Origin of the sequence: Lysobacter sp. Root690, assembly GCF_001427785.1 — a bacterium.
Lineage (GTDB): Bacteria > Pseudomonadota > Gammaproteobacteria > Xanthomonadales > Xanthomonadaceae > Lysobacter.
On sequence record NZ_LMHM01000018.1, the window covers coordinates 143,550 to 201,220 of the forward strand.

General features: G+C 66.0%; 44 protein-coding genes and 3 pseudogenes (1 of these 47 only partly in view). 16 read left to right on the forward strand and 31 right to left on the reverse strand.

Annotation, left to right across the window (positions count from 1 at the left end):
* Positions 1 to 568 precede the first annotated feature (568 nt).
* A complete protein-coding gene (locus ASD86_RS23820; protein WP_056116773.1) occupies positions 569 to 1,960 on the reverse strand; it encodes a DUF1501 domain-containing protein in 1,392 nt (463 codons plus the stop codon).
* 9 nt (positions 1,961 to 1,969) lie between these two features.
* Entirely contained in the window at positions 1,970 to 3,583 is a 1,614-nt protein-coding gene (locus ASD86_RS23825) for a DUF1800 domain-containing protein (RefSeq protein ID WP_056116775.1), read from the reverse strand.
* A gap of 127 nt (positions 3,584 to 3,710) precedes the next feature.
* Here ASD86_RS23825 and ASD86_RS27350 point away from each other — a divergent pair, with 127 nt between their 5' ends.
* Complete coding sequence (locus ASD86_RS27350; RefSeq protein WP_162253726.1) at positions 3,711 to 4,286, forward strand: hypothetical protein; 576 nt, start codon at positions 3,711 to 3,713, stop codon at positions 4,284 to 4,286.
* Positions 4,287 to 4,323: 37 nt separating this feature from the next.
* Here ASD86_RS27350 and ASD86_RS23830 read toward each other — a convergent pair whose 3' ends face one another.
* Positions 4,324 to 4,731 carry a hypothetical protein gene (locus ASD86_RS23830; RefSeq protein WP_056116777.1) on the reverse strand — a complete coding sequence of 136 codons (408 nt, stop codon included), beginning with the start codon at positions 4,729 to 4,731 and terminating at the stop codon, positions 4,324 to 4,326.
* A 191-nt stretch (positions 4,732 to 4,922) separates the two neighbouring features.
* Between ASD86_RS23830 and ASD86_RS23835 the strand changes: the two genes are divergently transcribed.
* Positions 4,923 to 5,366, forward strand: coding sequence for a hypothetical protein (locus tag ASD86_RS23835; protein ID WP_056116779.1), 444 nt, complete (start codon positions 4,923 to 4,925; stop codon positions 5,364 to 5,366).
* Positions 5,367 to 5,439: 73 nt separating this feature from the next.
* On the opposite strand, the gene ASD86_RS23840 is transcribed toward ASD86_RS23835, so the two are convergent.
* The 8 genes and pseudogenes from ASD86_RS23840 to ASD86_RS23870 all read right to left on the reverse strand — a co-directional run bounded on the left by ASD86_RS23840 (position 5,440) and on the right by ASD86_RS23870 (position 12,419).
* Complete coding sequence (locus ASD86_RS23840; protein WP_056116781.1) at positions 5,440 to 6,528, reverse strand: ABC transporter permease; 1,089 nt, start codon at positions 6,526 to 6,528, stop codon at positions 5,440 to 5,442.
* Positions 6,525 to 7,472 (reverse strand): annotated as a pseudogene (locus ASD86_RS23845) (ABC transporter ATP-binding protein). The gene ASD86_RS23840 and the pseudogene ASD86_RS23845 overlap by 4 nt, the downstream one beginning before the upstream one ends.
* A 56-nt stretch (positions 7,473 to 7,528) precedes the next feature.
* The gene (locus ASD86_RS23850) at positions 7,529 to 8,500 is read right to left on the reverse strand and encodes an HlyD family efflux transporter periplasmic adaptor subunit (protein WP_056116783.1); all 972 of its coding nucleotides are present in this window, start codon (positions 8,498 to 8,500) and stop codon (positions 7,529 to 7,531) included.
* Between the two features lie 74 nt (positions 8,501 to 8,574).
* Positions 8,575 to 8,964 (reverse strand): annotated as a pseudogene (locus ASD86_RS28070) (TetR/AcrR family transcriptional regulator); the annotation flags it as partial.
* A gap of 1 nt (position 8,965) precedes the next feature.
* Positions 8,966 to 9,195, reverse strand: a pseudogene (locus tag ASD86_RS28075) (helix-turn-helix domain-containing protein); the annotation flags it as partial.
* A gap of 120 nt (positions 9,196 to 9,315) precedes the next feature.
* Complete coding sequence (locus ASD86_RS23860) at positions 9,316 to 10,227, reverse strand: MBL fold metallo-hydrolase (RefSeq protein ID WP_056116787.1); 912 nt, start codon at positions 10,225 to 10,227, stop codon at positions 9,316 to 9,318.
* Positions 10,224 to 11,240, reverse strand: coding sequence for an NAD-dependent epimerase/dehydratase family protein (locus tag ASD86_RS23865; RefSeq protein WP_056116788.1), 1,017 nt, complete (start codon positions 11,238 to 11,240; stop codon positions 10,224 to 10,226). The genes ASD86_RS23860 and ASD86_RS23865 overlap by 4 nt, the downstream gene beginning before the upstream one ends.
* An 87-nt stretch (positions 11,241 to 11,327) precedes the next feature.
* Positions 11,328 to 12,419 carry a 3-oxoacyl-[acyl-carrier-protein] synthase III C-terminal domain-containing protein gene (locus ASD86_RS23870; RefSeq protein WP_056116791.1) on the reverse strand — a complete coding sequence of 364 codons (1,092 nt, stop codon included), beginning with the start codon at positions 12,417 to 12,419 and terminating at the stop codon, positions 11,328 to 11,330.
* Positions 12,420 to 12,917: 498 nt separating this feature from the next.
* Between ASD86_RS23870 and ASD86_RS23875 the strand changes: the two genes are divergently transcribed.
* From ASD86_RS23875 to ybeY, 4 genes are all read left to right on the forward strand, one after another.
* Complete coding sequence (locus ASD86_RS23875; RefSeq protein ID WP_056116792.1) at positions 12,918 to 13,571, forward strand: phosphatase PAP2 family protein; 654 nt, start codon at positions 12,918 to 12,920, stop codon at positions 13,569 to 13,571.
* A gap of 97 nt (positions 13,572 to 13,668) precedes the next feature.
* Positions 13,669 to 13,911, forward strand: a complete 243-nt coding sequence (locus ASD86_RS23880) for a hypothetical protein (RefSeq protein ID WP_157477077.1) — start codon at positions 13,669 to 13,671, stop codon at positions 13,909 to 13,911.
* A gap of 160 nt (positions 13,912 to 14,071) precedes the next feature.
* Positions 14,072 to 15,058, forward strand: a complete 987-nt coding sequence (locus ASD86_RS23885) for a PhoH family protein (RefSeq protein WP_046655969.1) — start codon at positions 14,072 to 14,074, stop codon at positions 15,056 to 15,058.
* Positions 15,059 to 15,270: 212 nt separating this feature from the next.
* Positions 15,271 to 15,753: an rRNA maturation RNase YbeY gene (ybeY, locus tag ASD86_RS23890; RefSeq protein WP_056116796.1), complete on the forward strand. Its 483-nt coding sequence runs from the start codon at positions 15,271 to 15,273 to the stop codon at positions 15,751 to 15,753.
* Positions 15,754 to 16,162: 409 nt separating this feature from the next.
* On the opposite strand, the gene ASD86_RS23895 is transcribed toward ybeY, so the two are convergent.
* The 7 genes from ASD86_RS23895 to ASD86_RS23925 all read right to left on the reverse strand — a co-directional run bounded on the left by ASD86_RS23895 (position 16,163) and on the right by ASD86_RS23925 (position 24,010).
* Positions 16,163 to 16,681: a hypothetical protein gene (locus ASD86_RS23895; RefSeq protein ID WP_200957300.1), complete on the reverse strand. Its 519-nt coding sequence runs from the start codon at positions 16,679 to 16,681 to the stop codon at positions 16,163 to 16,165.
* Positions 16,682 to 16,933: 252 nt separating this feature from the next.
* Positions 16,934 to 17,344, reverse strand: a complete 411-nt coding sequence (locus ASD86_RS23900) for a type IV pilin protein (RefSeq protein WP_056116798.1) — start codon at positions 17,342 to 17,344, stop codon at positions 16,934 to 16,936.
* A 13-nt stretch (positions 17,345 to 17,357) separates the two neighbouring features.
* Positions 17,358 to 21,089, reverse strand: coding sequence for a PilC/PilY family type IV pilus protein (locus tag ASD86_RS23905; protein WP_162253727.1), 3,732 nt, complete (start codon positions 21,087 to 21,089; stop codon positions 17,358 to 17,360).
* A gap of 116 nt (positions 21,090 to 21,205) precedes the next feature.
* Entirely contained in the window at positions 21,206 to 21,709 is a 504-nt protein-coding gene (locus ASD86_RS23910; RefSeq protein WP_082578671.1) for a PilX N-terminal domain-containing pilus assembly protein, read from the reverse strand.
* A gap of 8 nt (positions 21,710 to 21,717) precedes the next feature.
* Complete coding sequence (locus tag ASD86_RS23915; RefSeq protein WP_162253728.1) at positions 21,718 to 22,971, reverse strand: PilW family protein; 1,254 nt, start codon at positions 22,969 to 22,971, stop codon at positions 21,718 to 21,720.
* A gap of 17 nt (positions 22,972 to 22,988) precedes the next feature.
* Complete coding sequence (gene pilV, locus ASD86_RS23920; RefSeq protein WP_056116805.1) at positions 22,989 to 23,495, reverse strand: type IV pilus modification protein PilV; 507 nt, start codon at positions 23,493 to 23,495, stop codon at positions 22,989 to 22,991.
* On the reverse strand, positions 23,492 to 24,010 hold the full coding sequence (locus ASD86_RS23925; RefSeq protein WP_082578674.1) for a GspH/FimT family pseudopilin: 519 nt from the start codon (positions 24,008 to 24,010) through the stop codon (positions 23,492 to 23,494). Before ASD86_RS23925 ends, pilV begins: the two co-directional genes overlap by 4 nt.
* Positions 24,011 to 24,433: 423 nt before the next feature.
* Here ASD86_RS23925 and ASD86_RS28080 point away from each other — a divergent pair, with 423 nt between their 5' ends.
* The 6 genes from ASD86_RS28080 to ASD86_RS23955 all read left to right on the forward strand — a co-directional run bounded on the left by ASD86_RS28080 (position 24,434) and on the right by ASD86_RS23955 (position 31,799).
* Positions 24,434 to 24,979, forward strand: coding sequence for a GspH/FimT family pseudopilin (locus ASD86_RS28080; RefSeq protein ID WP_056116810.1), 546 nt, complete (start codon positions 24,434 to 24,436; stop codon positions 24,977 to 24,979).
* Between the two features lie 163 nt (positions 24,980 to 25,142).
* Complete coding sequence (locus ASD86_RS23935; protein ID WP_056116812.1) at positions 25,143 to 26,012, forward strand: transporter associated domain-containing protein; 870 nt, start codon at positions 25,143 to 25,145, stop codon at positions 26,010 to 26,012.
* Positions 26,013 to 26,696: 684 nt separating this feature from the next.
* On the forward strand, positions 26,697 to 27,995 hold the full coding sequence (locus tag ASD86_RS23940; protein ID WP_056116814.1) for a DUF4105 domain-containing protein: 1,299 nt from the start codon (positions 26,697 to 26,699) through the stop codon (positions 27,993 to 27,995).
* 39 nt (positions 27,996 to 28,034) lie between these two features.
* Positions 28,035 to 29,027, forward strand: a complete 993-nt coding sequence (corA, locus tag ASD86_RS23945) for a magnesium/cobalt transporter CorA (protein ID WP_056116816.1) — start codon at positions 28,035 to 28,037, stop codon at positions 29,025 to 29,027.
* Positions 29,028 to 29,503: 476 nt separating this feature from the next.
* Positions 29,504 to 31,576: a carbon starvation CstA family protein gene (locus ASD86_RS23950; RefSeq protein WP_056116818.1), complete on the forward strand. Its 2,073-nt coding sequence runs from the start codon at positions 29,504 to 29,506 to the stop codon at positions 31,574 to 31,576.
* A 1-nt stretch (position 31,577) separates the two neighbouring features.
* The gene (locus ASD86_RS23955; RefSeq protein ID WP_056116819.1) at positions 31,578 to 31,799 is read left to right on the forward strand and encodes a YbdD/YjiX family protein; all 222 of its coding nucleotides are present in this window, start codon (positions 31,578 to 31,580) and stop codon (positions 31,797 to 31,799) included.
* A 120-nt stretch (positions 31,800 to 31,919) separates the two neighbouring features.
* Here ASD86_RS23955 and ASD86_RS23960 read toward each other — a convergent pair whose 3' ends face one another.
* From ASD86_RS23960 to ASD86_RS23975, 4 genes are all read right to left on the reverse strand, one after another.
* On the reverse strand, positions 31,920 to 32,591 hold the full coding sequence (locus ASD86_RS23960) for an SMI1/KNR4 family protein (RefSeq protein ID WP_056116821.1): 672 nt from the start codon (positions 32,589 to 32,591) through the stop codon (positions 31,920 to 31,922).
* A gap of 130 nt (positions 32,592 to 32,721) precedes the next feature.
* Entirely contained in the window at positions 32,722 to 33,981 is a 1,260-nt protein-coding gene (locus ASD86_RS23965) for a DUF819 family protein (RefSeq protein WP_056116824.1), read from the reverse strand.
* Between the two features lie 394 nt (positions 33,982 to 34,375).
* Complete coding sequence (locus ASD86_RS23970) at positions 34,376 to 36,457, reverse strand: S9 family peptidase (protein ID WP_082578676.1); 2,082 nt, start codon at positions 36,455 to 36,457, stop codon at positions 34,376 to 34,378.
* An 87-nt stretch (positions 36,458 to 36,544) separates the two neighbouring features.
* A complete protein-coding gene (locus tag ASD86_RS23975) occupies positions 36,545 to 38,491 on the reverse strand; it encodes an oligopeptide transporter, OPT family (RefSeq protein WP_056117376.1) in 1,947 nt (648 codons plus the stop codon).
* 395 nt (positions 38,492 to 38,886) lie between these two features.
* Here ASD86_RS23975 and ASD86_RS23980 point away from each other — a divergent pair, with 395 nt between their 5' ends.
* On the forward strand, positions 38,887 to 40,677 hold the full coding sequence (locus tag ASD86_RS23980) for an oligopeptide:H+ symporter (RefSeq protein ID WP_235567883.1): 1,791 nt from the start codon (positions 38,887 to 38,889) through the stop codon (positions 40,675 to 40,677).
* A gap of 193 nt (positions 40,678 to 40,870) precedes the next feature.
* Here the strand turns inward: ASD86_RS23980 and ASD86_RS23985 are convergent, their stop codons facing one another.
* From ASD86_RS23985 to ASD86_RS24010, 6 genes are all read right to left on the reverse strand, one after another.
* Positions 40,871 to 42,835 carry a S9 family peptidase gene (locus ASD86_RS23985; protein ID WP_056117382.1) on the reverse strand — a complete coding sequence of 655 codons (1,965 nt, stop codon included), beginning with the start codon at positions 42,833 to 42,835 and terminating at the stop codon, positions 40,871 to 40,873.
* 452 nt (positions 42,836 to 43,287) lie between these two features.
* Positions 43,288 to 44,190 (reverse strand): dTDP-4-dehydrorhamnose reductase, encoded by a 903-nt coding sequence (gene rfbD, locus ASD86_RS23990; RefSeq protein ID WP_056116826.1) that lies wholly within the window; start codon positions 44,188 to 44,190, stop codon positions 43,288 to 43,290.
* A gap of 41 nt (positions 44,191 to 44,231) precedes the next feature.
* A complete protein-coding gene (gene rfbC / locus ASD86_RS23995; RefSeq protein WP_056116830.1) occupies positions 44,232 to 44,789 on the reverse strand; it encodes a dTDP-4-dehydrorhamnose 3,5-epimerase in 558 nt (185 codons plus the stop codon).
* A gap of 10 nt (positions 44,790 to 44,799) precedes the next feature.
* On the reverse strand, positions 44,800 to 45,684 hold the full coding sequence (gene rfbA / locus ASD86_RS24000; protein ID WP_056116833.1) for a glucose-1-phosphate thymidylyltransferase RfbA: 885 nt from the start codon (positions 45,682 to 45,684) through the stop codon (positions 44,800 to 44,802).
* 24 nt (positions 45,685 to 45,708) lie between these two features.
* Entirely contained in the window at positions 45,709 to 46,761 is a 1,053-nt protein-coding gene (rfbB, locus tag ASD86_RS24005) for a dTDP-glucose 4,6-dehydratase (RefSeq protein ID WP_056116834.1), read from the reverse strand.
* A gap of 387 nt (positions 46,762 to 47,148) precedes the next feature.
* Positions 47,149 to 49,179: a hypothetical protein gene (locus tag ASD86_RS24010; protein WP_056116836.1), complete on the reverse strand. Its 2,031-nt coding sequence runs from the start codon at positions 49,177 to 49,179 to the stop codon at positions 47,149 to 47,151.
* Between the two features lie 404 nt (positions 49,180 to 49,583).
* Here ASD86_RS24010 and ASD86_RS24015 point away from each other — a divergent pair, with 404 nt between their 5' ends.
* The 3 genes from ASD86_RS24015 to ASD86_RS24025 all read left to right on the forward strand — a co-directional run bounded on the left by ASD86_RS24015 (position 49,584) and on the right by ASD86_RS24025 (position 53,244).
* A complete protein-coding gene (locus ASD86_RS24015) occupies positions 49,584 to 50,339 on the forward strand; it encodes an SDR family NAD(P)-dependent oxidoreductase (RefSeq protein WP_056116838.1) in 756 nt (251 codons plus the stop codon).
* 540 nt (positions 50,340 to 50,879) lie between these two features.
* Positions 50,880 to 52,028 (forward strand): carbohydrate-binding protein, encoded by a 1,149-nt coding sequence (locus ASD86_RS24020; RefSeq protein ID WP_056116840.1) that lies wholly within the window; start codon positions 50,880 to 50,882, stop codon positions 52,026 to 52,028.
* 445 nt (positions 52,029 to 52,473) lie between these two features.
* Complete coding sequence (locus ASD86_RS24025) at positions 52,474 to 53,244, forward strand: alpha/beta fold hydrolase (protein ID WP_056116842.1); 771 nt, start codon at positions 52,474 to 52,476, stop codon at positions 53,242 to 53,244.
* Positions 53,245 to 53,278: 34 nt separating this feature from the next.
* Here ASD86_RS24025 and ASD86_RS24030 read toward each other — a convergent pair whose 3' ends face one another.
* From ASD86_RS24030 to ASD86_RS24040, 3 genes are all read right to left on the reverse strand, one after another.
* On the reverse strand, positions 53,279 to 54,025 hold the full coding sequence (locus tag ASD86_RS24030; RefSeq protein ID WP_200957301.1) for a DUF2867 domain-containing protein: 747 nt from the start codon (positions 54,023 to 54,025) through the stop codon (positions 53,279 to 53,281).
* Between the two features lie 312 nt (positions 54,026 to 54,337).
* A complete protein-coding gene (locus ASD86_RS24035; RefSeq protein ID WP_200957312.1) occupies positions 54,338 to 57,244 on the reverse strand; it encodes a TonB-dependent receptor in 2,907 nt (968 codons plus the stop codon).
* Between the two features lie 287 nt (positions 57,245 to 57,531).
* Positions 57,532 to 57,671 carry the 3' end of a TIM-barrel domain-containing protein gene (locus tag ASD86_RS24040; protein WP_200957302.1) on the reverse strand. It continues 3,196 nt past the right edge of the window, so the window shows 140 of its 3,336 coding nt (coding positions 3,197-3,336); the start codon falls outside the window, past its right edge; its stop codon occupies positions 57,532 to 57,534.

A 57,671-nucleotide genomic window follows, 5' to 3' on the forward strand; every position in this document is an offset into this window, starting at 1 on the left:
CTTCGCGGGAATGACGGCCTGGAGTGCGGCCAGCAGAGGAAACCGACGTGGCATGCCGAGGCAATCAAGCCATCCGGCAACACCTCTCGAAACCTACCTATCGTCATTCCCGCGAAGGCGGGAATCCAGTGACTTCAGCTCGCCCCCCCCAGCTACTGAGTCGGCTCATGAAGCGAGCATCCGTAAACCTTCGCGCAAGTACGCTCAAAGTCGCTGGATTCCCGCGTTCGCGGGAATGACGGTTTGGAGAGTGCCACCTGCAATACGGCTTATGTCACAGAGCCTGAGCACTCAAACCATAGAGTCGAGATGACGTGGCGGTTGCGATCGCATCACGGTCCTATGCCGAACAACTGCAACGAATCGGCAAGTCCTCCTCCGAAACTCTCCCGCCGTCATTCCCGCGAACGCGGGAATCCAGTGACTTTAGCTCGGACACTTATCTACTGAGCCAGCTCACAAAGCGAACATCCGCAAGCCTTCGTGCAAGAACGTTCAAAGTCGCTGGCTTCCCGCCTTCGCGGGAATGACAGCTTGAGGGTGATGCCCGCTTCGTTCTACCAGGCACTCAAGCCATAAACCCAAGATCGCGTACCGCGAAATTTCCCAGGTTCGGGAAAATCAGATCCAGATCGGCATCCGCCACCCCGAACCACTTCGCCAGCGTGCCAGCGTATTGATCGACCGACGTGGTTGGAATGATCCGCCCCTGCCCGGCATCGTCCGCGCCGTCGGGCGTGAGGTCGGGCATGCGCCCGTAGAAGCGCCCGCCGCGAACCGCGCCACCGACGACGAAGTGATGCGAGCCCCAACCGTGATCGGAGCCGTCGCCGTTGGACGACAGGGTGCGGCCGAAATCCGATGCGGTGAACGCGGTCACCCCGTTGGCGACGCCGAGTTCCACGGTCGCGTCATGGAACGCGGTCAGCGCCTGCGACAGCGTGCTCAACAACACCGGATGATCGATCAATTGATCGTCATGGGTATCGAAGCCGCCGAGCGACACGCTGTAGATCTGGCGACGGTGGCCGAGCGCGGTGCGCGCGGCGATCGTGCGCGCGACCATCTGCAGCGCCGCGCCCAGGCCGGTCGCCGGAAACGGCGTGGCCAGCGCCGGCACACCGGCCAGCGCATCGCCGATCAAGCGGCCGTTGTCCCCGGCGCGGCGGTAGGCCCCCGCGTAGCTGCGTTCCATGACGTGTGCCTGGCGGTCCTGCTGGACCAGCGCCTGCATGGCCTGACGCAGGTCGGCATTGCCCGGCTGCAGCATCAGCGGCCCGGTCTGGTGCAGCACGTACTGATCGACGCTGGCCGCGCGCGCCAGGGTCGCCGCGGCGTTGATCGAGATGGTCATCGGCAGCGCCGCGCCACTGTTGACCGGCGTCAGCAAGTCGGCGATGCGGCCGCCCCAGCCGAGCCGGCGGGCGTCGTCGGTACGCGAAATCTGCCAGTACTGCGATTGGTCGATGTGCGAGAACAACTGCGGCGGCAGCCGCGTGCCGAGACGGGCGCGGTACTGATCGCGGGTGATCGGCTGGATCAAGGTGCCGAGGTTGCTCAAGATCGCGGCGGCGCCGTTGTCGAACAGCTTGCCCAGACCGGTCGTGCCGACGGTGTCGATCGCGTCGATCGCCGATTGCAGGCCGTAACGCGCGCCGTCGGATGCACCGCCGCCGGTCAGCGGCGACAGCGGCAGCAAGCCCGACTGCGGCAGCGCCAGCGTTGCGCGCGCCGCGGCGTAACGATCGTAATGCGCCCCCTCCAGCGGCACCACGGTGTTGAAACCATCGTTGCCGCCGCCCAGGAACACCATCACCAGGGCCTTGTAGTCGTTGAAGCTGCCGGGGCCGTAGCTGTTGATGGCCGCGCCCAACAGGTTCAGGCCGGCCGGGCTCGCATAGGCCGCGGCGCCGCCGAGAGCGGCCTTGAGCGACTTGCGCAGGAAATTACGTCGATCCATGGCGGCGGCTCACTTTTGCACGTTGTATTCGGGCGAGTTGAGGATCAGATACAGCGCGCGCTGCACCCGGCTCAATCCGCCATCGTTGTTGCGCACGCCGTTGAGGTGATTCAACAGCACCTGGCGCATCGCGGGCGACATCTGCCCGGACAGGAACAGCAGGTTGTAGCGATCGAGCAATGCGTTCGGATCGGCGGCCAGCGGCAGGTCGCGGCTGAAGTCGAGCAAGATCGCGGTGTCGGACTGGCCGGTGGCGCCGGTATGGAATCCGCGCACCAGGTCCCAGATGAGATTGTTGCCGGCCGGGATCAGCGAATCGTTGGCCAAGGTCAACTCCGGCGCCGCCAGACCGAGCTCGCCCATCTCGCCGATCGGCACGAAATCGGGACGGAAGAAATTGAACACCGACGGCGAGCCCAGCGGAATCTGGCCCAGATTGCGCTGGTAGAAATCCGGGGCGCGCGCGACATAGCGTCCGTTGCGGCTGCGCGCGTTGAAAGCGCGGTACAGATGGGTCAGGCGCAGCATCGGCTCGCGCACCTTGCCGAAATGCGACGGCTGCGCCGACGGCGTGCGCGCCTCCGGATCGAGCAGGATCGCCTTGACCACCGCCTTCATGTCGCCGCGCACGCCCTGGCCGTTGTCGGCGAAGACCGCCGACACGCGCGCCACGTACGCGGGACTGGGATTGCTGGTCACCAGACGCTGGATCAACTGCCGTCCGATGAACGGGCCGACGTTGGGATGCCGGAAAATATTGTCCAAGGCCGCGCCCAGATCGCTCTGCGCCGTGCCGCCGGCCGGCAGCACGCCGTTGGCGAGCGCCACGCCTGGATAACGCAGCAACTGCTTGGACTGGGCGCTGGCATGGAACTGCGGATAGGCCACCATCGGCCGCTCGCGGACCGGGTCGATGCGGCTGGCCTTGCAACCGCGCAAGCTGCGACAGCCTTCGTAGGACCAGCCGGTGAACACATGGGCGAATCCGCCGATGGTGTCCTGATCGTAGGTCGCCACGCTCTGCCCGTCGACCAGCACCGGCGTGCCGTCGGCGTTGAGCCGGACCAGGCCGACACTGAACAACTGCATCACTTCGCGCGCGTAATTCTCGTCGGGGCGGATATTGAGCGCCGGATCGGGCTTCTCATTGCCGAGCATCGACAGGTACACGCCCATCGCAGGATGCAGGGTCACGTCCTCGAGCAGCTTGCGGTAGTTGCCCAGCCCTTCGTTGACCAGCACGTCGTAATAACTGCTGGTGGAATAGCCGGTGCGCTGCTGCACGCCGGTGGCGGAGATCACCAGGATCTCGCTCAACGCGAACGCCACCCGCTGGCGCAACTGGTCGCGATGCGTCAGCCCGGGCGTCAACCCGTCGACGCCGCCGAGCGACATCTGCAACCAGCCCTCGAGACGCTGGTCGTCGGTATTGCCCTGGTCGGGCGGATTCGGCAGCAAGGTATGCAGATACTGCGCATGCGACGAGGCCGGCATCGCGATCTGCTCGTCGATCCAACGCTCGTAGGTGCCCAACTGGCGCAGGTGCGCGATGTCTTCCAGGGTGGGGCCGAACGTCGCCTGGGCCAGGAAACGCGCGGCCGCGGCGTCGGATTCGACCGCCATCGGCGTCGCCGTTGTCGGCGGTGGGCTGGGCGGCGGAGTACCGGGTGGAGTACCGGGCGGCGTGCCCGGTTGCGCCGGTCCGGGCGGTGTCGCCGGCGACGGAAGCGGCCCAGTCGCCGATCGGCCCTTGCCGCCGCCGCAGCCCGCCAATGCGAGCGCAGTCGCCAATGCAAGCAACGCCACGCAGCGGCATGCGCTGATTCGCATACGCGTGATCGACATGGTTTCCCCCTGGTTGATGATGTCGTGCATGGTCGCGATGAGCGCGCGGCGGCCAATGCGCGCACACCATACCTGCATCGATGTCGGCTGCACATGGGACTGCGTAGCAAATTTTCGCCATGCACAAGCGCATGGATTCTCGATTGGTTGGTCGCATTTTTTTCACCAATCGACATGCATCAACATTGAGTCGACAAGCAAGCGCCTGATGGATGTGCCGACGAGACATTCGGATAGTGCTTGCGCAATCCATAACGTGTGCCACTTGGCACAACACTCGAGCGTGCGCCGCGCCAACCACCTGCATGGCAAGCCCATTCACGCGGAGCGCGGAAGCATCGAGTTCGTTGGCACGCCCCCAACAATCCGCCAGTTCGCAATCAGTGCCAGCCGCGCGCGCGGGGCCGAAGCTCGATTGGCGACACGGTGTCATGCCGAAGCCAGGAATCCCGATCGGAAATCACGGAATCCGAACCGGTGAAAATCGTCGTCGCCTGCGCGTGATCGCTACGGCGCGATCACAGCACTTCGCGTTTCGCGCCGGGATAGCGATCGGGCTTGAGCACCACATCGCCGACGCCGAGATAGTCGTTCACCTCGAGCGCTTTGCCGTCGCGGATCACTTCGATCTCGGTCTGCGGCACGCAGTAACGCCAATCGGGAAAGTAGATCGGATGCGGAGTCTTGAAACAGTACAAGCCGCGGTCGCGGCGGTAGAGCAGCCAGTATCCGTAGGAATTACCGACGGCCGGATTGAGCACGCGCTTAAACTCATCGCCGCTGAGTCGGTATTCGCGCACCATCACCCAGGCAATCAGCGCGACCACGGCCGCGAACGCCAGCACCACGGGCAGTGCGCGCTTCGACTCGCGCATCGGGTTCGCATTGAAGCGCGAGCCCGAAACCTTGCGTGAACTCGTTTCCATCGCAGTGTCCTCTCCCTTCGATGCAATCCGTTTTTAGGTCACCGCGTTACGGCGTTCGAGCAGCGTGAACGCTGCCTGTCCGCGCAATTAACTTTAAGTTAACAACTTATTTCGACAGGTCTTGCTGCGCCGGTCGCGGGTGATAGAACACGTCCACCCCACACCCACCGCGGTTTTAAGGAAAAAACGCCATGAGCAAGAACGCACTGCTTTCCATCGGTTTGTTGTTGGCGATCGTCACCGGTCCGGCCTGGGCGAAGGAAGGCACCGTGGTTCACAACCCCGATGGCTCCTGGGGCTGCGTCGGCGAGGACGGCAAGCCGATTCCGCCGGGCACCAACGGCCGCTGGGAAGGCAAGCTGGTGGTGGGATCGCCGTGCAAGCCGGCCACATTGAGAGTCGCCGGCGACATCGGCGTCGATCCCGGCAGCACCTCGGGCGGCGTGCGGCCGACCCGCGCGGTGCAGGCCGGTGCCGCGACCGCGGCGCAGGTTCGCGATGTTCAAGCCGCACCGGCCAGGGCCGCCGACGTCGCCACGGCGTCGTTCGACGCCAAGGGCAGTCTCGAACTCGTCGCCGAACCCGCGGGCAAGAGCATCAGCTCGAAGGGCGTCAGTTCGACCAAGTCGCGCTGAGCGCGGCGGCATGAATCCATCCGGACGCCGCATCCGCGGCGTCCGGATTGAACACGACGCGCATTCGCGGCGATCAATCCAGGCGCTTGCTGAAACGCGTCACCGCCGCGCTCATCATCACCGCGATGAATGCCGACAGATACAACACGTCCTGCCACAGTTCCCACAGGCTCGCGCCGCGCAGCATCACCCCGCGGATCAAGCGCAGGAAATGGGTCATCGGCAACACTTCGGCCAACCATTGCGCGGCCACCGGCATGCCGGCGTAGGGGAACATGAAACCCGACAGCAGGATCGACGGCAGCAGGATGAACACCGTCATCTGCATCGCCTGGAACTGCGATGCGGCCTTGGTCGAAATCATCAAACCCAGCGCCAGATTGGCCAGGATCAACAGCACCGCGGCCAGATACCCATCGAGCACGCTGCCCTTGATCGGCACCGCGAACAACCACGTACCCAGCAATAACACCACGGTCGTCTGGATCAAACCGATCACCGCATACGGCAACACCTTGCCGATCATCAGTTCGGTGCGACTGACCGGGGTGGTGATCAGCAATTCCATATTGCCGCGCTCGCGTTCGCGCACGATCGCCACGGAGGTGAACATCACCATGGTCATGGTCAATATCACCCCGATCAGGCCCGGCACGATGTTGACCGGCGAGCGTCGCTGCGGGTTGTAGAACGCGACCACGCCGATCGGCGCGACCTTGCGTGGCGCGACCACCGAACTGTCGATGGGCAATTGCGCCAGTTGCGCGGCCGCGCTCTGCACCACCGTGTCGCTGCCGTCGACCATGACCTGGGCGACTTCGCGGCCGTCGATGCGGCGACGTTCGAAATCCGGCGGCACATGCACGCCGACGCTGATCCGGCCCTGGCGCAACAGTTCGACCAGTTGCTGCGGGGTCTGCACCTGGGTGACCGGATCGATCACGCCGGTGGCGACCATGTCCATGATCAGCGCGCGCGAGGCGGCGGTGTTGGACTGATCGGCGATCGCGGCATTGAGGCCGCGCGGATTGAGGTTGATCGCGTAGCCGAACAACACCAGTTGCCCGACCGGAATCATTACGATCATCGCCAGGGTGATGCGGTCGCGGCGCAGTTGGCGGATTTCCTTGAGCACGATCGCCCACAGACGGCGCAGTTTCATGGCGTGGCCTTCGCTGCTTGCTGGACCGGCGCTTGCCGTTCGTGGCCGCGGGTGGCCGAGACGAACACGTCTTCGAGATTGGGCTTGGCCTTGTCGACTTCGGCCGGCAGTCCGGCGTCGCGCAGTGCCTGTTCCAGACTTTGCTCGGCGGTGTGCGCATCGGCCAGCAACACGCGCAGGCTGTTGCCGACCTGGGCGACGCTGAGCACGCCGGGCAGTCCGACCAGCACCCGCTGCGCCTTGCGCGGTTACGCGGCGCGCACTTCTATCGCGCGGTCGGCGAGCGCGCCGGTCAATTCGGCCGGGGTGCCGTCGGCGACCAGTTTGCCTTGATCGAGAATCGCCAGGCGATGGCAGCGTTCGGCTTCGTCCATGTAATGCGTCGACACCAGCAAGGTGGTGCCGGCATCGGCGAGTTCGAACAGCTTCTCCCAGAAGTCGCGGCGCGATTCGGGATCGACCGCGCTGGTCGGTTCGTCCAGGAACAACAGCTCGGGACCATGAATCACCGCGCCGGCCAGGGCGAGGCGCTGCTTCTGGCCGCCGCTCATGGTGCCGGCGAGCTGTTTCTGGCGATCGGCGAAATGGTATTGCTCGACCAGTTCGTCGATGCGCTGGCGCGCTTTCGCCTTGGGAATGTCCTGCACCGCGGCGAGGAATTCCAGGTTCTCGCGCACGGTCAGGTCTTCGAACAGCGAGAACTTCTGGGTCATGTAGCCGATGCGCCGGCGCAGCGCTTCGGCCTGTTCGGGAATCTTCAGGCCGAGCACTTCGATCTCGCCCGCGCTCGGCGTCAGCAAGCCGCACAGCATGCGGATGGTGGTCGACTTGCCTGAGCCGTTCGGGCCGAGGAAACCGTAGACGCAGGCGCGCGGTACGGTCAGGTCGACATCGTCGACCGCGCGCAATTCGCCGAACTGCTTGCTCATGCCTCGCGCCTTTATCGCGGGCGATTGATCGGCGGCCTGCGTGGTGTCCGGCGCGGCGAGCGCGGCGTCGCTCATGGTCCGAACTCGACCCGCACCGGCAAGCCGGCCGGCAGATCGGCGGATTTCGCGTCGCTCAGTTCGACCTCGGCCAGATAACTCAGGCGCGCGGCGTCTTCGCCGGTCAGCGCGTAGTACGGGGTGAAACTCGATTCGCTGCGGATCATCCGCACGCGGCCGTTCCAGGCCTGCTCGCGGCCTTCGATATAGACGCGCGCCTGAGTACCAACGCGCACGTCCTGGCGGATCGGCTCGGGCACGTACACCCGCGCATACGGGCGCGCGCCGACCAGCATCACCGCCAGCGGCGAACCAACCGGCGCCTGATCGCCGAGCTTGTACGGCAGGCTGTCGACGACGCCGTCGCGCGGCGCGAGCACATCGAGTTTGCCGAACGTCACCGCCTGCACCTGCGCTTGCGCCTGTGCGGCGGCGAGCGCGGATTGGCCCTGCGCGATTTGTTCGCGGCGGGTGCCGTGTTCGAGTTCGAGCAACGCGGCCTGGGCGACGCCCACCTGCGCCTGCGCATTGCCGGCGGCGGCGCGGGCGCGATCGACTTCGGCCGCGGCGATCAATTGCCGCCGGCCAAGCGGTTGCACCCGCGCGTAGTAGGCGCTGGCGTCGCGCTGCTGCGCCTGCGCGGCGGCGAGATTGGCGCGCGCCTGAGCGATGGTTTCGCTGCGTGGGCCGGCTTCGAGTTCGGCCAGCGCATCGGCCGATTGACGTGCCTGCGCCTGCGCGGCGTTCAATTGCGAACGGGTGCGGTCGAGTTCAAGTTGCAGCACGCGGGTGCCGGCCTTGATCCGCTGGCCTTCGCGCACATCGATCTGCACGATTTTTTCCGCGGCCGGCGCGGGCAAGGTCACCCGATCCCATTCCAGCGTGCCCAGCGCCTGCGGTTCGTGTTTGCCGCAGGCGGCGAGCAGGATCGCGGCGAATGATGCGAGCAGCCAGGCTTTCGTCGTCGCGCCCGGGTGCAGCGTCATTCGCGTCGAACCGATCGGGCCGCCGCATGCGGGACCGGCAACAAGCTTCGTTTTCATGCGATCGCCCTCGCCTGTCATGGCGTCAATCCCCGGTCGAGCAAGGCCAGCGCATGCCGGCGCTGGGCATCCAGATCGAGATCGTCCGCGTCGAACATATGCCGCCAGATCGGCGCGCTCGCGGCCGGAAACAGGGTCAGCCCGATCAGGCTGACCATCAGCAGGCGCGGATCCAGATCGGGGTTGATCCGGCCCTCGGCCTGGGCCTGGGCGAAACGCTTGGCCATCATCCGCGGCAGCACCGGGCCGATCTGCTGGAACAGGATGCTTTCGCGCAGCGCGCCGCCCTCGCACAGCACCTCGCGCACCCACAGCGACGGCAGCCACGGGTGCTGGGCGACGATGCGACCGATCCCGGCGACGAAGCCGCCGATCAGGTCGAACACGTCCTTACCCTCGCCCATCAGNTGTTTATCGCCGAAGTAGTAGTGCAGCAGCGCCGGGTTGACCCCGGCCTCGGTCGCGATCGCGCGCAGCGAGGTCGCGGCGATGCCGTGGCGGACATAGCAGGCGATCGCGGCATCGAGCAGGCGCGCGCGCAAGTCGGGATTGTCGGCTGCGGCCGGACGGCCGGGGGCACGCTTGGGCGCGGCGGTCTTGCGCGGGCGGCCGCGTTTGGTGGGGGTGGGGGCATCCATGCGATATATTTAATTCAATGATTAATTAGTTCGCAAGCGGCAACCGATGAGCGGTCGGGTGGCCCGCCGCCTGATTAGTCGAATGCTGGGAAGCGATGGCCTTGCCGGCCCGCAACTACTTCAGCTGGCCACGGCCTCTTGCGCCGGAGCATCGTCTTCGCCCGCCGCCTCATCCAGCACCGCCGACGGATGCCGCTGCCGCCACGCGGCCAGGGTGTCGGCGCAATGCGAGGGAATCACCCAAGCGCCGGGGTGGCTGTCGCGGAACCGAGCCAGGCGGCGCACGGTGTCGAGGTAAGCCGCCGCATCGTCCATCGCCAGGCGCTGGGTCAGCCACGGCAGCGGTCGATCGCGGTCGAGTTGCTCGCGCCGCCAGAACGCATCGGCGGCCAGCACCACGCGTTCGCCGTCGCCGGTGCGCACCGCCAGGCCGATCTGGCCGCGCGCATGGCCGGGCAAGGCCACCACGTGCAGACTGCCGTCGCCGAATAGATCCCAGCCCTCGCCCAACCCACTCCAGTCCACCGGCAACGGACGCCGGCCGTGTTCGTCGAGCAATTGCAGGCGCTCGGCGAAATCGTCCGGCAGCAGCTCCTTCCAGATCTGCGCATGCAGCAGGCCGAACCAGCTCAGTTCGCGCAGCTGATTCCAGGCGTCGGCATGGGCGACGAAACGCGCGCGGCGGAATTGATCGAGCCCGCCGATATGATCGGGATGAAAATGGCTGATGACGACCATCCGCACTTCCTCGGCGTCGATGCCGCGCTGGCGCAGCAACTGCCCGGCATCGGTATGCGCGGACGAACACGCATGGATCGCGCGTCGATAAATCCAGCGCAAGCCGCCGCGCATCGCGGCGCGCGCGCTCGGGCCGTAGCCGCAGTCGAACAGGATCGCGCCCTGCACCGGATGTTCGATCAGCGCCCAGCCGGCGGGAAACTGCATCGCCGGTCCGGCCTCGAAACCCAGATGACGCGGGTCGGCGCAACTGTGGCCGGACGCGGCCAGCGTCAACGCGACCTCGCCGCTCACCGGCGGGCCTCGGCGCGCGCCAGTTCGCTCAGGGTTTTGTCGAGGGCGTCGTCCATGTTCACGCGCGGACGATACCCCAGCTCGTCACGCGCGCGTGTTATGTCCAACGTCATGTCGACGCTCAACAATTCGATGCCGTAACGCAGCAGCGGCGGTTCGCTGTCGGGCTTGAAGCGGCGATAAAACGCTTCGACCGTGCTCGCCAGCGCCAACGCGACCGGCTTAGGCATGCGCTGGTGCGGACGCGGCAGCGACAGCGCGTCGGCGAGCCGGTCGATCACGTTCCAGATCGCCACCGGTTCGCCGTTGCTGATGTTGTAGACGCGGCCGTTCAAGCGCCACGACGCATCCATCGCCAGCACCACCGCATCGACCACGTTGTCGATGTAGCTCAGGTCGACCGTGCAATCGTCCGCGCCGATCCGGCGCAGGCGGCCACTGCGCAATGCCTGGGCGATGCGCGGCAGGATCGCGCTGTCGCCGGGGCCGAAGATCGCGCGCGGCCGCAGCGCCAGCGCCGATACGCCGCCGCTGGCGCAACGTTCGAACAGGCGGCGCTCGGCGATCAGCTTGGTCGCGGCGTAATCGTTGACCGCGCGCGCCGGCAGCGGATGGTCTTCGCGGATGCCGTGATGCGGCTGGCCGTCGTGGTAGATACCCGGCGTGGAGATATGCACCAAGCGCCGCACTTGCCGCGCGATGCAGGCGGTCACGACGTGATCGGTAGCGTCGATGTTCGCCGCGACGAAAGCCTCGCGCCGGCCCCAGGGGCTCGACAGCGCGGCCGAATGCACCACGGTATCGGCGCCGCGCACGGCGCGATGCACGGCGCCTTCGTCGGTGAGGTCGACGGCGAGAAATTCGATGCCCTGCGCCTGCAGCGCGCGGCCGCGCACGGGGTCGCGGCCGAGGCCGACCACTTGCGTCCACGGCCGCGTGGCAAGCAGATGGCGGGCGAGCGCGCCACCGAGAAAACCGGTCGCGCCGGTGATGACGATGCGTTGGGTGGTCATGCGCGATTACCTGCGCGATCGCCCGCGTCGTCGCGCAACATCCGCGCCTCGGGCATCGACCGCATAGCAACACCGGTCGTCATGGCGTCAGTAGGTCATCGTCAGGCCGACCCCGGACAGGCCGGCGCCGGTGCCTAGCAAGACCCCGGGTTCGCCGCGGCGGATCGTGCCTTCGCGCACGCCCTGCTCCAGCGCCAGCGGAATCGATGCGGCGATGCAGTTGCCGGTATGTTCGAGCGTATTCACCATGCGCGCGTGCTCGAAACCGATCTGCGCGATCACGTCGAGCGCGGCGCGGCTGGCCTGATGCGCGGCGACCCAGCGCAAGGCGTCGCGCGCGGCGCGATCGTCCAGGCCGAGCTGGCGCATCACGTACGGCACCAGGCGGATGCCGCTGCGCAGCGCGGCCTGTCCCTGCATCGAGAACACCGCATCGGCCGGGGTGGTCAGCGGTCCCAACGGCGGACGCCAGCTGCCACCGCCACGCAGGGTGGTGATCTCGACGCCCTCGCCCATCGTGCGCCAGGCGATGCGATGGATGCGGCTGGGGCTGTCGTCGGGCGCGCGTTCGAGCACCGCCGCGGCCGCGCCGTCGCCGAACAGCGTGCAGACCTCGGGGCTGTCGAAGTCCAGGCCGACCGAGGCGATTTCGCTGCTGACGATCAACGCGCGCTCGATCCGGCCGTGATGGATGCGTTCGGCGGCCAGTTCCAGCGCGGCGACGAAACTCAGGCAGGTCGCATGCACCGACAAGGAGGGAATGCCGGAACGGCCGAGGCCGAGTTCGCGTTGCAGCAGCGGCCCGCCGTCGGGAATCGCGCGCTCGGCGGAACCTGAAGCATTAACGATCAGATCGACGTCGCCGACCGCGATGCCGGCCTGTTCGCAAGCGATGCGCGCGGCCTGCGCGCCCATCCAGCTGGCGCGCTCGTGTTCGGGTTCGGCCCAATGGCGGAACGCGACGCCGCTATTTTGCAGCGCCCAGCCCGCGGGCAGGCCGACGCGCTGCTCGATCTCGGCGCTGGCGACGCGGCGCCGCGGCAGATAACGGCCCAGACCGGCGATGCGCACGCGCCAATCCAGGTCGGGGCCCGGGCCGTGCGCTGAGACGTGCCTGCGCCGCGCGCTGTGTTCTTGATCGACGCGCGCGCGCGCCGTGTCCTTAGATTCGGTATCCATGTGCGCCGGCAGTATGAGCCAGTGCGGGGCATTTGCCGATATGGGACGGGAATCCTGAATCAGGTCGGCAGCGGCGGCATGACGCGGCTGACGAAGGCTTGGCGCGGCGAAGCGAGGCTTCGCATGTCCTGGCGACCGAAACATCTATGCCAGAACGCCTTCAGGCACGATGTTTTTGCTCCACTCGCGTGGACTCTTCATCGCTCCTCGACGAAAAATCACGCAAGGCCTTGCCGCTGGCGCAAATGCACCCAGCGCCGCTGCGCGTCCGAATGCATCGTGATAGCGCCGCCGGATGGTCACGTTCGCATCGCTCATTGCGCCAAACCAAAAACCTCATTAGCCGCCGCGTGAAAACCCCCGCGCCTGTGGCCCTCGCACAGGAATCGGGCCGCGCCGACAGCGGGATCGCCGTGCAACGACGCTGCGACACTGGCGTCGCCATGCCCGCATCGACCATGCTGAGCGAATAAATCGCCGCCGGATCAACCACCGCAGATGCTCGCCGCCGATGTACGCACCCGCGCCGCCGCCGGCACCGATACGGTCGCGCTGTCGCGGCGCATCGCCATCGTGATGATCGCGATGGCGATCAACACCGCGCTGTACCTGGGCATCAACGCCTATCCGCTGAGCGAACCTCGGCTGTTGCCGTACACCGCGCTCGACCACGCGCTAGGCCGGCAGGCGTGGACGATCTGGCCGTACTGGCTGTTGCTGCTGGCCGGCCCGGCGCTGGTGCTGGCGATTCGCGAGCGCCGCTATCTGCTGGCGACGCTGTCCGCCTACGTCGTCGCGATCCTGCTCGATGCCGCGATCTGGCTGCTGTGGCCGACCCGGATCGTGCGTCCGCCGTTGCCGCAGGGGCTGGATCCGCTGACCGAGGCCGCCTGGCGTTGTCTGCATGCGCTCGACGGGGTCAACAACTGCTTTCCGTCGGGCCACATCACCATTCCGGTGGTGGCCGCGGCCGGGTTCGCCGCGCAATATCCGCGGCTGCGGCCCTGGGTCTGGTCCGCGCTCGTCGTGCTGACGCCCAGCGTGATCACCACCGGCCAGCACTATGTGTGGGACATCGCTGGTGGACTGGCGACTGCGACGCTCGGCCTCTTGCTCGCGGGCACGCCGCTGTGGCGAACTGGACGTCCCTGAGCTTTATCCGATCCGCGCCTGATCGATTCGCGCCCATGGGTCGCCTGATAGTGGCCCCGACAGTGGCGCCATGCCGCCGCTCACCGAGGAAACCCTCATGCCCGACACCCCCGCCCCCTCGAATCCGCCCGGCCTATTTTCCCGCGGCGCGATCGGTTTCTGGTTTCTCGGCCTGGGCCTGCTCGGCTTGGTGCGCTCGTGGATGCGCGCCACCCGCCACGGCCCGTTCGACGCCGATGCGATCACCCTGCTGTGGCTGATCGGCTCGATCCTGCTGACCCTGATGGGCGCGCTGCGGATCTGGCGCGCCTGGCGCGAAGGCCGCCCGCCTCGCGATTGATGTCGGCGCGTCGCCGGCCTGGCATCGCGCCGGCCGACACGCTTCGCACCGCCCCGGACCGGCCGGGACCACCCGCGCGGCTTTGCGAAAACGTCCCGACAGGCGCAAGCTGTGACGCCCCGGCGCGCAATGCGTGCTCGAATCTGCTTACGCTTTGTCTATGTCTGCCCGAACCGTTTCCGAATTCACCCTCGATCCCGCCGACAGCGAACGTCTGGCCAACCTCAGCGGACCGTTCGACGCGCATCTGCGCATGATCGAACTGCGCCTGGGCGTGGAAATCGCCAATCGCGGCAATATCTTCCGCATCGACGGCCCCGAGCGCGTGGTCGGCGAGGCCGAGAAGCTGCTGCGCCGGCTGTGGAAGGACGCCGCCGAGGAAACCCTCGACGAATCCGCGATCCATCTGGCCCTGACCGAAACCGGCGCCGAGCAATTGGTGGCGCAGGACATCGAACCGCAGGAAGTCGCGATCCGGGTCAAGCGCGGCACCATTCGCGGCCGCGGGGTCAATCAGGCCAAGTACCTCCACGCGATCGCCACCCACGACATCAACTTCGGCATCGGCCCGGCCGGTACCGGCAAGACCTTCCTCGCCGTCGCCAGCGCGGTCGAAGCGCTGAACGAATCGCGCGTGCAGCGCCTGATCCTGGTGCGTCCCGCGGTCGAGGCCGGCGAAAAGCTCGGCTTCCTGCCGGGCGACCTGACCCAGAAAGTCGACCCCTATCTGCGCCCGCTGTATGACGCGCTGTACGAGATGCTCGGGGTCGAGAAGGTGGTCAAGCTGCTGGAACGCAACGTCATCGAGATCGCGCCGCTGGCCTACATGCGCGGGCGCACGCTCAACGATGCCTATGTGATCCTCGACGAAGCGCAGAACACCACCATCGAACAGATGAAGATGTTCCTGACCCGCATCGGCTACGGCAGCACCGCGGTGGTCACCGGCGACATGACCCAGGGCGACCTGCCCAAGCACATCAAGTCGGGATTGAAAGACGCCCTCGAGGTGTTGCGCAACGTCAACGGAATCAGCTTCACCTTCTTCGAAGCCAAGGATGTGGTCCGCCATCCGCTGGTCGCACGCATCGTGAGCGCCTACGACGCGCGCGATGCGAAGGATGCGCAGACCGGCCCGGCTGCTTGATCGGCGCGGGGCCGGCGTTCGTGTCGGTGTTCCGTGCCGGCACTAGCGCCAGTGTTTGCGCTGATGCGGCCCGGACCGTCGTCGGCGCGAGCGCCACGCAGCCGTAACGGGCCGCCGCCTGATCCCGCGATCGGCCAGACCATGCCGTGCACTGCCAATAGACCCTTAGCGTTGCGTCTCTCCCATCAGCCCGCACCGCAGTGAGTACCACGATGACCCAAGGTCCCGTCCGTCTCGATGTCGCCGTCAGCTATGCCCTGCCGCGCAAGGGCCTGCCGGCGGCGAACAGTTTCCGCAAGTGGGTCGCCGCCGCGTTGAAAGGCCGCATCCGCGAAGCCGACCTGGCGATCCGCATCGTCGGCAGCAAGGAAGGCCGTTCGCTCAACCGCCACTACCGCGACCGCGACTACGCCACCAATGTGCTGAGCTTCCCCGCCGATCTGCCCGAAGGCCTGCCGAAGGGAGTCAAGATGCCGCTGCTCGGCGATCTGGTGATCTGCGCGCCGGTGGTCGTACGCGAAGCACGCGAGCAGAAGAAGCCGCTCAACGATCACTACGCGCACCTGACCGTGCACGGCACCTTGCACCTGCTCGGCTGGGATCACGAGGACGAGCGCGAAGCCGAATGCATGGAGCAACTGGAGCGCGAGATCCTGGCTTCGCTGGGGATCGCGGATCCTTATCTGGAAGAGTGATCGTCAGCTGAAAGAGTGATCGTCGGCTGGCGGGCCGATCGGCTTCGCGGGAATGACCGGCGAACGCGGGTCGGGGTTTACTCCGATTCGCGCATGAGGCTTGGAATCACTGGGTCGCCTTGATACGCGAAGCCGATGACGCGGCGATTCATTTCTGGCATCGCCCGAGAGAACTACAGCGACGCCTCTAAGCCCGCGCGGCCGGTGGGTCCGCATCGCAGCTCGGCAACAAGCCCGTCATGCCTTCGATGCTGCCTCGCCACCAAGGCAGCATTCGCCGTCAGCCGCAGCGCGGTCCGCGCGGCCCGCGGGTCCGCATCGCGGCTCGACAGCCAAACCGTCACGGCTTCGATGCTGCCTCGCCAACGAGGCAGCATTCACCATCAGCCGCAGCGACCGACCGGCGCGATCAGAGGCAGTCGATCAGCCCGTCGTAAATCGACACTGTTGTCCCCGGCAAGGTCGCATACAAAGGCCGCTCGCCTGCCAATGCGCCCAGCAAGGCCGAAACCGTGGTCTTGGGCGCCAGCGGCGCGCGACAGCGCCAGACCTTCGGCGTCACCTGGATCTTGCCGGTGGCCGGATCGATCTCCTCGTTGCTCGCCGCGAACACCCACACGCAACGCCCGATCACGCCGCTGGACTGATCAACCGAGCATCTGAACCGCAACGCGTAGATGTTGCTGTAATCGCCTTCGCAGAACGTGTCGCCGCAGATTTCGTCGAAGTTCTCGCGCAGGTGGTAAAGCGCTTCGTACCAGGCATTGATCTCGGATTCCGAGGTCAGATAACTGCCAAGTTCGACATAGCCGGTTTGGGAGGTCGAGGCGAGCGTTCGGGCAGGCGCCGCGGCGGCTGTTGTGTCGTGCGCCATCAGCAACAGGCAGGCGGAAAATACCAGGGCGGCGCAACGCGAGGTGAAATACATGGATTCATCCTTGAAGGTGGTATGGAGTCGATGCGCGCCGAGATGACAAACGATTCAAGAGGCGCCCGGATAGTGTCCCCACGGTCAAACGCAATCGCTGTCCGTGTCGGCCACGCGCAGTGGTCGGAATAGTCCGCAAGCGCATGTCGGTCGCCTCCGCGATTGCGACCGATCGCTCTTGCGGTGGCCGATTGCCGCATGGCTGACAGCGCCAACCCCAGCCGCGCGATCCAGGACCGCGCTATCGGACGGTCATTGCCAGCAGGTTGGATCGTCCGGCAATCGGCTGCCCGCGGAATTGATCGACAACGTGCCGCACGTGTCGCGAGCCTGCGGGCCGATCGGCACGGCGCGAATCGTGAACGTCTGGCTGGTCGGCGCGGACTGGAAGCTCAGGTTGTAACGCGGTTCGCCGGATTGAGGCGAGCGTGCGAACGGCAGGGGCGCGCCGGTGTAGCGCCCCTGCACCGTGTAGTAGCGCTCCATTGCCTGCGCTGCTTCGACCAGATCGGCCTTGGCCTGGCCGCGACGGCTCTTGCGCACGCTGTCCTGATAGGTCGGTACCGCGAAACCAACCAGGATGCCGACGATAGCGACCACGACCATCAGTTCGATGAGCGTGAATCCACGCATGCGGCGTCGCTGGGGCTTGATCTTGTTCATTGCCTCGCTCCGGTCAACGTAATTGCCGCCAGGATTGACGCCCGCAAGGACGAATCCAACGGCCCGTGGGAAGGTCCTGGGCGGCCGCCGTGACATAGCAGCGCTGTTCCTTGTCCGCGCTGGGGCCACCGCCGCCAGGCGATCCCGGCGATCCCGGCGTTCCGCCGCCGCTGTCGTCAGCAGGGAGTATCGAATTGCGGCTGGACAAGGTCAGGGTCAGATTGCGGGTCGGACCGGCGCTGCCCTCGCCTGTCGGCGTCACTGATGTACGCTTGATCGCACCGATCCCACCGACGACCACGCTGCCCGATTCCACGACCGTGGCATTCATGAGCGCTGCGCCACCGGTGACGGCGTCGAGACCATACAACCAGTTGTTGCTCTCGAGACTGCAGCCGTCGCCGACCACCGGGTCGTAGCTGGGGAACAGCAGTTTCCCGTTCCAGATGCGGGGATTGCCGACGAAACGCTCGCCGGTGGCAACGGGGTCGCCGCTGCTGGCCGAATCGATTCCCAGATTCAGGAACCAGCCGCTCTGGGTCACGTCGATCGAGAACTGGGTCGATAGCCGGGCCACTTCGGTACCCTGCCGGACTTCGGTCATGAATTGCTGCCGCAACTCACTGCGTCCGCTGATCTCGCGGCCACGATCGATCAGGCCATAGACGCTTTGCACCCCCTTGTCGGTCTTGTCGGCGTTGAACGAGAAGCTGCCGGTGCCGAAGAAGATCATCATGTTCTCGCCGGCGAGAGTCGCCTCGAAGCCGCCGGTGATCGGTTGGCGCTGCGTGTAGTCATCCTTGTTGCGTGCGATGAACAAAGGCTTTCCGTCAAGAGCGACCACATTCTTGCGAAGGTCGAATTTCCACACCGCGCCGTTGAGATCTCCGCCGTAAACCGTGTCGGCGTATCCGTCCTGCTGCAGGACGTCGCCAGTGCCGGTATAGCGATCGACCACGACGATATTGCCCAAGCCGTTGTTGCTACGCGTGGGTGCGTTGGCGCCGGCTTCCTGGGCACGCACCAGGCTCACCGCACCGGTGGCGATATCGACCACGAACAGGGTCGCCTTGCCATTAACGCTGCCGTAGCCGTTGCCGAATATCGCCTTCCAGGCGACATTGCCTCCCGCATCCTTCACCGGCACGATCGCGGCATCGCCAAGCACGCTGCCGATATCGGCGCCGCCGTTGGCCAGCGAAGCCTTATCGGTGATCTCCCACAACACGTTCAACGTCTGCTGGTCGGTCACATCGAGCGCGAACACGCCGCGGCCGCCCGCGCCCACGCTGCCGACCACAACGGTCTTCCACGAACCGCCTGCATAGGCATCTTGCGCGGTGAACTGGCCGTCGACGTAATAGCGGTGCTTGAACACCTGGTCGAGTTTGTCTTCGGGTTTGTATGGGAACAGCAGGTTACCCATGTGTCCGATCGAGGTGCTCGGGATGAACGCGAAGGCTTCGCGTCCGCTGACACCGTCGAACGCATGGAACATGCCGTCATTGGCGCCGACATAGACGAACGGCTTGCGCTGACTGCTGGCCTTGGCGCTCAGATAGGTGCGATATTTCAGGCGGTCGCCGTCCAGGGCCGTGTAACCGTAATCGTCGGTCGCGCCGGTGACCAGTGGGGTGGAGTTGACGATGTCGCCCAACAGCGTGGTGCGCTTGCGCAGCTTGCCGCTTTCGTGGGTGCGATCGCCGCGCAGGTAGGCGACCGCCTCGGCGGGAGTCACACCACCGGTGATGCGGCCGAATTTGCCCGCGCAATTCTGCAGCGAATCGCTGCACAGCACGGCATCGAGATTGTTTCCGATGTTGTTGGCGCTGAAATCGTGCACCGTCGGCACGACGTTGCCACCATTGGGCACGGCATAGCGGATCGTTCGTCCCGCGCCCAGTCCGGCGCTGGCTTCCCATGCCTCGACGAAGTTACCACTGGCATCGAGGCGGCTGCCACGCAGGCGGCCGTACCAGTCGGTGCTGCTATTAGTGATGCCGTATTCGGGCTCCACCGCGAGCGTGTCACTGCCGACCCGCGAGCCGGACAAGCCACTGCCGCCGGCCGGCGCGGCACCGCCGCCGAACGAGCCGATAATCGATTTCATCGCATCGGTGATGTCGGCCGGAGTGCGTGAATTGATGTAGCGGCCCCGCGCGTTCAAGGTGGCGTGCCACAGTTCGTCGATGGTACGAGGATCGCTGTCGACCTTCGCCTCCCAGGCCGGCGCCGTGACGAACGGATCGGGCGAATTGGTCGCCGGATTGTAGGTGTTGCCGTAGATCTTGCCCTTGGCGCCGAGGGTGAGCGCATAGAAATTCATATGCGGATCGCGGCGGCAATCGATCTTGGGATCGTTGGGATTGGCCGCGCAGGCCTCTTTCGGAACCGGCACGCGTCCCGCCGGAAGATCGGGGCGCAAGTTGGTCAGGTAGTACTTGGCGGCGATGTCCGCCAGGGTATTGGGGTGAGCGTCGCGCAATGGAACCGGCATGGTCGAGTCGCTCAGGCTCGCCGCGACCGTCGGCTCCGCGGTACCCGTCGAATTGTTGCTGTAGCCGTCGGTGAACAGCATGCCCGCATTGATCTGGCAGGCCGAACGAACCGGTGCCGCGGCATCCTTGCGCATGAATTGTTGGCCTAGGTGATCGACCGCGAATCGGTTCGGGGTGCTGCCGCGGTTGGTAAATGTGCGAATTTCGTCGTTGTACAACGCGGCCTTTTCGCTGGGCACATCCATATTGCGCATCGGAACCGTTGCGACTCGGTTGTTGATCGTGAACATCCCGATCGTCATCGAATCAATGCCCTCCAGCGAAATCGTCAACGCAGCCTTCATCGCACGCAGGCGATTTCCGTAATAACTGAACCAGTTGGCGTAGTTGGTGATCGCTTTTTCGTACCCATCGCCGGTGTAATTGCCCGGCTTTATTTCGTATCGATACAGCGTACAGCCCGTCCCGCACGCATTGCTGATCTCGGTCACCGCGGTCGCTTTGTACTGCGATTTCGCGCTCGGCGTCGCACTGGTCGAGTAGTACGTCGCCGGAAAATACTCGATAGCTACCAGGCAGTTGTCGGTAAGCTTGTGCGCGGCCGCCAGCGTCGTCCAAGTCGTGACGTTGGATGCGCGGCCGGTCAGTCCACCGCAACTGGGCTTCGGGTTACCATTGCCGTCGAGATTGGCACTTCGCCCCATATAGTAGACCGTGTTGGCGGGCAAGGTCATGCCGCTGGAGACCATGAAGTACGCCCTGAAATCGGTCGCGGCATTCGGCATGCGGTAGTTATTGGTCATGTCGATCGTGCCGGCGCCGGCCACATCGTCGGGATTGATCGGCACGGCGGTCGGCGGAGCGTTGGGGTAATCGACGAATGCACCATCGGTTCCGCTAGGCTTTCGCCACCGCGGGTAGGTGAAATCCGGATTGAAATACGACGGGTTGTAATCGACCGATCGCGCGAAGCCGAAAACATCCAGCGGCGGTATCGCGTACGAGCCTCCGTTCATTGTCGTCGCCGAGGGCATGACATAAACGTAATTACCGCGATCGAAGGCATCGGCCTGCGTACGCAGACGCCGGGAAGGGCTGGTAATGAAAAAGCCACCGGCATTGCTCCAGAACGCACCGCCCTCCGAGCCGGGGAACAAGGTCTGGAAGGTCATCGAGTTCGAATCGTCGATCGCCATGATGAAGGCCGGCGGCGCGGTGGCGCTCGAGTTCATCGGCGCCTGCGCCAACGCGCCATCGCCCTGGGCGGCGTCGGCGTCGGACTGCTGATACAGGTACAGGCCACCCGCTGCGGCCAACAGCAGCGAACCGGCGAAGATCAGACGTAGCGGCTTCATGGCGGGCCTCACGGAACGAAGATGGTGTCGATGACCGCCTCGGAGCCCGCATCGCGGACTTCATCAACGGCAAAGGCGGTCACCTGAAAAATCAGGTTGGGATCGTCGCTGAGCGGCGCCTTGCCGAGCCCAGCGCTGGACGTGGCGGTGGTGCAGTGGTCGATCCGACGCGTATGGGTAGTGCCTCTGCGCTGGGGATTAGCGGCCCATGAAACCGAATCGAAGCTCGCGTCCAGACACAGCGGCTGATCGATCTCGAGTACTTGCCGGCCGGAGCTGTTGACCTGCGCCAGCAGGTTGCGTTCGACCAAGCGCGCGGCCGCCTCGGCGTTCTGGAAGGCGCGGTTGCTCGCGCGGTAGTTGGCGGTCATGCGCTCCTGCATGCCGGTCACCTGCATCGCGGTGATGCCCAGCAGGGCGAGCAGGATCAGCATGATCAGGGACACGTAGAGCACTGCGCCGCGTTGGCGTCGCGGCGAACGACCGAGCGATCGATGGCGGAAAGGCGACATGGGAGTCCTCAGTTGCCGGTCAGGCGGTTTCGCACGGCGATATTGGTTTCGTAGACGCTGCGGTAGCGGCCGTCGTTCGGAGGAGCGAGCAAGGTGCCCTGCGCACTCATCGCAGCTGTCCGAGTCGGAGTGGACGTCTGATCGTTGCTGCGCACCGCCATTCCGATCTGGACCTTGTTGACGCGCTGCCAGGCCAGTTGCGGCAACCACTTGTCGATTTCCGGCCGGCCGCTGGCGGTGAGGTTCACTCCGGTGGCGGTGGTCACCGTGCCGAGACGTCCCAACGGCGGCCGAGCGGCACGGCGTTCGATGTCCTGGCCATACATGAGTTGCAGGTTTTCCACGCCTTCGACCAGCTCTTCGCTGCGAACGCTGATCGACGGCGCGCCGGGTTGAGCATCGAAGCGCGCGCGGAATAACGCCGGCTGATCGTCGGACTTGAGGCCGACGTAAAAGACGTAACTCTCTGCGCGGTGCAGGCGCGCTTGACCGATGCCGAACACGTCGGCTCCGTCGAAAGCGCTCTGGTTCAGTCCGGTGACCGCGGTGTTGATCAAGGTCGAACCGCTGCCCACGCCGACCGATTCGGCTTGGAAGACCACCGCTGATCGGCAATCGGCGATGCCGAGCAGGCCCGACGCGCCGCCCGCGGCCAACACCGCCCATTGTCCGGAACGCACCGATACGGTGGCTCGGGTCGGATCGGCCGAGGAGACGTCAAAATCCAGGACTTCGGCGCTCTCCGGCGAAAGTACGCGCAACGCCAGAATGTCGCTGCCGCGGACCGGCAGCGGATCCAAACCGGCCAAGGACGCAGGAAGCGCCGGCGACCAGTCTCCCGCCGCGCCGGCCACCGGAATCGTGGACAAGGCAACGGCCTGGTTGGGCGCGCTGCCGTTGGCTTCGTATCCGCGCAACGAGAAATCGAAGCGCAACGCATCGTTGTTGGCGACGTCGGGCACCGTGCCGTAGTCCTGGCGATCCCTCAGGAACAGCTCGCGCACGGCGCGTCCACCGAACTGGAAGTGGGCCTGGTCCGACGAACAACCGAACTGGCCGGCGTGGCGAATATCGCGCTGCAGCGAATCGAAGGCGAAGCGAGCACTCTCCTGTACGCGCGCCGCGCCCTGGGCCAGCGAATAGGAAGCGCGCGAGGCCGAGAATATCTGCACCAATCCGAGCACCAGCAAGCCGCTGAGGAGCAAGGCCACCATCAGTTCGATCAGCGACAGGCCGCGCTGTCTTGAAGGTCTCGCCGTCATGCGTAACCGGTTCGGTTTCATAGTCTGCTCTCCAGAACGAACCGCGTCGCCTCGTTATTGGGATTCCAGCGCTGGGCATCGCCCCACTGGATCGTCACCGAGACCGTTCCGGTATCGGTATTCACGGCGATCTGACTGTTCGCCGTTTCGCCCAGCGATTGCCGCATCGCGCATCTGAAACTGTTGACCTGGGCGATCGGCGTGGTCGCGACAGGATCGACACGGCAGCTATCGGCGACGCCGCTGGCCGCGTAGTCGCCGACGTAGCCCACCGCGATCAGGCGGTTGTTGCGGATGTCGTCGAGCATTTGCGAGGCCAGGTTGGTGGCGACGGTGCGGCTGTTGCTGCTCTGGGTCAGTCGCAGGTTGGTCGCCTGCAGCATCGCCAGGCCCAGCAACCCGAAGCCGAGCACGAGCACGGCGACCAGCACCTCGATCAGGCTCAGGCCGCGGCTGCGCGCGCCCGAAGCGGGTTGCGCGCGGCGACGAACGGCGCGCGACGGGCGAACCGATTGCGAATTCACTGACAGTTCTCCCGTGCGACCGTGGCGCGGCCTATCTGGTTAATCGTGATCGAGCGCTGAAGTTGGGTTCCGGCCGTGCATTCGTCGGGACGCACGGTGAAGGCGGGCGTCCCTCCACCCACTAGCCGGCCGAAATTGTCGAACGACAATTCGTTGCCCGTTCCTGAAGCGCTGAGCCGGATTCCGGTCGATGCCGCGACGACGCGACGTATCTCGCCCGCATCCATCGAACCGCTGCGATTCTCGTCCGTCCATACCATCACGCCGCTGTTCCAGTCGCCGCCGCAGCTGATGCCGTCGCTGCTTGGGCACAGGTGCGCGACGTCCTTGCTGCGCAGCGCCTCGGAGCGGGCGAAATTGATGGTGGACAGGAGGGTATTGGCGGCCGTTGCGACGCGACTGGAACGCATCGCCGCGGAGAAGTTGGGCAAGGCCAACGTGAGCAACACGGCGGCGATGCCTATCGTCACCAGCAACTCGATCAAGGTCACGCCCGATTGCCGCGTCGTTCTCATCACATGGTTTCCATGAAACGAGACCCGAATCTACGGAAGGCGGCCGCGTGGAAGTGAGGGCAGCGAGGACGAACGGCGCTTCCGCGGTACTGGACGGCGATTCATACATTCTTTGAATGCATGTGCAGCACATTTACTCCGTTCAATTCGGCCTGTGCCGCGCAAATGACTTTTATGTGCCGACTACCTGGAGTCGCCTTCGGCCATGATCGCGCGGCGTTTATCGGATGCCGCTCGCGTGAAGCAATCATCGTTCTTCCGCCGTATCGATCGAACAATTCGCGCGTAGCAGTCGCGTTTCGCGACGGGCTGCGCTTGCCCGCGATCGATCAGCAAAAATCCGACGCCGCGATGCGGATAAATCCCGTGTCGGCCCCTGATCGTCGGCGCGACACTGCCGATCCGACGCGAAGGAGCGCATCCATGCAGAGTTCGAAGGGACTGTCTCTGATCGAGACGATCGTTGTATTGGCTATCGCCTCATTGGTGATCGCGATGGCCGTTCCGGCCGCGACCGCCTGGACCGACCGGGTGCGCATTACGCGGCTGCAATCCGATTTGGCGGAAATATTTCTGACCGCCAACCGATTGGCCGTTGCCGGAGGCGCGGCGACGATTCTGTGCCCGTCCCGCGGCGGCGGTTGCGACGACAGCAGCGACTGGAGCCAAGGCTGGCTGGTCTACGCCGATGTCGATGGAGATCGGGCGTTCGGCCGATACGACAACCTGATCCGCAGAACCGCGGCACTCGACGGCGGTCTTCGCCTGCATGGCACGTCGGGACGTCCGAAGATCGTCTTCCATCCGCAGGGCGACATCACCGGCAGCAATGCGACCTTCACGATATGCGCGCCCAACAGTAGACAGGTCGCCAGCGTGGTGATGTCGAATGCGGGTCGATTCCGGCAGTCGCCGGGCCATTTCGACCAGGGCGAACAAACGTACGTCATGGACTGCACAAGCATCTGATTTGAAAGTGGATTTCAGCTCCCGACCCGACCGGGAGGCGGCTCTAACGCTGCCGCGGGGATATCGAACGGGCACGCGCCGGCAGCGCATGGGTGCGGCCGCGGTCTTCCGGGTTAAACTGCCCCCATCACCCCTCCCCCCGAGGGGCGCAGCCAAGAACCGAATGTCCGAGGACGACAGTAGTAGCACCCACCCGCCGGAACACCACGAGAAACGGCGCTCCTGGCTCGACCGCATCAGCTCCGCGCTGTCGGGCGAACCCAGTTCCCGCGAAGATCTGGTCGAGTTGTTGCGCGATGCGCAATCCGACGGGCTGATCGCCGCCGATACCTTGCGCATGATGGAAGGCGCGATCGCCGTGTCCGACCTCACCGTCGGCGATGTGATGATCCCGCGCTCGCAGATGATCGCGCTGCCGGCCGACGCCAAGTTCCTCGACCTGATGAAGATGGTGGTCGAGTCCGGCCATTCGCGCTTCCCGGTGCATGGCGAGGACAAGGACGAGATTCTCGGCATCCTGCTGGCCAAGGACCTGCTGCGCGGCGTGGTCGCCGATAACGGTCCGGGCACCATCCACGAACTGCTGCGCCCGGCAGTGCTGATTCCCGAGTCCAAGCGCCTGGACGTGCTGCTGCGCGAGTTCCGCCAGTCGCGCAATCACATGGCGATCGTGATCGACGAGCACGGCGGCGTCGCCGGCCTGCTCACGATCGAGGACGTGCTCGAGCAGATCGTCGGCGAGATCGACGATGAGCACGACGAAGCCGAGAATCCCGATGCCTTGATCGCGGCGCAGGCCGACGGTCAGTACGTGGTCGATGCATTGACCCCGATCGACGATTTCAACGAACGCTTCGGCGCGAATTTCGACGACGATGAATACGACACGATCGGCGGCCTGGTGACCGCGGCGATCGGGCACTTGCCCGAGGCCGGCGAGGAACTGACCCTGGACCGCTTCGTGTTCCGCGTGGCCAGCGCCGATGCGCGGCGCGTGCATGCGTTTCATGTCGGGGTGTTGGGTAGTTTGTGAGGCGATGCGCTGGCGCGGGTCGCGGTTATCGGGCGCGGTGCGTATGCGGCTGAAGCCGAGGCGTTGACGCCAATGCGTTGAATCCAATGCAGACCTGCATCCTGTTTGCCAGGATCGCTTCACGGCTGATCACATGACGCGCCTCCCTCATCCGGCCCTTCGGGCCACCTTCTCCCGCTTGCGGGAGAAGGGCTTGTCGAATGGTCGCATCTTGAGATTTCGTTCTCGGCGGCCGAACTCCGTTGCGGTCGTGTTCCGTTGTTGTCGGCGCCGCTGAGCCGGCTCGCTGATGCCAACCGCAGGCAGTACAAAACCGAGCTAGCCTGCACGAGTAGCTGGAATGCCGCCGACCATGTCGGCGGGCCGGGTCACCCGTAGGGCGCCTACGTCGCCCAGCAAGTAGAAACGAATCGATGCGATTCGCCGCGCCGGCTCGCTGCATCGGCTCGCTGCAAAAGAGCCGATGACCGCCTACCGGACTGTGTCGCCGGCCTTGCTCGACCTAAGCGCCCTGCTTAGCACCGATCCAAGCAAACGGGCGATATCCAGCCTCCATGGCGCATCTGCCTGGGGGGGCAGAAGATCGCGACAAACGACGGCACCCGAAATCCCCACTCCAGCCACGGCACACCCCGGCCGGCTGTTTACAATGGCCGCCACCCGCCCAGCCGGACCCAGCCCCTCGTGACCTTCCTGCCCCGTTTCGTCCGGCTGTTCGCCTTGGCCTTGTTGCTGTCGCTTTCCACCGCGGTCTTCGCCGCTCCCGCCGACGCACCGCCGGCGGCATCCAACCCCAGCGATTCGAAGCCTGCCGAGCCGAAACCCGCCGCGACCACGACCACCGCCACCGCCCCGACCGGCCCGCAGCCGCCGCGCGTCGGCATGGTCACCATGCAGCCGGGCCAGGAGTTCTGGTCGCGCTTCGGCCACGACGCCCTGGTCGTGCTCGACCCGAACACCGACAAGGCGATCTCCTACAACTTCGGCTACTTCGACCCGAGCGAGCCCGACTTCGTGCCGCGCTTCATCCGCAACGACATGCGCTATCGCCTGCTCGCGCTGCCGTTCGAGGCCGACATCGGCCAGTACGGCGTGGAAGGCCGCGGCGTGTCGGTGCAATGGCTCGACCTCACCCCGGCGCAGGCGCGCGAACTATCCGAAGCGCTGCGGGTCAACGCGCTGCCGGAGAATTCCTACTACCGCTATCAGTACTTCGACGACAACTGCGCCACCCGCGTGCGCGACGCGATCGACACCGCGCTCGGCGGCGGGCTGCGGCGCCAGATCGAAGGCCGCTCGCACGGCAACACCCTGCGCAGCGAAGCGCTGCGCCTGTCCAAGCCCGAGCCGTGGATGTGGCTGGTGCTGGACGTGATGATGGGTCCGGAAGCGGACAAGCCGGTGCCGGTGTGGGCCGAGTCCTACGTGCCCGGCCGCCTCGCCGCGGCCCTGCGCGAGGTCAAGAACAACCAAGGCCGGCCGCTGGTCAGCGAGGAACGCCAGCTGCTGCCGCACCAGATTTCGCCCGACCCCGAGGCCACCCCGCTGCCGTGGTGGCCGTGGGCGCTGACCGGCCTGGTGCTGGGTGCGGCGCTGGCCTGGATCGGCGATCGCAGCCCGCGCGTGCTCGCGGTCGTCGCGCTGCCGCTGTGGGGCGTGCTCGGGCTGATCGGCGCGGTCTTGGTCTATGCCTGGGTCGACACCAACCACAACTACATCTGGGCCAACCGCAACCTGCTGCTGTTCAACCCGCTGTGCCTGCTGCTGTGGTTCGGCGGTTTGCGCGCGCTGCGCGGGCGCGAAACCGGGCCGGTGTTCGTGTGGCTGACCGCGCTGGTTGCGTTGAGCTCGCTGGCGGCGTTGTTCATGTACTGGCTGCCGGTGTACCCGCAGCGCAACGCGCACTGGATCGCCCTGTGGCTGCCGATCCACACCGGCCTGTGGCTGGGCTTCCGCAAGGCCGCCCGATTGCGACTGGCCTGACGGCTTGCCGCTGCCGCCGCGCGCGGGCACGATTCGCGGATGAAAGATCCCGCCCTGCCCCAATGCGTCATCAACTGCGCGGCCTATAGCCGCGACGGAACCCGCCGCGACATCAGTCTGGATGCGATCAGCGACGTGCTCGCCGTCGACGACGGCAGCTTCGTCTGGGTCGGCCTGTACGAGCCCGACGAAGGCATCCTTGAGAAACTGCAGGAGGAGTTCTGCCTGCACGACCTCGCGGTCGAGGACGCGCACAACGCGCATCAGCGGCCGAAGATCGAGTCGTACGGCAACTCGCTGTTCGTCGCCATCCACACCGCGCAGAAGATCGACAACCGCATCCGCTTCGGCGAGACGCACATGTTCGTCGGCCCGCGCTATCTGGTCACCGTGCGCCACGGCGCCTCGATCAGCTACAAGGCCGCGCGCGCGCGCATGGAGCGCGAGCCGGACCTGCTCGAACACGGACCGGGCGCGGCGCTGTACGCGGTGTTCGACAGCGTGGTCGACAACTTCATGCCGATCGTCGAGGGCTTCACCCAGGAGCTCAACGAGCTGGAAAAGGACATCTTCGCCGAGGATTTCAGCAAGGAGACCGTGCAGGAGCTGTACGACCTCAAGCGCGAACTGACCCGGCTGCGGATGGCGGTGGCGCCGCTGCAGGACATCCTCGGCCAGCTCGCGCGTTCGCGCGGCGGGCTGATCGACGAAGAGATCCAGCTGTATTTCCGCGACGTGCTCGATCACGCCGTGCGCATCAACGAAACCACCGACACCTTGCGCGAGATGCTGACCGCCGCGGTCAGCGTGAACCTGTCGCTGGTCACCGTGCGCCAGGGCGAGACCGTAAAGCGTCTGGGCGCCTGGGCCGCGCTGCTGGCCGCGCCGACCTTGATCACCAGTTGGTACGGCATGAACTTCAAGTACATGCCTGAGCTTGAGGGCCAATGGAGTTACGGCATTCTGGTCGGGGTGATCGCGCTGACTTGCGTGGTGTTGTATGTGGGGTTCAAGCGGGCTAAGTGGCTTTGAGCCGGGATTTGGGATTCGGGATTCGGGATTGGGAATTGGAAAATCGGGAATCGGAATCGCAATCGGAATCGGGAATCGGGAATCGGGAATCGGGAATCGGATCGAGCTTGAGTTCGTTGTCGCTTTCTGACGTCCCCGCCTGAAGCCGATCGCTGAGTAGATCCCCGCGCGTCAATTAGCCCACTTTGTAAAAGGGGGCTGGCGCCTGCGCCGCTGTGATCGCCGAAAGAAATCCAATGCGCCGGGGGATTCGCTTTTTGATCAGGGCGATGCAGTTGTCGAGCTAAAAAGCGAATCCCCCCTGCCCCCCTTTTCCAAAGGGGGGAACAGCAACGGCAAACGCCCAGCCAATCGCGGCGAGCGAGCCACCTAAGACCAAAGTATCAGCCCAATTAGTGCCGCTTTACCGCACTGCGCATTGACCCGCCCGGACGCAGGGGCGACGCTTCGGTAGTTGAAAAACCGGGAGGGTCGTCATGAAAGGTGGCATCGGCAAGGTGGGCTGGGCGGCCCTGGCAGTTCTCGGGGCGTTCTGCCTCGGCACGATCGCGCTGCGGCGCGGCGAACACATCAACGCGCTGTGGATCGTGGTCGCGGCGGTGTCGATCTATCTGGTCGCGTACCGCTACTACTCCCTGTTCATCGCCAACAAGGTGATGCAGATCGATACGACCCGGGCCACGCCCGCGGTCCTCAACAACGACGGCTTGGACTACGTTCCGACCAACAAGCACGTGCTGTTCGGCCATCACTTCGCCGCGATCGCCGGCGCCGGGCCGCTGGTCGGGCCGGTGCTCGCCGCGCAGATGGGCTATCTGCCCGGGCTGCTGTGGCTGATCGTCGGCGTGGTCCTGGCCGGCGCGGTGCAGGACTTCATGGTCCTGTTCGTCTCCAGCCGCCGCAACGGCCGTTCGCTCGGCGACCTGGTGCGCGAGGAGATGGGCCGGATACCCGGCACCATCGCCCTGTTCGGCGCGTTCCTGATCATGATCATCATCCTCGCGGTGCTGGCGATGATCGTGGTCAAGGCGCTCGCGGAAAGTCCGTGGGGCATGTTCACGGTGATGGCGACCCTTCCGATCGCGGTGATGATGGGCGTGTACATGCGCTACATCCGCCCGGGCAAGATCGGCGAAATCTCGGTGGTCGGCCTGATCCTGCTGCTCGCGGCGATCTGGTACGGCGGGGTGATCGCGGCCGATCCGGTGTGGGGCCCGCGCTTCACCTTCACCGGCACCCAGATCACCTGGATGCTGATCGGTTACGGCTTCGTCGCCGCGGTGTTGCCGGTGTGGCTGGTGCTGGCGCCGCGCGATTACCTGTCCACGTTCTTGAAGATCGGCACCATCATCGCGCTGGCGATCGGCATCGTGATCGTGATGCCCGACCTGCGCATGCCCGCGCTGACCCAGTTCACCGACGGCACCGGCCCGGTGTGGAAAGGCGGGCTGTTCCCGTTCCTGTTCATCACCATCGCCTGCGGCGCGGTCTCGGGTTTCCATGCGCTGATCTCCTCGGGCACCACGCCCAAGCTGCTCGCCAATGAAGGCCACATGCGCTACATCGGCTACGGCGGCATGCTGATGGAATCGTTCGTCGCGATCATGGCGCTGGTCGCCGCTTCGGTGATCGAGCCGGGCGTGTACTTCGCGATGAACAGTCCCGCCGCATTGGTCGGCACCGACGTGCATGCGGTCGCGCAGACGATCAGCGGCTGGGGTTTCAGCGTCACTCCCGAGATGCTCGAGACCACGGCCAAGGACATCGGCGAACACACCATCCTCGCCCGCGCCGGCGGCGCGCCGACGCTCGCGGTCGGCATCGCCCAGATCCTGCACAACGTATTGCCGGGCGAGAACACGATGGCGTTCTGGTATCACTTCGCGATCCTGTTCGAAGCCTTGTTCATCCTGACCGCGGTCGATGCCGGCACCCGCGCTGGCCGCTTCATGCTGCAGGATCTGCTCGGCAGTTTCGTGCCGGCACTGCGCCGCACCGAAGCCTGGGGCCCGAACCTGCTCGCCACCGGCGGCTGCGTCGCGTTGTGGGGCTACTTCCTGTATCAGGGCGTGGTCGATCCGCTCGGCGGCATCAACACCTTGTGGCCGTTGTTCGGCATCGCCAACCAGATGCTCGCCGGCATCGCGTTGATGCTGTGCACGGTGGTGCTGTTCAAGATGAAACGCGATCGCTACGCCTGGGTCACCATGCTGCCGACCGCGTGGCTGCTGATCTGCACCACCGCCGCGGGTTTCATCAAGATCTTCGACAGCAACCCGGCGGTCGGCTTCCTCGCCCAGGCGCACAAGTACCAGGACGCCATCGCCAAGGGCACCGTGGTCGCGCCGGCCAAGAGCATCGAGCAGATGCAGCAGGTCATGGTCAACAGCTACGTCAACACCGGGCTGACCATGCTGTTCCTGTTCGTGGTGTTCTCGGTGCTGGTGTACGCGATCGGCGCGATCCTCAAGGCGCGCGCCAATCCGGAGCGCAGCGACCGCGAATCGCCGTACGTGGCGTTGACGCCCGCGCAGATGGCGGACCACTGACATGGGCACCGCACTCGTACCCGCCAGCCAATACCAGTTGTACAAACGCACCTGGCGCCGCCTGGTGCAGACCGCGCGGCTGTGCTGCGGCGTGCCGGACTACGACAACTATGTCCGGCACCTGATGGAGAAACACCCCGAGCGGCCGATCCCGGATTACGCGACGTTCTTCCGCCAGCGCCAGGAGGCGCGTTATGGCGGCGGGCGGATCGGGTGTTGTTGAACGTCCGATTGCGTGGATGACGAAAGGCCGCCCGAGGGCGGCCTTTCTTTTACGCGTTGTCGTCGGTGCAAGCGAAGGTCGCCGGCATCATGTGCCGATCAATCGCCAACGCTTCGCGCATCAACCCTCATTGCACTGCCAGCGCGGCACCACCGCGAAGCGCTCCTGCGCGAACGGCAGCAGCACGCCGAACGCCGCTTCGGCCGTCGCTTGCGAGATCATGGCGATGTCGCTTTCGTCTTCCGGCAGTTGCGGCGAGATCAACGCATCCAGGGCGTGATTCAAGTTCGCGGGCAGATAAGCGGCGGCGGCGCGCATGTTGGCGAGGACGCACTCACGCGCCTGCGCGGACGAGAAATCGTCCAGCAGGTGCTCGAAATCGGCGGCGCTCTCCACCAGGCTTGTGAACACGAAATGTTCGAAAGAGGCCGTTTCGATCGCGCTGTCGTCGCGATCGTGCCAGACCATCCCGACGCCGGACGTGCCGGCGGCGGTCGTCATCAGGCAATAGGCATCGCCGGCGCCGGAAATCGCGAACGGCAAGAACGCGCGCCCATTCTGAAACCCCGGATTGAGCCAGTCATCGACGATCTCGCCGGCTTGCTCGGCGTCGATCCATTCCAGATCGTAGGCGCAGGAAAGCAGCGGCTGCGCGCGCAGGGTGTAGTCGCTCCAGTTCGCCTTCCAGTCGGCGAGGTTGTCGCCGTAGCGGGTCCTGCCGTCGGCGAGCAGACGGGCGAACGTCGATGGCAGAGGTATGCCGGCGCGCGCGGCTAACGACTCGTAGGTCATGGCTTTCAACCAGTGAATGATGTTGCGAACAAACGACTGCAGGAGCGGTGCGAGCCGCGACCGCGACATCGCACATACGACGCAAGCGAGATGTCGTGGTCGCGGCTCGCGCCGCTCCTACAGTCGGACTTCAGGGCGGCGATGCGCCTGCGAGCGAGCGCAGGGTGATGCCGACGATGTACGCCAATCCCGTCCCGGTCGCGTAACCCAAGGTGCCCAGCAAGGCCCCGACCGGCGCCAGCGAGGGATGGAACGCCGACGCCACCACCGGCGCCGAGGCCGGGCCGCCGATGTTGCTCTGCGAGCCGATCGCGAAATAGAAGAACGGCACCCGCAGCAGCCGGCCCACGCCCCACAGGATCGCGATATGCACGCTGATCCAGATAAGACCCAGCGCGAACAGCCACGGCTTGTCGAGCAACGCCAAAATATCCATCTGCAAACCGATGCACGCGATCAGGAAGTAAAGCAGCAGGCTGCCGATCTTCGACGCGCCCGCGCCTTCGAGTTCGCGCGCGCGGGTGAAGCTCAGCGCCAGGCCGGCGAAGGTCGATATCGCGACCACCCAGAAGAACGGTTCGTGCAGGCTTACCGTGCGCGCCCACGACACGTTCGCGGCGAACCAGCCCGACAGCGGCGTGGCGATCGCATGCGCCAGGCCGACCACGCCGAAGGCGATGCCGACGATCATCGCCAGATCGGTCAGACTGGCGATACGCTGGTGCTGGGCCTGGAAACTTTCGATGCGTTGCTTGAGTTCCTCGATTCCCGAGGTATCGGCGCCGCTGCGCTCATCGATCTGCTTCGCGCGGCTGGCGAGGAAAATCAACACCGCCATCCACACGTAGCCCACGCCGACGTCGACCACCGCGAACTGGCCGAACGTGGTCGCGTCGACCTGGAAGATCTCCTTCATCGCGAGCATGTTGGCACCGCCGCCGATCCAGCTGCCGGCCAGGGCCGCCATGCCGCCCCAGGTGTCGCCGGAGACGGTTTCAGGATGGAACGCACGCATCGCGACGAAGGCGACGATCGCGCCGAGCATCACGCTGAGCGAGGACACCGCGTACATCAGCAATAGCTTGGGGCCGAGCTTGAGCACGCCCTTGAGGTCGATGGTCAGGGTCAGCAGCACCAGCGCCGCGGGCAGCAGCACGCGGCTGGCGACCGGGTTGTAGAGCTTGGTGTTGTTGCCGTCGACCAGGCCGACGGTGTTGTAGATGCCCGGGATGAAATAGCACAGCAGCAGCGCCGGCACGAAGGTGTAGAACTTTTTCCAGAAGCCGGTCTGCTTCGACGAGGTCCAGAACACCAGGCCCAGGGTGGCGGCGATCAGGCCGAGGACGACGATGTCGTTGCTGATGAGCGCCGTGTGGGCGGTATCGGGCATGCCGGGTGTCTCGTGCGTTGGTGTCACCGCTTTTACTTCGGATCGCCCAGGCGGGGCAAGGGCCGGTGGGTTGGTGCCGCGAATTCAGGTGGCCGAGCCACGTTGCCACGACAGCCCTTGTAGGAGCGGCGCAAGCCGCGACCACGACACCGAGGCTACGGCGCAAGCAAGTTTCGCTCGAAGCCACAGCCAGCGCCCACGCAGCTGTCGCCCACCTGTCGTTACCTCATGCAAACCCCTGTGGGAGCGGCGCAAGCCGCGAGCACGACATCGCGCATGCGACGCATATGAAGTTTCGCGGTCGCGGCTCGCGCCGCTCCTACAGTCGGAGACGAAACGACGAAGGCCGCCCGGAGGCGGCCTTCGCAGGAACGGTGGCGCGGATCGCGGGCGCTTACTGCCCGATATGCTGCTTCAGCCAACCGTTGACCGTGTCGTGCCACAGCACGCTGTTCTGCGGCTTGAGCACCCAGTGGTTCTCGTCCGGGAAATACAGGAACTTGGACTCGATACCCTGGCGCTGCAACGCGGTGAACACGCCCAGGCCCTGCTCGACCGGGATGCGGTAATCGAGCTGGCCGTGGATCACCAGCATCGGCACCTTCCAATCCTTGACGTGATTGACCGGGTTGAACTTCTCGTAGTTCTTCGGCACGTCGAACGGCGTGCCGCCCTGCTCCCACTCGGTGAACCACAGCTCTTCGGTTGCGTAACCCATCATGCGCTGGTCGAACACGCCGTCGTGGCTGACCAGACACTTCCACGGCTGCTGCCAGTTGCCGGCGATCCAGTTGACCATGAAGCCGCCGTACGACGCGCCCAGCGCGCAGGCCTTGTCGCCGTTGAGGAAGGCATACTTCTTCTGCGCCGCGGCCCAGCCCTTCTGCAGATCCTCCAGCGGACGGTCGCCCCAATGCTGGCTGATCGCATCGGTGAAGGCCTGGCCATAACCGGTGGAGCCGTGGAAGTCGATCATGACCACCGCATAGCCCTGACCGGCGTAGGTCTGCGGGTTCCAGCGATAGCTCCAGCCGTCGCCGAAACTGCCCTGCGGGCCGCCGTGGATCAGGAACGCGACCGGGTACTTCTGGCCTTCCTGGTAATTCCACGGCTTGACCACGTAGCCGTGCACGCTGTCGCCGTTCCAGCCCTTGAACTCGAACTGTTCGGCCTCGCCGAACTTCACACCCGGCAGCAATTCGCCCGCGCTCGGAGTGATCGCGCGCTGCGGCGCGCCGTCGAGGCCGCCGACGAAGATCTGGTCGCCGCTCTTGAGGCTGTTGCGGGTGAACGCGAAGGTCTTGCCGGCCAACACCGGCGAACCGACGGTGCCATCGGCGATCAACTCGCTCGCCTTGCCGCTGGCGATGTCGACGCCGAACAGCGGCTGCCGGCCCAGGTCCTCGGCGGTGGTGTAGATGGTCTTGCCGTCGTCCGACAACAAAATACCGGTGGCCGAACGATCCCACTGCGGCGCGATCTCGCGCGCCTTGCCGCTGGCGAGATCGAGTGCGAACAGGCCGAAACGGTCGGCTTCGAAACCCGGGCGCTTCATCGCGCGGTAGTACAGGGTCTTGCCGTCCTTGCCGAACACCGCGCCGGTGTCCCAGGCCGGGTTCGACGCGGTCAGGTTCTTGGCCGCGCCGCCGTCGGCGCCGACCAGGTAGAGGTCGAAATTGGTCGACCACGGTTCCTTCGCATCGGCCGCGCGCGCGCTGAACACCAGCGACTGGCTGTCGGGCGACCAGGTGTATTCGCTGCTGTCGCCGAACGGACGCGAGGGCACGTCGCCGATCACTTCACCGCTGACGAGCTTGGCGCTGTTGACAGTCTTGCCGGCGGCCGGCAGATCGGTCACGAACAGGCGGTTCAAACGGCCGTCGTTCCACGTATCCCAGTGGCGCACGAACATGCGGTCGAACACCTTGCCGCTGACCTTGCTCTTCTCGGCCGCGTCGAGCTTCTTCTTGCTGCAGGCCAGGTCGGCCGCGCAATCGGCATACGCCTCGGCGTTGAACGCGATGCGCTTGCCGTCGGGCGACAACTGGAAACCGCCGACGTCGCCGTCGAACGCGGTGACCTGCTTCGGCGTGCCGCCGCTCAACGGCAGCGAATACAACTGCGAGCTGCCGCCCTTGCTGCTGAGGAAGTACACGGTCTTGCCGTCGGCGGAAAACGCCGGCGAATTGACGTTCCAGCCGTCCGGGGTCAGGCGCTTGGGCGGCGCGGCATCGCGCGCGAACAGGTCCTCGATCCACAGCGAGGTCGAGGACTTGTTGGCGCCGAAATCGACCACGCGCTTGGCGAACACCAGTTGCCGGCCGTCGGGCGACAGGGTCGGCGAGGAGAACCGGTCCATCGCGGCCAGGTCGCGCACTTCCAGGCCGCGCGCGAGCGGCGGCGTGAGGGACAAAGCCGGCGCGGATGCGCAGGCCAACAGCAGGGCCATCGGCAGGAGGGCGTGGCGTGGCGTCATGGCGAAACCTCTAGCGTTATCGAAGGCGTGCGTAAACACGCGACAGAAACAGAAACGGCCCGGCATCGCGCCGGGCCGTCGCAGGGATCAGGCGCTCGGCGCGGGCACCGGCGCGTTGCGGCTGCTGCGGTAGAACAGCCACACCACCGCGGCCAGCACCAGCAGGCCGATGCCGGCGCCGAAGTGGAACTGCTCGGGCAGCGCCAGCACGTCGGCGCGGGTCGAGATCACGATCGGGAACGCGATCGCGATGCCCATCAGCGCTTCGCCGGTGATCAGGCCCGCGGCGAACAAGGTACCCGGACGATGCACGCGATCGACTTCCGCTTCGTCGCTGTGCTTGGTCAGGCCGCGACGGCGGCCGACGATGTGCGACAGCAGGCCGCCGAGGAAGATCGGCACCATCAGTTCCAGCGGCAGGTAGATGCCGATCGCCGCGGCCAGCACCGGCACGCGGAACTTGAACTTGCGCGACTTGAGCCATTCGTCGAACGCGATGATGACCACGCCGATGCCGGCACCGATGCCGATCATCGTCCACGGCAGTTCGCCGCCGAACATGCCCTTGGCGACCGAGGCCATCAAGGTGGCCTGCGGCGCGGCCAGCGAGTTCGGATGCTCCGGAGTCGGCGCGCCGATGCCGTAGGCGGCGGCGAGCAGGTTGAGGATCGGCGCCATGATCAGCGCGCACGAGAACGTGCCGATGCCGAGCATGAGCTGCTGCTTCCACGGCGTCGCGCCGACGATGTAGCCGGCCTTGAGATCTTGCAGATTGTCGCCGCCGACCGCCGCCGCGCAGCACACCACCGCGCCGATCATGATCGCGGCGACGGCGCCGATCGGCGAGTCGCGGCCGAGCATCAGCACCAGCACCGCCGAGGCGAACAGGATGGTCGAGATGGTGATGCCCGAGACCGGGTTGTTGGACGAACCGATCAGGCCGGCCAGGTACGCCGACACCGACACGAACAGGAAGCCGGCGACGATCATGATGATGGTCATCGGCACGCTGACGAACCAGTTGCCGACGATGGCCTGGTACAGCAGCAGCAGCGGCATCACGAACGCGACCAGCGCGATCAGCATCCACTTCATCGGCAGGTCGCGGTCGGTTTCGGCGACCACGCCGCTGGTGCCCTTGCGCGCCGCGGCCAGGCCGCTCTTCACGCCCGACAGCAACGACTTGCGCAGCGAGAACAAGGTCCACACGCCGCCGATCAGCATCGTGCCCACGCCCAGGTAACGCACCTTGGCCGACCAGATCGCGCGGCCGATCTGCTCGGCGCTGCCGTCGACGATGCGCGCGGCGAGTTCGGGATCGGAATTGAGGAAGAAGGCGTGATAGATCGGAATCGCGAACTGCCACGACAGCACGCTGCCCGACAGCACCACGATGCCGACGTTGAGACCGACGATGTAACCCACGCCGAGCAGCGCCGGCGACAGGTTGGTGCCCATGAAGCCCAGGTACTTGCCGAGCCAGCCCGAGGCGATGGCGTTGTCGGGGATCAGGCGCATGCCGCTTTCGGCGGCGAGCTTGACCAGCGCGCCGACGCCGCCGGCCAGGCCGAGGATCTTCAGGCCCGGGCCGGGGTTTTCGCCGGCCTTGAGCACTTCGGCAGCGGCCTTGCCTTCCGGGAACGGCAGCGGGTCTTCGACGATCATCGAACGGCGCAGCGGCACCGAGAACAGCACGCCGAGCAGACCGCCGAGGCCGGCGATGGCGAGCACCCACGAGTAACGGAAGTCCTGCCAGTAGCCCAGGATGACCAGCGCCGGGATGGTGAAGATCACGCCGGCGGCGATTGAGGAGCCGGCCGAGGCGCCGGTCTGGACGATGTTGTTTTCCAGGATCGTGCCGCCGCCGAGCAGGCGCAGCACGCCCATCGAGATCACCGCGGCGGGGATCGCGGTGGCGATGGTGAGGCCGGCGAACAGGCCCAGGTAGGCATTGGCTGCAGCCAGGATCACCGCCAGGAAGACGGATAGCAGGACGGCTCGGAGGGTCAATTGCGGTTGTGCGGACGAGGCCATCGGCGTCTCCATCGCGGGTGATCGGGCAGTGCGGCGGTGTATGGGCGGACCCGGCCGCCAGGGGCCGGGCGCCACGCAATCCGCCGATGATCGCATCCGCCGCGGGCCGCTGTAAAAGTGCAGTGCGGCAAAAGGCGGGATTGGGCAAATGCGGGGTTTTTCCGGATTTGGCTGGGGAAAGTAACGGTGGAGGGCGGCCCTCACCCCAGCCCTCTCCCGCGAGCGGGAGAGGGAGTGCACTGACGAGTGCGGGGAGCAATCGCGCGAACGCGTGTCGGAAGTCCCCCTTCTCCCGCTCGCGGGAGAAGGTGCCCGAAGGGCGGATGAGGGCCGCCAAGGCCCATAACCCTATACTCCGCGTCCCGGCCCGCTCCCGGACCGAAGGGAATCCACTCGTGCCCGCAGCCAGCACCCTGTCGACCCCGGCGCCCGACGCGCCCCACGGCAACGACTTCCTCGGCCATCCCAAGGGCCTGTACGTGTGCTTCTTCACCGAGATGTGGGAGCGCTTCTCGTTCTACGGAATGAAGGCGCTGCTGCTGCTGTACTTGCTGAAATACCACCTGTTCGGCGACGACGCCGGCTACGACCTGATCGGCGCCTATGGCGGCCTGGTGTACGCGGTGCCGGTGATCGGCGGCGTGCTGGCCGACCGTTACCTGGGCATGCGCAAGGCGGTGGTGCTCGGCGGCGTGCTGCTGGTGCTCGGCCACCTGGGCATGGCCTACGAGGGCCACGCGGCGAAGATGGTCAATGGCGTGGTGGTGCGCGACGAAATCGCAATGCAAGTGTTCTACCTGTCGCTGGCGCTGATCATCGGCGGCGTGGGGTTCCTGAAGCCCAACATCTCGACCATCGTCGGCAAGCTGTACGCGCTCGACGATCCACGCCGCGACTCGGGCTTCACCCTGTTCTACGCCGGCATCAACGTCGGTGCCTTGTTCTCATCGCTGATCTGCGCCTTCCTCGGCGAAACCTACGGCTGGAAATACGGCTTCGGCGCGGCCGGCATCGGCATGATCGCGGGCCTGGCGATGTTCCTGTGGGGCCAGCGCTATCTGCGCGGCCTCGCCGAACCCGCCGAGCCGACCAGGCTGCGCGAGAAGGTCGGCCCGGCCGCTTTCAGGCTGTCGCGCGAAGCATGGATTTATGTGGGCACCGCGCTCGGCGTGCTGGTGCTGTGGGGCACGATCCAGCTCGCTTCGCAGGTCACCCTCGCCATCGGCGAGGTGAGCTTCACCGCGGCGCTGGGCATCATGCTCGCGACCTTGCTGGTGTTCCTGATCTGGTTCTTCGGCTTCATCGCGCGCGGCTGCGACCGGGTCGAACGCGAACGCATGCTCGCGTTGGTGATCCTGATCTTCGCGGTGTTGATCTTCTTCACCCTGTACGAGCAGACCTACGGTTCGTGGGTGACGTTCAACGACCGGCTGATGACCAAGGACATGTTCGGCCTGGCCCTGGGCCAGTACGCGCCGACCTTGCCGTGGTCGTTGTTCTCGATGGCGCTGAGCCCGCCGCTGATGATCGCCGCATTGATAGCGAGCGATCGCGGCCGCGACGGCGTGGCCAAGCTGCTGGTCGGCGTATTGACCCTGAGCTTGGCCCTGGCGACCGCGCACGATGTGGTGCTGGTGCCGCAAACCGCCGGCTCGCTGACTTACCTCGGCCCGTTCTTCATCGTCGTGCTGGCGCCGCTGTTCTCGTGGCTGTGGCCGTGGCTCGGGCGCAAGGGCCATAGCCCGAGCAAGCCGCTGACGATGTCGCTGGGCCTGATCCTGGCTGGCCTGTCGTTCCTGCCGCTGATGGCCGCGGCCAAGGTGTCCGGCGGCGGCGAGATGGCCAGCGTGTGGTATCTGGTCGCGGCGTATTTCATCCTCGAAGTCGGCGAGATGTGTTTGTCGCCGATCGGCCTGTCGGCGGTGACCCAGCTGTCGGTCGCGCGCGTGGTCGGCCTGATGATGGGCGCGTTCTGGCTGGCGACCGCGTTTTCGGAAGTGCTGGCGGCGCAATTGGCGAAGATCGCTTCGGTCGAGATTCCCGAGGGCGGCACGATCGACATGGCCGCGGCCTCGGTCAAATACGGCGAACTGTTCTCGATGCTGATGTGGCTGGGGATCGGGTCGGGCGTGCTGTTCTTGTTGTTGGCGCCGTTGCTCAAACGGTGGATGCACGGGTTGAAGTGATTGAGGCCGCGATTCGAGATTTGGGGATTCGGGATTTGCAGAACGAAAACGGCGCCGGGTGGCGCCGTTTTTTTATTGTCGCAGTCGCGGCTCGCGCCGCTCCTACAGGGAGCCCATGCAGGAGCGGCGCGNNAACGCAACCTCGTTCACCGGCAAGGCGGCCGATCACACCGCCCTGCTCTCGTGGCTCGCGCTATTTCTTGCCCGCCGCCTCGACCTTGACCGGCGCCGCGGTCTTCCCGCCCAACGACCGCGATAAAAACGCCAACAGCCGCGAATAGAACTCGCGCTTATGCGCTTCCTCGTAGAAGCCATGGCCTTCGGTCTTGTAATACAGCGTCTCCACCGGCACGCCGGCCTGGCGCAGCGCCTTCTCCATCTTCTCGCTGTGCGCCTGCGGCGCGCGCTGGTCTTCGCCGCCCGCGGCGAGGAACACCGGCACCTTGATCCGGTCGGCCAGGCGCGTGGGCGATACCTTGTCGAGCGTGTCCGGCGGGCCGAGCCAGCTGCGCAGATAGCTTTCGCCCGAGCCGCGCTTCTGCACGTCGCCGGTGGTGTGCATCATCGGCAGGTCGTACACGCCGACATAGCCGGCCGCGCACTTGTACAGGGTCGGCTCCTTGGCCACGCCCATCAGCGAGGCATAGCCGCCGTAGCTCGCGCCGTACAAGCAGATGCGCGACGGATCGGCGATGCCCTGCTCGATCGCCCAACGCGTCGCGTCGGTCAGATCGTCCTGCATCTTGCCGCCCCACTCGCGCTTGCCCGCGTGCAGGAACGCGCGGCCGTAGCCGCCCGAGCCGCGATAGTTGAGCTGCAGCACCGCGTAACCGGCGGCCGCAAGCAACTGCGGGTCGTCGTCGAAATACCACAGGTCCTGGATGCCGAACGGACCGCCGTGCGGCATCACCACCAGCGGCAGCGATTTGCCGTTGCTGCCGTTGGGCGTGGTCAACAGGCCCGACAGGCTCAGCCCGTCGCGCGCCTTGAGCGTGACCGCGCGCACCGGCGCGGACTTGGCCGGATCGAACCAGGCGCGCCGGCTGACCGCATGCGCGGCATGCTTGCTCTCGTTGTCGAACAGGTACACGTCGCCGGGATTGCGGTCGTTCCAGACCTGCACCAGCGCCAGCTTGCCATCGTCGGTCTGCGAGGTGATGCGCACCGCGTCGCCGGCGAACGCCGCTTCCAGGCTGCGGTATTGGCGTGCTTCCGGCGAGGTCTTGTCGAAGAACGCGGTGCGCGGCTTGCCGTCGTAATAGAACACCCCGACCGGTACGTGGCTGCGCGGCTTGTAGATGATCCGCGCCGGGTCGGCGACCTTGTCGCGCAGCAGTTCCTTGCGGGTCTTGGCCGCCGTGTCATAGGCGACGATCGCGTCGGGCCCTTGCGCCTGTTCGCTGCGGAAATACGCGGTGACGTTGTCAGCGGAAAAGCCGATCGGGATGTCCATGCCCTCGTCGTCATCGTCCGAACGCAGCAGTTCCCACTCGACCTTGTCGTTGCCGCGGTAGAACAGCTTGCGCACGTAGTCGGTGCCGTAGCCGAGCGCGAAGCGGACCACGCCGGCGTTGTCGGTGTAGTAGTCGGCGTTGCGCACCGGCGCGATGGTGATGGCGTTGCGGCGGCCGCTGAACACGTCCAGGTGTTCGGCGCGGGTGTAGGCGTCGGCGCTGAACTGCTGCACCGAGATCACCACGCGCTTGTCGTCGCCCGGCAGGTCGTCGACCAGGTAGGCGGCCACCGCTTCGACCTTCTTCGGCTGGATGCGGGTGCCGGTGTTGTTCACCTGCAGGCGGTAGCCGACCAGCACGTCGACGCCGGTGCCGTTGGCGTTGATCGCGTAGATCTCGCCGGTCGGGATCGGCTCGTCGCGCGAACCGAGTTTCTGCGCCATGCTGATCAGCAGCCGGGTCGGGCTGACCCAATCGAAATCGGCGACGTGGTTGTTCTTGCCGAGCCGGAACGAGCCGGCCATCTTCATGTCGGTGCGGGTGAAGATCACCAGGCCGGTTTCATCGCCCATCGGCACCGAGGCGGCGTAGAACTCGCCGGTCGGCGACAGCTTGATGTCGCTGAAGGTGTCGGCCTTGACGAAGGCGTCGACATCGACGGTGGCGGCGCTGGCCGATTCGGTCGCCGCAAGCGCCGAGGTCATGGCGGCGGCCGTGAGCAGGCCCGCAAGCAGCAGCGCGCATCGCAGATGATTCATGGTGGTCCCCTGTGACCGTATCGATTCGATCGCAACCGTCAGGCGGCGAAGTCCCTGTTCGTCCGCCGTGCGCAATGGCGCGCGGCGAACCCCGACCGCCGCGTCCTCCCCGGACCCGCGACGGCCGTCGCATCCGCGACGCGGCGATCATAGGCACGAGGGCGGGGCCGGCACAATCGGCCGGGTGCGGTTGTATGAGCTTCCTGCAGGAGCGGCGCGATCCGCGACCACGAGGTCGCCGGATCGCTTCGTCGCTGTCGATACCAGCAGCGGCAACGGCAACACCGCACTATTCCCGGTGTATGCGTCGAACAACGGCACGGGCGATTGTGGTTACGACGCGGTTGTCGATTCGCGGTCGCGGCTTGCGCCGCTCCTACACGGAGCCGGCGCGGGGGTTATGCGCCGGGCTTGTCGCGATCCAGGGTCGTGCGCAAGGCGTCGCGCCATTGCGGAATCGTCAGGCCGTACTCGTCCTGCAGGTGGCGGCTGTCGAGCACCGAATAGGCCGGACGGCGGGCCGGGGTCGGGTATTCGGCGGTGGTAATCGGCAGCACCCGCGGCTTGCGTTCGATCAGGCCGCGCGCATGGGCTTCGTCGAAGATCGCCTCGGCGAACCCGTGCCAGCTGGTCTGGCCGGCGGCGACCAGATGGCGCACGCCCGATTCGGCGATGCCCTGGCCCAACACCTGCGCGGCCGCGTCGGCCAGCAGCCAGGCCGGAGTCGGCGAACCGTGCTGGTCGGCGACCACGCGCAGTTCCTCGCGCTCGGCGCCCATGCGCAGCATGGTGCGCAGGAAGTTGCCGCCGCGGGTCGCGTAGACCCAGGCGGTGCGCAGGATCAGATGACGCGCGCCGCTGGCGGCGATCGCCTGTTCGCCGGCGAGTTTGCTCTCGCCGTACGCGCCGAGCGGGCCGGTCGGATCGGTGTCGAGGTACGGGCGGGTGCCGCTGCCGTCGAACACGTAATCGGTCGAATAATGCAGCAGGCCGATGCCGTCGGCCGCGCACAGCTCGGCCAGCCGGCCCGGCGCCTGCGCGTTGACGGTGAAGGCGAGCTCGCGTTCGGTTTCGGCGCGATCCACCGCGGTGTAGGCGGTGGCATTGACCACATGGTCGGGGCGCACCCGCCGCAGCAGCGGTTCGATCGTATCGACCTGGGCCAGATCCAGGGCTTCGCAGGCGCCGCCGTCGGCGAGCGTCCCGCCGCGGGTGGTGACGACGACCTCGCCCAGCGGCGCCAGCGCACGGCGCAGTTCGAAACCGACCTGACCGTCGCCGCCGAGCAGCAACAGCTTCATGGCCGGCCCTGTCATGGCCGGCCCTGTCATGGCCGGCTCTGTCATGGCATGTACACCGGCAACCGGTCTTCGGCGATGTCCTTGAGCAACGGCGCGGTGGTGTCCTTGGCCGACAGCAGCGGTTCGCTGACCGGCCAATCGATGGCCAGCTCGGGGTCGTCCCAGCGCACGCCGGCATCGGCCTTGGGGTCGTAGGTGGCGGTGCACAGATAACTGAAGACCGCGCGTTCGCTGAGCACGGCGAAGCCGTGGGCGAAGCCTTCGGGGATCCAGAACTGGCGCTTGTTCTCGGCGCTGAGCAACACCGCGGTCCAGCGTCCGTAATGCGGCGAACCCCGGCGGATGTCGACCGCGACATCCCACACCTCGCCTTCGATCACCGACATGAACTTGCCCTGCGGATTGGGCCACTGGTAATGCACGCCCCGCAGCACGCCGCGCGCCGAGGACGACACGTTGCCCTGGACGAAGTTCGGCTTCAGCCCGACCGCCGCCAGTTTGTCGTGATTGAACGATTCGTAGAAATACCCACGCGCATCGCCGAACACCTGCGGTTCGACGATCAGACAGCCCGGCAGATCGGTTTCGATGATCTTCAAAACGGTTTCCTCAGGGCACGAAGCCACGCTCGGCTAGGCCGAGCAGGTATTGGCCGTAGCCGTTCTTGGCCAGCGGCCGGGCCAGTTCGCTCAGTTGCGCGTTGTCGATCCAGCCGTTGTTCCAGGCGATCTCTTCCGGACAGCAGATGCGCAGGCCCTGGCGCGCTTCGATGGTTTCGATGAAGTTGGACGCTTCCAGCAACGACTGATGCGTGCCGGTGTCGAGCCAGGCGTAACCGCGGCCGAGCTGTTCCAGATGCAGCGAGCCTTCGTCCAGGTACAGACGGTTGAGATCGGTGATCTCCAGTTCGCCGCGCGCCGAGGGTTTCAAGGTCGCGGCGAAGTCGCTGGCGCGGCCGTCGTAGAAATACAGTCCGGTGACGGCGTAGTTCGAACGCGGCTTGAGCGGTTTTTCCTCCAGCCCGATGACCTTGCGGTCGGCATCGAACTCGGCCACGCCGTAACGCTCCGGATCGCGCACCCAATAGCCGAACACGGTCGCGCCGTGCTCGCGCTGATCGGCGCGCTTGAGCATCGCGGTCAGGCCCGGGCCGTGGAAGATGTTGTCGCCTAGCACCAGACAGCTGGGCTGGCCGGCGACGAACTCGCGGCCGATCAGATACGCCTGCGCCAGTCCGTCCGGGCTGGGCTGCTGCGCGTATTCGATCTTCATGCCCCAGCGCGAACCGTCGCCGAGCAAGGTCTTGAACAGCGCCTGCTCATGCGGGGTGTTGATGATCAGCACCTCGCGGATGCCCGCCAGCATCAGCACGCTGAGCGGGTAATAGATCATCGGCTTGTCGTACACCGGCAACAGCTGTTTGCTGATGCTCTGGGTCAGCGGATACAGCCGCGTGCCGGAGCCGCCGGCGAGGATGATGCCCTTGCGGTTCATGCCTAACTCCTCAGTGTGCCGGGCTCAGGCCTGGCCGATGCGTTCGAGCCGGTAGCTGCCGTCGAGCACGCGCTGCACCCACGGCTGGTTGTCCAGGTACCAGTCGACGGTGCGGGCGATGCCTTGTTCGAAGGTCAACGTCGGGGTCCAGCCCAGTTCGTTCTTGAGCTTGGATGCGTCGATCGCATAGCGGCGATCGTGGCCCGGGCGGTCCTTGACGTAGGTGATCAGCGACTCGCGCGCGCGGCCGTCGGCGAGCGGGCGGCGCTGATCGAGCAGTGCGCAGATGGTCTGGACCACGACGATGTTGGGACGCTCGGCATCGCCGCCGACGTTGTAGGTCTCGCCGACGCGGCCGGCTTCGAGCACGCGCGCGATCGCCGAGCAATGATCGCCGACGAACAGCCAGTCGCGCACGTTGAGGCCGTCGCCATAGACCGGCAGCGGCTCGCCGGCCAGGGCCTTGGCGATGATCAACGGAATGAGTTTTTCCGGGAACTGGAACGGCCCGTAGTTGTTCGAGCAGTTGGTGGTCAGCACCGGCAGGCCGTAGGTGTGATGGAACGCGCGGACCAGATGATCCGACGCCGCCTTCGACGCCGAGTACGGCGAGTTCGGCGCGTACGGCGTGGTCTCGCTGAACTTGCCGCTGTCGCCGAGCGAGCCGTAGACCTCGTCGGTCGATACATGCAGGAAGCGGAACGCGTCGCGCGCCGGCGCATCGAGCGCCTTCCAGTAGTCGCGCACCTGCTCGAGCAGGCTCAGGGTGCCGACCACGTTGGTCTGCACGAACGCGGCCGGACCGTCGATGGAGCGGTCGACATGGCTCTCGGCGGCGAAATTGATCACCGCGTCGGGCCGGTGCTCGGCCAGCAGGCGCTTGAGCAGGTCCGCATCGCCAATGTCGCCCTGGACGAAGACGTGACGCGCATCGCCATCGAGAACGCTCAGGGTGTCGAGGTTGCCGGCGTAGGTCAGGACATCGAGGTTGACGACCTTGATGCCGCGCTGGACCGCATCGAGGACGAAATTACCGCCAATGAAGCCGGCGCCGCCGGTTACAAGCCAAGTAGGCACTCAGGACACTCCTTACAAATGATCGACGGGCGAAGTTCGATTGATCCGGCCCGGGCCTCGTGTCGCGCGGCTCGGGACCGCCACCGGTTCACCTTGACGGGGCCGGCCCGAACAATCGCGGGATTGTAAAGCCTATCGCCCCGCGGCCGGCGTCGACACGGTCGCATCGATAAGTTGCGCTACAGCTTCCATGCGGAAATCAGCTAAAAAAACGGCATTTCGCCACGCAACCCAGCCCAGGGATGCACAGTTGAAATCATCGAATCGGCCACAGATTTACGTCTTGCGATCACATCGCAACGCGGCGCGCGCTTTGCCGATCCGGCCATCCGCGGCGATCGGGCCCGGCGGGATCCTGCCCCCGCAGCGACGGCTCGCGGCCTGCGCTCACGACCCGGCCGCGCCCACCTCGAAATCGCGCTGCGCATCCTTGAGCCGGTCCAGGCCATCGCCCGGCGTCCACACCTCGAAGCGCGCGCGGGTCATGGCCAGGTAGGCGGCGCGGACCGGGCTGTGCGGTTCGCCGTCGCGGTTCACCAGGTAGCAGCACGGGCTCAGCACCACCGCGTCGGCCTCCATGTTCTTGCAGTGCTGGACCAGGCTGAGGGTGACCTGTTCGGTGCCCGGCTCGGCCTGCGCGGCCATCAGCGCATCGATATCGTCGCTGCCGAAGCCGCGTTCGATCATCCGCGCCACCGACCCCAGCCCGGTGTCGGCCAGGTGCTGCGAAAACGCCGACCACGAACGGAAATCGCCGAGACTGCGGCGCCCGTAGGTGTCGCCGCTCAGGTGCAGGGAAATCGCCGCCCGCGCCAGCCGGGCGACTTCGTCGGCCGAAGCCGGCACCAGGCGGAAGCGGCCGCCGGCGGCCTTGATCCGCAGCGCCTCTTCCAGCAAGGCCCAGGCGCCGCCGAAGACGCGCAGCGCGCGGCCCGGCAACTCGTCGCGGTTGCGGTAGATCCGGTGGCGGGTCAGGCGATCGGGCGCGCCGATCAGCGGAAACTCGATCAGGCGCTCCTGCGCCACCGCCAGGGTCTGGTCGATCAACGGCGCGGCCTGCACGCCCATGCGCAGCGACTGGCTCATCACGATGGTCTTGGCCTGGGTGGCCCTGGGCACATGACCGAACAAACGCTGATACGGGTCGCCCATCAGCACGCAGCCGTGGGGATACGCCTGCAGCAAGGCCCGCCACGGCGCGGACAGGTCGTGGGCCTCGTCGACCAGCAAGGTGCCGTAGCCGTCGGGAACGACCGCGCCGCGCACCGACAGCCACTTGACCAGATGCACGGTGTTGATATCGAAGGCCGCGCCGGCGTCGTTGCTGCCGAGCCCGGCGAACATGCACTCCCACACCCGCTGGCCGATCTCGATCCAGCGCTTGGCCTCGATCGCCGCATACGGCACATGGCGCGCGAAATGGAACTGGCCCAGCGCCGGCGCCGCGCTGTAGCACCATGCCCGCAGCGCCTTGTGCACGATCGCCAGGACCGCTTCGGGCGGACGTCCGTCGATGCTGGGGACGCCGGCGATCTTGGTCTGCGCGGTCAGGCTCTGGGTGGTCTTGATCACCCGCGGCGCCCAGCGCAGGCGCGCGGCGCGGGCGTGGGCCGCGGCGGTCGCATTGGCCAGCACGGTCTGGGTCACGGTCTGGATGCCCGCCGCGGCGCCGCCGGCGCGGATCTTGAAACCGTGGATATGCGCGACGGTGGGCGCCAGATAGGTCATGCCGCCGGCCAGACCGCCGGCCATCGCCAGCAACAAGTGGGTCTTGCCGGTGCCGGCGTAGGCGTCGAGGTTGACCAGTTCGTCCGGCGCCGCCGCGATCACCTGGGCGGCGACGGCTTGATCGCGGGTGCCCTCCATGACCAGACGGGTCCTACGCGGCGCGGCCTGGGTATCGGCGGCTTGCGTGTCGTAAGGAATATCCGCGTCGGTGGCCGGCTCGTCGATCTGGTCGGCGCGATCGAAACCGATCTCGAAGCGGTCCATCGGCTGACGATAGCGCTCCTGGAACGCGTGCGCGTAGCGGCCGTCGTCGTCGCGCCAGGCCTCGTGCTGCATGTCCTCGGGGTCGGCGAAATTCACGCCCTTGTCGGCCAGCCGGTCCAGCATGTCGGCGCGCTGCGCTTGCGCGATGGCGCGTCGGCCCGTGTCCAGATGCGCCGCGGCCACCTCGGGCGAACTCGCCGTCATCAAGCCGTGGGTCTCGAAGATCAGGCGGCTGATCGCGGCGTTGGAATACTCCTGGGTCAGCACCACCAGCATCACCGACAGCGCCGCGCGCTCGATCGACGACGCGGGCAGCGTCCCGTCGTCGACGAAGGCCTGCGCGACCTCGCGGGTCACCGGCAGGTAGTACGGAGTGGTGTTGGGGATCACGTGGCGATGCTCGGCGCGGTTGGCGTCATTGTCCATGACGAAGGGATTTTCGAGCGCCCGTCGCGCGTGAAGCGCCTGGAAACGAAAACTCCCTCGAAGTATCGCGGATCAGACCGTGCCCGGCCCGGACCGCGCTTGACCCTGGCGGCCGGCAACCTTAGCCTTGCGCCCGCAGTCGCCTCAACGGCGCTGTCGTAGGCGTTACCGTCATCCAACGCACCCTTCGTCGAGCGGGCCCCAGCAGGGGATCTCGATGCAACAGGTGCCACGGTACGCCATCACGTCCCTGCTCCGCGGGCCTTCGCCCGATCGAGCCCCGCCCGAACAGGGTTCCTCGTGATGCTGACTGTCTTGCCGGAACGACGCCGCGGCGCGTTCCGGAGCTTGCCGTGGCCTTTCCCTTATCTGGCCCGAAACCCGGGCCCGACCACGAGGCAAGCATGAAGACGACCGGCAACACCCTGCTTATCACCGGCGGCACCAGCGGCATCGGCCGCGCACTCGCCGAAGCCTTCCACGATCGCGGCAACCGCGTCATCGTCGCCGGCAGGCGACGCGCGCTGCTCGACCGGATGACCGCGGCGCGCCCCGGCATGGTCGGCCTGTGCGTCGATCTCGACGATCCAGTGTCGCTGTCCTCGTTCGCGAGCGAGGTCCGCGCGCGCTTCCCCGAACTCAATGCGCTCATCGCCAACGCCGGCATTTCGCGCAGCGAGAACCTGGCCGCGGACGATTGGAACGCCGACGACGCGCAGGCGATCGTGCAGACCAACATCCTCGGCGTGTTGCGGGTCACCGCGGCATTTCTGCCCATGCTGAAACGGCAAGCGAACGCGACGATCATGGCGACCAGTTCCAACCTCGCCTTCGTACCGCGCGCCGACTTTCCGACCTACTGCGCCAGCAAGGCGTTTGTGCATTCGTGGCTGCAATCGTTGCGTCATCAGCTGCGCAAGATTCCGGTCGAAGTGCTGGAACTCGCCCCGCCCTACGTGCGGACGCAACTCACCGGCCCGCAACAGGCCGAGGATCCGCGCGCCACCCCGGTCGAGGAATACGTCGCGGAGGTGATGCAGTTGCTCGAGCGCGCAGATCATCCGCGCGGCGAAGTGCTGGTCGAACGCGACCGCGCGCGGCGATGGGCGGAACGCGACGGACGCTACGAAGAGACCTTCGCGGCCATGAATCCGGATTGAGCGCGGCGTCGGCGAGTTACCCGGCCCGGGAGCGAGCGCCTCGCTCCCGGTTCGGTCAGCGAACTGGCGCGTAGATCGGCGCCGAATCGAAGCAATCGCCGCGCGCGAGTGAGCACGAGCCAACCCAATGACTTGAACCGATCGCGGCGAGACGACACAAGACATTCCGCCTGTCGCTTCGAAAGTCCTCGCGACTGTCCCGCCGTCGCGGCCACGACAGCGCAACTACTCGCTCGAACTTCCGCGCGGCAATCGACATTGGCGTGGATCTATCGCCCTCACGCATCGAACGGGCCTGCGTCACGCATCCGCGCGAAAGCGAAAAAGCTGTGGCGCAGCGCCCTGCGCGGGCGCATGCGCTCGCATAGGATCGAGCGCATCCGCGACCGTACTGAAGAGTTCGCGTTCGCCGGAGGACGGAACGGATTCGCGCCGTCGCTGCATGCGGATTGTTTTCGCGGGTGTCGCTTACGCGCGGCGGCTTCGCGCCGCCTGGCGGCGTGATCCGGCACTCATGTTTCCCCACGAGGAGAAGACAGCATGAAACTGTTGATGAAAGGCATGGTGTTCCTCGTCGTTTCCCTGTTCGCCGGCGGCGCCTGGGCGCAGAACTGGCAACTGGTATGGAGCGACGAGTTCAACGGATCGATCGGACCGGACTGGGTGTTCGAAACCGGCAACGGCAGCAGCGGCTGGGGCAACAACGAGCTGGAGTACTACCGGCGCGAGAACGCCGGCATCGAGAACAACGCCCTGGCCATCACCGCCCGGCGCGAGGATTTCGGCGGTTTCCGTTACACCTCCGCGCGCATGAAGACCCAGGGCATCCGCAACTTCAAGTACGGCAAGATCGAAGCGCGGATGAAGCTGCCCTCGTTCATGGGCGCGTGGCCGGCGTTCTGGGCGCTGGGCGCCAATCTGCCCCAGGTCGGTTGGCCCGACTCGGGCGAGATCGACATCATGGAACACGTCAACAACGAGGACCGCACCTACGGCACCATCCACTGGCGCGACCACAACGGCAACTACGCTCAGTACGGCGGTAATACCCTGCTCAGCGTCACCGACTGGCATGTGTACTCGGTGGAGTGGGACGCGAATGCGATCCGCTGGTACGTCGATGGCAACAAGTTCCACGAAGCCAGCATCCAGAACAGCGTCAACGGCACCGAGGAGTTCCATCGCGACTTCTTTCTGCTGCTGAACTTCGCCATCGGCGGCAACTGGCCGGGCTTCAACGTCGACGAAAGCAAGTTGCCGGCGAAGATGCTCGTCGACTACGTTCGCGTGTATAACGCCGGCGGCAGCAGCCCGTGGTCGCGCACGCTGGAGGCCGAAAGTTTCGCCGCGCAGAGCGGCGTGCAAGTGGAAGCCTGCTCGGAAGGCGGCTCCAACGTCGGCTGGATCGACAGCGGCGACTGGCTGTCGTACAGCAACGTCAACTTCCCCAGCAGCGGCAGCTATCGGGTGGAGTACCGCGTGTCGAGCCCCGGCGGCGGCGCGTTGTCGCTCGACCTCAACGCAGGCGGCACGGTGCTGGGCCAGGTGCAGGTGCCGGCGACCGGCGGCTGGCAGAACTGGCAGACCGTCGCGCATACGGTCAACGTCAACGCGGGCACGTACAACCTCGGCGTATACGCGCAGCAAGGTGGATGGAACATCAACTGGATTCGTATCACCCGGTTGTGAGTGTGGCCAGTGATGATTTTGGCTGGCTCGGTGGGCGCTGCCACGAAGCGGCGCCCACCGCGATCATCGCCAACGGGTGTTCTCCCGGCACTCTTCAAACCGACGAACACCCGAGGCCCGCATGAAAAACCAAGGACGCCGAAGCGTCCTTGCTTTGTTTCGATATACCACTCGCGCCAGTTACATTTTGAAGTACCGGTTCTTCGACGCGACACGCATGCGACGTTGATCGCAGCGCCGGGATCGTGACCGCTTGAACGCCTTGATCATGAAGAACCGCATAGAATCGCGGTCGATGTCGATGCGCGTCCGGATCTGACGATCGCCGCGATGACGCCACGGCGTTGCGGACATTCGTCACCGATCGATCGTGCTGTGGGTCCGTCGCGAATGCGCGACGGCGCGGCGCGCATCTGCATCGCCCCACTCCACTGCGCGCGCCATCATGAAACCTTCGCCCTGGCTGGTCCGATCCGGCAATTCCGAACACGCGCTCCTGCGCTTGGTCGCATTTCCTTTTTCCGGGGGCAGCGCGAGTTCGTACGCGTCCTGGCGCAAATGGCTGAGCCCGCAGGTCGAGCTGTTGTGCGTGCAACCGCCCGGACGCGGCATGCGCATGGCCGAGCCGCTGATCCGCGACATAGACGACCTGCTGACGCAGTTGTTGCCCGACCTGCTGCCGCTGCTCGACCGGCCTTATCTGCTGTACGGCCACAGCAACGGCGCGCTGATGGCCTTTTCCGCCGCCAACCGCCTGCTGCAACTCGGCGCGCCGCCGCCACGCGCGATCGCATTGTCGGCCAAGTGTTCGCCTACCGTGGACCGCCCGCGCGAGCGGGTCAGCGAACTTCCGGACGATCGTTTTCTGGCCAAGCTGCGCAGCCTCAACGGCACGCCGCGCGAACTGCTCAACGACCCGGAGGTCATGCAACTGTTCTTCCCCGCGCTGCGCGCCGATTTCGCCCTCGGCGAGAACTTCCGCCTGCCGCCGCTGCATCCGGATCTGGCGCGGATCCCGGCGTTGATCCTGGCCGGGGAACAGGACGAAACCCGGGTCGAGGACGTGTTCGCCTGGGCCGATCTGTTCGCGGATGCGCAACAGGCGGCGATGACCGGCGGTCATTTTTTCATCAACACCAATCCGGGCTTCGCCCGCAGGCTGGACGCATTCGTGCGCGTGCACTGCCCGCCCGAAACCGAGCCGGTCGCGGGCTGAATGCATGGGCCGCGGCGCGGTCGGGCTATCGCACTCAAGCCGCGGGCTGCCGCGGCGGCCATCCGATGCGCGCGGCGTGGCGCAGGCAGGAACGCAGGATCAGCCGGTGAAACGGCGCGATCACCGCGATATACGCGCGGCCCAGGCGGTTGTGGCAATGCACCGCGGTCGAGACGATCAATCGCCTCCGCGCGACGGCCACGTCGGGCGGCTGGCACAGCACCGACAGCTTGAAATCCAGATGCTTGTCGTCTTCGCCCATCACGATCTCACAGGGCAGTCGTTCGTAGATGCGGAACATGCCGACGCGCTCGCCGCCATCCGCGCCGAGCCGGTGCAGTCGCCGCGCGGTCTTCAGCCCGAGACCCGCCACCAGCGCATCGCGCACGCGCATCAGCCCGCCGATCCAGGCCGGACTGCGCGCGAACACGAATCTCGCCAAGGTTTCCGGATCGCCGCAAGCCTCGTCCGGCAGCTCGATCGAATAGGCGTCGTACAAATCCATCGACGGGTACACGCCCGCCACCCGCGAATGCGGCGGCGGCACGACGTCGGTCACTCGATGCAGCGCAATCGACATGCTCCGGACTCCCTGGTTTCGGCCCGGTCCGCGGCCGCGCACCGTCGCCGACGTCAGTATCGTCCCATCGCCGCCGACATGCCTGCGACGCAGGGTCGCAGGCGCGACGCTGCACGCGCGCGCTCGACGCCTCATGCGTATGAGCGCGTCCAGACCCGATGGCGGCGCTGTGGCGGTATGCGCCGCCGCGATGCCCGCCATCGCCTCATCCATGATTCGTATTCGAATGCGAACCAGTGCTCGGCCTGCGAACCTTCGCCGCCGTGGTCGACGTCACGAGTCTTTCGCGGACAGGGCCGCATCGCCCCGATCCGTCTTCGCCCGCGCTGACCGGGCGGGAGGTCGCAACCGCCGATATCGCGCCGCGGCTCGCGCGCAACAAAAAGCCGCGTCCCAGGACGCGGCTTCACGGCATTCACCGGCAAGTTACTTGTCGCACCGCATACCCATCGGCCGCAAGCGACGAACCCAGCCGAAGATCGCGCCGGCGACATCGCCGGCGCGATCCAACCCTCAGAACTTGTAGCCGACCGTGAAGCTGTAGCTGCGGCCGAAGATGCTGGCGTAGTCGCTGGAATCGCCAAGGAAGCTGTTGGGATCGTAGAACGGCGTGCGATCGAACAGGTTCTTGACGGTGACGCCGACGTTGAGCTTCTCGGTCGGACGCCAGGTCAGGCTCAGGTTGGCCGTCCACCACGCCGGCACGCCGTCGCAATGAGACTTGGCCACCGGCAGGTAACCGGCGGTGCAGGTCTGCGGGTTGTTGTCCTCCGCGTCGATGCGTTCCCAGGCCCACTTGGTGGTGCCGACGTAGTTCACGAAGAAGCTGGTGCTCACCTGGCGGTAGTTCCAGTCGGCGTTGATCGTCGCGCGCAGACGCGGATTGCCGTAATAGCCGACGGTGTTGCCGTAGTACCAGCCGTTTTCGTCGTCCAGATACGCCTGGTTGCGGCGCGCGATGGTCGCGGCCAGACCGATGTTGAGGCTGCCCCACTCGCCCAGCGAGAAGCGGCTGCGCGCGTCGACGTCGAAGCCGTCGATCAGGGTGCGGCCCTTGTTCTTGTACTGGCCGACGACGCTGGCGACATTGCCGACGCTGTAGCCCGGCAGCGCGCCCGGACAGCTCACGCCGCTGGCCGGATCAGCGCACATCGCCGCCAGCGCGGCCACCGCGGCGCGGTCGGACTCGGTGATCGGCGAACGGGTCGACGACAGAATGTCTTCGTCCTTGCTGTAGTCCGGCGCGGCGATTTCGTTGCGGCGATAGATGAACCAATAATCGGCCGACACCGACAACCAGTCGAGCGGCTCGAACACGAAGCCCAGGGTGCCGATCTTGGCCTTCTCCGGCTTGAGATCCTGGTTGGGCTGGGTCATGCGCGCCACGGTGCGGCTGCAGTCGGCGTTGAGCAGCGAATTGCCCAGGTCGACGTCGCCACTGCGGCGCGATTGACGCAGCAGGTTGGCGATGGCGTTGGTTTCATCGCAGCGGACTTCGTCGCGGTAGCCGCCGAGCTGGGCGAACACGCCGCCGGTGCCGGACTCAGCCAGGCTCGGCGCGCGGAAGCCTTCCGAGTAGGTGCCGCGCAACAGCAGTTGCGGCAGCACCTGGTACTTCAGGCCGATCTTCGGCGCGACGTTGGCGCTGAAGTTCGGGTACTTGTCCACGCGCAGCGCGGCGTCGAGTTCGAGCTTGTCGGTCAGCGGCGCGACCGCCTCGGCGAACACGGCATAGGTGTTGCGCTTGCCGTCGAACCACGAGCCGCCCTGCTGGGTGATCAGGCCGTTGGCGGCGTCCGCGTTGCCCGGGGTGTAGAAGGTCTCGCGGCTGACGTTGAAGCCGAACGCGGCGCGCACTTCACCGGCCGGCAGCTTGAACAGCGGGCCTTCGATCTTGCCGTCGAGGGTGTGCAGGCGGGTCCACGACTGGATGTCGAAGGTCGGGAACGCGGCGCGGATCAGCGCCGCGTTGGCCTCGTTGATCTGACCGAACTTGTACGCTGGGTGGTCGGAGATGATCACCCGGCCCGTGCCCGGGTCGGTGGTATATGGGCCGAACGCTTTCTCGAAGCCTTCCAGATTGACGTTGATGGTCTGGTAGGTGGTCGAGTGGGTGCCTGCGGTGGCGAACGCGGTTTCCCAGTTCCAGTCGCCGATGGCGCCGCGCAGGCCGCCGAGCGCGCGATAACTCTTGTCGGTGTTGCGCTGACCGAAGTAGTTCGCGCCCGCGTCCTGCAACAGGTACTGCAGGCCCACTACCCCGCCCATCATCGCCTTGAGCTGCGGGCTGGCGTGGTTGTACTCATTGTTCGGGCCGAGGAAGGGATACAGGAACTGATTGACCGAGGTGCCGGTGTTGCGCGAGAACCAACTGGTCGGATTGCCGGTGGTGGTGCCGTAGGCGCGCGGCGTGCCGCCGTTGGCGCGCAGGTCGATGTCGGTGTAGGTCGCTTCGGCGAAGGCCTCGGTGCTGTCGCCGATCAGGAAGTGCGCGTTGACGTAGGCGGTGTTGCGTTCGGACTTGGCGCCGGCGTCGATCTCGTTGTTCATCCAGGTCTGCCAGATGCAACGCGGGCCCGCGGCTTCGGTGGTGAGCACGTTGTTGCAGCCCGGCGCGGGCTCCTGCACGCGCCGGCCGGTGACCGGATCGAAGGCGAAGTAGCTGCCGGGATTGAACACGCCCGGCTTGCTGCCGGTGCCCAGGCGCAGGTTGGTGAGGTAGTTCGGGTTGTTGAGGTAGTACTGGTTCGGACGCTTGTCGTAGAAATCGCTCAACGGGATCGCGTCGCGGCGGTACAGATTGACCGCGGCGTAGACGTTGTAGCGGTCTTCGTCGAGGTCGCCGAAACCGGCGGTGATGCTGGCCTGGTGCTCGCCGTAGGAATCGATGCGCGAGGACATGTCGGTGGTCAGGTTGACCTCCGCACCCTGGTAATTGCGCTTGGTGATCACGTTGATCACGCCGGCCACCGCGTCGGTGCCGTACACCGCCGAGGCGCCGTCGGTCAGCACCTCCATGCGTTCGATCGCTGCGGCCGGAATGGCGTCGATGTTGACGAACTGGGTCTGGAACCCGGCCGGCGCGCCGTAATACGACAGACGCCGACCGTTCAACAGCACCAGCGTGCCCTGCGCGCCGAGGCCGCGCAGATTGGCCTGCGAGGCGCCGTCGGAACCGGTGAACAGCGAGCGCGAATCCTGCTGCGCTGGCCGCGCCGCAGGCAGGTTGTCGAGCACCTGCAACAGGGTGCGCGCGCCCATGTTCTCGATGTCCTGCTTGCTGACGATCTGCACCGGCGATGCGGTTTCCACGTCGGTGCGGCGGATGTTGGAACCGGTGACTTCGACCCGCGACAGCTCGGTGGTCTTGTCCTTGCTGTCCGTGCCGGCCGCGCCATCCTGTGCGGCAGCGAGGGACATGTGACCCAGCAGCGCGACGGCCAGGGCCAGCGACAACGGGGTGGCGGGGATGCGGTTGGCGCGTTGACGGCGCGTACGGCGGCTTGCGGGCAACATCGGAACTCTCCTGGCAGGACTGCGGCGCGGATGGCGAACGAAGGGCAACAGCGATCCCGGGCCGCGGCCGGATGGCCGCAGTCGGTTTGGGCGGGGGAGGAGCGGTGTTACGGGTTCGGTTAGTGGTTCGGTGTTAGGGATTCGATGTGGGTGGTTCGGTGTCGCGTGTTGCGGTTATGGATTCGGATGGTTCATGGCGCGACGATGCTGGCGCTGTCGCCCTCCTGGCCGATCAGCACGGCGTTGGCCCAGTTCGCGCAGACCTGCGCGGGTTGGTTGCCCTGTGCGCCTAAGGTGCGCAGGCTCAAGGACGACAGACCGCGGATGTCGA

Coding starts and splice junctions, on each gene's coding strand:
- ASD86_RS23820 (WP_056116773.1), bottom strand. CDS start 1,960: ATGGATCGACGTAATTTCCTGCGCAAGTCGCTCAAGGCCGCTCTCGGC.
- ASD86_RS23825 (WP_056116775.1), bottom strand. CDS start 3,583: ATGGCGGTCGAATCCGACGCCGCGGCCGCGCGTTTCCTGGCCCAGGCG.
- ASD86_RS23830 (WP_056116777.1), bottom strand. CDS start 4,731: ATGGAAACGAGTTCACGCAAGGTTTCGGGCTCGCGCTTCAATGCGAAC.
- ASD86_RS23835 (WP_056116779.1), top strand. CDS start 4,923: ATGAGCAAGAACGCACTGCTTTCCATCGGTTTGTTGTTGGCGATCGTC.
- ASD86_RS23840 (WP_056116781.1), bottom strand. CDS start 6,528: ATGAAACTGCGCCGTCTGTGGGCGATCGTGCTCAAGGAAATCCGCCAA.
- ASD86_RS23850 (WP_056116783.1), bottom strand. CDS start 8,500: ATGACGCTGCACCCGGGCGCGACGACGAAAGCCTGGCTGCTCGCATCA.
- ASD86_RS23865 (WP_056116788.1), bottom strand. CDS start 11,240: ATGACCACCCAACGCATCGTCATCACCGGCGCGACCGGTTTTCTCGGT.
- ASD86_RS23870 (WP_056116791.1), bottom strand. CDS start 12,419: ATGGATACCGAATCTAAGGACACGGCGCGCGCGCGCGTCGATCAAGAA.
- ASD86_RS23875 (WP_056116792.1), top strand. CDS start 12,918: ATGCTCGCCGCCGATGTACGCACCCGCGCCGCCGCCGGCACCGATACG.
- ASD86_RS23880 (WP_157477077.1), top strand. CDS start 13,669: ATGCCCGACACCCCCGCCCCCTCGAATCCGCCCGGCCTATTTTCCCGC.
- ASD86_RS23885 (WP_046655969.1), top strand. CDS start 14,072: ATGTCTGCCCGAACCGTTTCCGAATTCACCCTCGATCCCGCCGACAGC.
- ybeY (WP_056116796.1), top strand. CDS start 15,271: ATGACCCAAGGTCCCGTCCGTCTCGATGTCGCCGTCAGCTATGCCCTG.
- ASD86_RS23895 (WP_200957300.1), bottom strand. CDS start 16,681: ATGTATTTCACCTCGCGTTGCGCCGCCCTGGTATTTTCCGCCTGCCTG.
- ASD86_RS23900 (WP_056116798.1), bottom strand. CDS start 17,344: ATGAACAAGATCAAGCCCCAGCGACGCCGCATGCGTGGATTCACGCTC.
- ASD86_RS23910 (WP_082578671.1), bottom strand. CDS start 21,709: ATGTCGCCTTTCCGCCATCGATCGCTCGGTCGTTCGCCGCGACGCCAA.
- ASD86_RS23915 (WP_162253728.1), bottom strand. CDS start 22,971: ATGACGGCGAGACCTTCAAGACAGCGCGGCCTGTCGCTGATCGAACTG.
- ASD86_RS23925 (WP_082578674.1), bottom strand. CDS start 24,010: ATGAGAACGACGCGGCAATCGGGCGTGACCTTGATCGAGTTGCTGGTG.
- ASD86_RS28080 (WP_056116810.1), top strand. CDS start 24,434: ATGCAGAGTTCGAAGGGACTGTCTCTGATCGAGACGATCGTTGTATTG.
- ASD86_RS23935 (WP_056116812.1), top strand. CDS start 25,143: ATGTCCGAGGACGACAGTAGTAGCACCCACCCGCCGGAACACCACGAG.
- corA (WP_056116816.1), top strand. CDS start 28,035: ATGAAAGATCCCGCCCTGCCCCAATGCGTCATCAACTGCGCGGCCTAT.
- ASD86_RS23950 (WP_056116818.1), top strand. CDS start 29,504: ATGAAAGGTGGCATCGGCAAGGTGGGCTGGGCGGCCCTGGCAGTTCTC.
- ASD86_RS23955 (WP_056116819.1), top strand. CDS start 31,578: ATGGGCACCGCACTCGTACCCGCCAGCCAATACCAGTTGTACAAACGC.
- ASD86_RS23960 (WP_056116821.1), bottom strand. CDS start 32,591: ATGACCTACGAGTCGTTAGCCGCGCGCGCCGGCATACCTCTGCCATCG.
- ASD86_RS23965 (WP_056116824.1), bottom strand. CDS start 33,981: ATGCCCGATACCGCCCACACGGCGCTCATCAGCAACGACATCGTCGTC.
- ASD86_RS23970 (WP_082578676.1), bottom strand. CDS start 36,457: ATGACGCCACGCCACGCCCTCCTGCCGATGGCCCTGCTGTTGGCCTGC.
- ASD86_RS23975 (WP_056117376.1), bottom strand. CDS start 38,491: ATGGCCTCGTCCGCACAACCGCAATTGACCCTCCGAGCCGTCCTGCTA.
- ASD86_RS23985 (WP_056117382.1), bottom strand. CDS start 42,835: ATGACCTCGGCGCTTGCGGCGACCGAATCGGCCAGCGCCGCCACCGTC.
- rfbD (WP_056116826.1), bottom strand. CDS start 44,190: ATGAAGCTGTTGCTGCTCGGCGGCGACGGTCAGGTCGGTTTCGAACTG.
- rfbA (WP_056116833.1), bottom strand. CDS start 45,684: ATGAACCGCAAGGGCATCATCCTCGCCGGCGGCTCCGGCACGCGGCTG.
- ASD86_RS24010 (WP_056116836.1), bottom strand. CDS start 49,179: ATGGACAATGACGCCAACCGCGCCGAGCATCGCCACGTGATCCCCAAC.
- ASD86_RS24015 (WP_056116838.1), top strand. CDS start 49,584: ATGAAGACGACCGGCAACACCCTGCTTATCACCGGCGGCACCAGCGGC.
- ASD86_RS24020 (WP_056116840.1), top strand. CDS start 50,880: ATGAAACTGTTGATGAAAGGCATGGTGTTCCTCGTCGTTTCCCTGTTC.
- ASD86_RS24025 (WP_056116842.1), top strand. CDS start 52,474: ATGAAACCTTCGCCCTGGCTGGTCCGATCCGGCAATTCCGAACACGCG.
- ASD86_RS24030 (WP_200957301.1), bottom strand. CDS start 54,025: ATGGCGGGCATCGCGGCGGCGCATACCGCCACAGCGCCGCCATCGGGT.
- ASD86_RS24035 (WP_200957312.1), bottom strand. CDS start 57,244: ATGTCCCTCGCTGCCGCACAGGATGGCGCGGCCGGCACGGACAGCAAG.